49 protein-coding genes and 1 pseudogene are annotated in these 46265 nt (G+C 59.5%); 9 read left to right on the top strand and 41 right to left on the bottom strand.

Going from position 1 to position 46265, the window contains the following annotated elements; all coding sequences use genetic code 11:
- Positions 1-74: 74 nt before the first annotated feature.
- The 20 genes from AB5H98_RS04215 to AB5H98_RS04120 all read right to left on the bottom strand — a co-directional run bounded on the left by AB5H98_RS04215 (position 75) and on the right by AB5H98_RS04120 (position 14610).
- Positions 75-452 carry a hypothetical protein gene (locus tag AB5H98_RS04215; protein ID WP_367924665.1) on the bottom strand — a complete coding sequence of 126 codons (378 nt, stop codon included), beginning with the start codon at positions 450-452 and terminating at the stop codon, positions 75-77.
- A 59-nt stretch (positions 453-511) separates the two neighbouring features.
- Positions 512-1570 (bottom strand): hypothetical protein, encoded by a 1059-nt coding sequence (locus tag AB5H98_RS04210; RefSeq protein ID WP_367924664.1) that lies wholly within the window; start codon positions 1568-1570, stop codon positions 512-514.
- A 21-nt stretch (positions 1571-1591) separates the two neighbouring features.
- Positions 1592-2236 (bottom strand): hypothetical protein, encoded by a 645-nt coding sequence (locus AB5H98_RS04205; protein ID WP_367924663.1) that lies wholly within the window; start codon positions 2234-2236, stop codon positions 1592-1594.
- Positions 2237-2273: 37 nt separating this feature from the next.
- A complete protein-coding gene (locus tag AB5H98_RS04200) occupies positions 2274-2447 on the bottom strand; it encodes a hypothetical protein (protein WP_367924662.1) in 174 nt (57 codons plus the stop codon).
- Complete coding sequence (locus AB5H98_RS04195) at positions 2444-3979, bottom strand: portal protein (RefSeq protein ID WP_367924661.1); 1536 nt, start codon at positions 3977-3979, stop codon at positions 2444-2446. Before AB5H98_RS04195 ends, AB5H98_RS04200 begins: the two co-directional genes overlap by 4 nt.
- Positions 3976-4137 carry a hypothetical protein gene (locus tag AB5H98_RS04190; protein WP_367924660.1) on the bottom strand — a complete coding sequence of 54 codons (162 nt, stop codon included), beginning with the start codon at positions 4135-4137 and terminating at the stop codon, positions 3976-3978. Before AB5H98_RS04190 ends, AB5H98_RS04195 begins: the two co-directional genes overlap by 4 nt.
- 25 nt (positions 4138-4162) lie before the next feature.
- The gene (locus AB5H98_RS04185; RefSeq protein WP_367924659.1) at positions 4163-5746 is read right to left on the bottom strand and encodes a hypothetical protein; all 1584 of its coding nucleotides are present in this window, start codon (positions 5744-5746) and stop codon (positions 4163-4165) included.
- Between the two features lie 11 nt (positions 5747-5757).
- Positions 5758-6159 (bottom strand): helix-turn-helix domain-containing protein, encoded by a 402-nt coding sequence (locus AB5H98_RS04180; RefSeq protein ID WP_367924658.1) that lies wholly within the window; start codon positions 6157-6159, stop codon positions 5758-5760.
- Between the two features lie 233 nt (positions 6160-6392).
- Complete coding sequence (locus AB5H98_RS04175; RefSeq protein WP_367924657.1) at positions 6393-6980, bottom strand: AAA family ATPase; 588 nt, start codon at positions 6978-6980, stop codon at positions 6393-6395.
- Positions 6977-8362 (bottom strand): MATE family efflux transporter, encoded by a 1386-nt coding sequence (locus tag AB5H98_RS04170; RefSeq protein ID WP_367924656.1) that lies wholly within the window; start codon positions 8360-8362, stop codon positions 6977-6979. The genes AB5H98_RS04175 and AB5H98_RS04170 overlap by 4 nt, the downstream gene beginning before the upstream one ends.
- A 92-nt stretch (positions 8363-8454) precedes the next feature.
- Complete coding sequence (locus AB5H98_RS04165; protein WP_367924655.1) at positions 8455-8895, bottom strand: MarR family winged helix-turn-helix transcriptional regulator; 441 nt, start codon at positions 8893-8895, stop codon at positions 8455-8457.
- 149 nt (positions 8896-9044) lie between these two features.
- A complete protein-coding gene (locus tag AB5H98_RS04160) occupies positions 9045-9686 on the bottom strand; it encodes an SMI1/KNR4 family protein (protein WP_367924654.1) in 642 nt (213 codons plus the stop codon).
- Positions 9638-10093 (bottom strand): HNH endonuclease, encoded by a 456-nt coding sequence (locus AB5H98_RS04155; protein ID WP_367924653.1) that lies wholly within the window; start codon positions 10091-10093, stop codon positions 9638-9640. The genes AB5H98_RS04160 and AB5H98_RS04155 overlap by 49 nt, the downstream gene beginning before the upstream one ends.
- A gap of 7 nt (positions 10094-10100) precedes the next feature.
- Positions 10101-10952, bottom strand: a complete 852-nt coding sequence (locus AB5H98_RS04150; protein ID WP_367924652.1) for a hypothetical protein — start codon at positions 10950-10952, stop codon at positions 10101-10103.
- A gap of 8 nt (positions 10953-10960) precedes the next feature.
- On the bottom strand, positions 10961-12979 hold the full coding sequence (locus tag AB5H98_RS04145) for a hypothetical protein (RefSeq protein WP_367924651.1): 2019 nt from the start codon (positions 12977-12979) through the stop codon (positions 10961-10963).
- Positions 12980-13082: 103 nt separating this feature from the next.
- A complete protein-coding gene (locus AB5H98_RS04140) occupies positions 13083-13448 on the bottom strand; it encodes a hypothetical protein (protein WP_367924650.1) in 366 nt (121 codons plus the stop codon).
- The gene (locus AB5H98_RS04135) at positions 13449-13625 is read right to left on the bottom strand and encodes a hypothetical protein (protein ID WP_367924649.1); all 177 of its coding nucleotides are present in this window, start codon (positions 13623-13625) and stop codon (positions 13449-13451) included.
- Positions 13603-13911 (bottom strand): replicative helicase loader/inhibitor, encoded by a 309-nt coding sequence (locus AB5H98_RS04130; protein WP_367924648.1) that lies wholly within the window; start codon positions 13909-13911, stop codon positions 13603-13605. The genes AB5H98_RS04135 and AB5H98_RS04130 overlap by 23 nt, the downstream gene beginning before the upstream one ends.
- Positions 13908-14417: a DUF6291 domain-containing protein gene (locus AB5H98_RS04125; RefSeq protein WP_367924669.1), complete on the bottom strand. Its 510-nt coding sequence runs from the start codon at positions 14415-14417 to the stop codon at positions 13908-13910. The genes AB5H98_RS04130 and AB5H98_RS04125 overlap by 4 nt, the downstream gene beginning before the upstream one ends.
- A gap of 25 nt (positions 14418-14442) precedes the next feature.
- Positions 14443-14610: a hypothetical protein gene (locus AB5H98_RS04120; protein ID WP_367924670.1), complete on the bottom strand. Its 168-nt coding sequence runs from the start codon at positions 14608-14610 to the stop codon at positions 14443-14445.
- A gap of 247 nt (positions 14611-14857) precedes the next feature.
- On the opposite strand from AB5H98_RS04120, the gene AB5H98_RS04115 reads away from it, so the two are divergent.
- Positions 14858-15211 (top strand): helix-turn-helix domain-containing protein, encoded by a 354-nt coding sequence (locus AB5H98_RS04115; RefSeq protein WP_367924647.1) that lies wholly within the window; start codon positions 14858-14860, stop codon positions 15209-15211.
- A gap of 15 nt (positions 15212-15226) precedes the next feature.
- Positions 15227-15652 (top strand): ImmA/IrrE family metallo-endopeptidase, encoded by a 426-nt coding sequence (locus tag AB5H98_RS04110; RefSeq protein ID WP_367924646.1) that lies wholly within the window; start codon positions 15227-15229, stop codon positions 15650-15652.
- A gap of 34 nt (positions 15653-15686) precedes the next feature.
- Here the strand turns inward: AB5H98_RS04110 and AB5H98_RS04105 are convergent, their stop codons facing one another.
- Both AB5H98_RS04105 and AB5H98_RS04100 read right to left on the bottom strand, forming a co-directional pair.
- Positions 15687-16457 carry a helix-turn-helix domain-containing protein gene (locus AB5H98_RS04105; RefSeq protein ID WP_367924645.1) on the bottom strand — a complete coding sequence of 257 codons (771 nt, stop codon included), beginning with the start codon at positions 16455-16457 and terminating at the stop codon, positions 15687-15689.
- Between the two features lie 14 nt (positions 16458-16471).
- Complete coding sequence (locus AB5H98_RS04100) at positions 16472-17683, bottom strand: sensor histidine kinase (RefSeq protein ID WP_367924644.1); 1212 nt, start codon at positions 17681-17683, stop codon at positions 16472-16474.
- Positions 17684-17962: 279 nt separating this feature from the next.
- Between AB5H98_RS04100 and AB5H98_RS04095 the strand changes: the two genes are divergently transcribed.
- The 4 genes from AB5H98_RS04095 (at position 17963) to AB5H98_RS04080 (ending at position 21378) form a co-directional block, all read left to right on the top strand.
- A complete protein-coding gene (locus AB5H98_RS04095; protein WP_367924643.1) occupies positions 17963-18160 on the top strand; it encodes a hypothetical protein in 198 nt (65 codons plus the stop codon).
- A 225-nt stretch (positions 18161-18385) separates the two neighbouring features.
- A complete protein-coding gene (locus AB5H98_RS04090; RefSeq protein WP_367924642.1) occupies positions 18386-19687 on the top strand; it encodes an ABC transporter substrate-binding protein in 1302 nt (433 codons plus the stop codon).
- A gap of 9 nt (positions 19688-19696) precedes the next feature.
- Positions 19697-20551 carry a carbohydrate ABC transporter permease gene (locus tag AB5H98_RS04085; protein ID WP_367924641.1) on the top strand — a complete coding sequence of 285 codons (855 nt, stop codon included), beginning with the start codon at positions 19697-19699 and terminating at the stop codon, positions 20549-20551.
- Positions 20548-21378, top strand: a complete 831-nt coding sequence (locus AB5H98_RS04080; RefSeq protein ID WP_367924640.1) for a carbohydrate ABC transporter permease — start codon at positions 20548-20550, stop codon at positions 21376-21378. The genes AB5H98_RS04085 and AB5H98_RS04080 overlap by 4 nt, the downstream gene beginning before the upstream one ends.
- A 1281-nt stretch (positions 21379-22659) precedes the next feature.
- Here AB5H98_RS04080 and AB5H98_RS04075 read toward each other — a convergent pair.
- From AB5H98_RS04075 to AB5H98_RS04065, 3 genes are read right to left on the bottom strand one after another with little or no spacing between them, the layout of a single operon-like run.
- The gene (locus AB5H98_RS04075; protein WP_367924639.1) at positions 22660-24039 is read right to left on the bottom strand and encodes an MFS transporter; all 1380 of its coding nucleotides are present in this window, start codon (positions 24037-24039) and stop codon (positions 22660-22662) included.
- The gene (locus AB5H98_RS04070; protein ID WP_367924638.1) at positions 24024-25094 is read right to left on the bottom strand and encodes a nucleoside hydrolase; all 1071 of its coding nucleotides are present in this window, start codon (positions 25092-25094) and stop codon (positions 24024-24026) included. Before AB5H98_RS04070 ends, AB5H98_RS04075 begins: the two co-directional genes overlap by 16 nt.
- On the bottom strand, positions 25075-26004 hold the full coding sequence (locus AB5H98_RS04065) for a ribokinase (RefSeq protein ID WP_367924668.1): 930 nt from the start codon (positions 26002-26004) through the stop codon (positions 25075-25077). The genes AB5H98_RS04070 and AB5H98_RS04065 overlap by 20 nt, the downstream gene beginning before the upstream one ends.
- A gap of 172 nt (positions 26005-26176) precedes the next feature.
- On the opposite strand from AB5H98_RS04065, the gene AB5H98_RS04060 reads away from it, so the two are divergent.
- From AB5H98_RS04060 to AB5H98_RS04050, 3 genes and pseudogenes are all read left to right on the top strand, one after another.
- Complete coding sequence (locus tag AB5H98_RS04060; protein ID WP_367924637.1) at positions 26177-28126, top strand: PfkB family carbohydrate kinase; 1950 nt, start codon at positions 26177-26179, stop codon at positions 28124-28126.
- Positions 28127-28439: 313 nt separating this feature from the next.
- Positions 28440-28550 (top strand): annotated as a pseudogene (locus AB5H98_RS04055) (hypothetical protein); the annotation flags it as partial.
- Positions 28547-28708 carry a hypothetical protein gene (locus AB5H98_RS04050; protein ID WP_367924636.1) on the top strand — a complete coding sequence of 54 codons (162 nt, stop codon included), beginning with the start codon at positions 28547-28549 and terminating at the stop codon, positions 28706-28708. The pseudogene AB5H98_RS04055 and the gene AB5H98_RS04050, both read left to right, overlap by 4 nt.
- 247 nt (positions 28709-28955) lie before the next feature.
- Here the strand turns inward: AB5H98_RS04050 and AB5H98_RS04045 are convergent, their stop codons facing one another.
- From AB5H98_RS04045 to AB5H98_RS03970, 16 genes are all read right to left on the bottom strand, one after another.
- On the bottom strand, positions 28956-29708 hold the full coding sequence (locus AB5H98_RS04045; RefSeq protein ID WP_367924635.1) for a sulfite exporter TauE/SafE family protein: 753 nt from the start codon (positions 29706-29708) through the stop codon (positions 28956-28958).
- Between the two features lie 2 nt (positions 29709-29710).
- Positions 29711-30595, bottom strand: coding sequence for a hypothetical protein (locus AB5H98_RS04040; RefSeq protein WP_367924634.1), 885 nt, complete (start codon positions 30593-30595; stop codon positions 29711-29713).
- Positions 30595-31554: a sugar phosphate isomerase/epimerase family protein gene (locus AB5H98_RS04035; RefSeq protein ID WP_367924633.1), complete on the bottom strand. Its 960-nt coding sequence runs from the start codon at positions 31552-31554 to the stop codon at positions 30595-30597. The genes AB5H98_RS04040 and AB5H98_RS04035 overlap by 1 nt, the downstream gene beginning before the upstream one ends.
- Positions 31555-31585: 31 nt before the next feature.
- On the bottom strand, positions 31586-32470 hold the full coding sequence (locus tag AB5H98_RS04030) for a LysR family transcriptional regulator (RefSeq protein WP_367924632.1): 885 nt from the start codon (positions 32468-32470) through the stop codon (positions 31586-31588).
- Between the two features lie 6 nt (positions 32471-32476).
- Positions 32477-33418, bottom strand: a complete 942-nt coding sequence (locus tag AB5H98_RS04025; protein ID WP_367924631.1) for a 4Fe-4S dicluster domain-containing protein — start codon at positions 33416-33418, stop codon at positions 32477-32479.
- 16 nt (positions 33419-33434) lie between these two features.
- Positions 33435-35057, bottom strand: a complete 1623-nt coding sequence (locus AB5H98_RS04020) for an FAD-dependent oxidoreductase (RefSeq protein WP_367924630.1) — start codon at positions 35055-35057, stop codon at positions 33435-33437.
- A complete protein-coding gene (gene pgmB / locus AB5H98_RS04015) occupies positions 35054-35752 on the bottom strand; it encodes a beta-phosphoglucomutase (protein ID WP_367924629.1) in 699 nt (232 codons plus the stop codon). The genes AB5H98_RS04020 and pgmB overlap by 4 nt, the downstream gene beginning before the upstream one ends.
- Entirely contained in the window at positions 35749-37458 is a 1710-nt protein-coding gene (locus AB5H98_RS04010; RefSeq protein ID WP_367924628.1) for a glycoside hydrolase family 3 protein, read from the bottom strand. The genes pgmB and AB5H98_RS04010 overlap by 4 nt, the downstream gene beginning before the upstream one ends.
- 29 nt (positions 37459-37487) lie before the next feature.
- A complete protein-coding gene (locus tag AB5H98_RS04005) occupies positions 37488-38648 on the bottom strand; it encodes a Gfo/Idh/MocA family protein (protein WP_367924627.1) in 1161 nt (386 codons plus the stop codon).
- Between the two features lie 3 nt (positions 38649-38651).
- Positions 38652-40076 (bottom strand): DUF6379 domain-containing protein, encoded by a 1425-nt coding sequence (locus AB5H98_RS04000; RefSeq protein WP_367924667.1) that lies wholly within the window; start codon positions 40074-40076, stop codon positions 38652-38654.
- Positions 40077-40098: 22 nt separating this feature from the next.
- Complete coding sequence (locus AB5H98_RS03995; protein ID WP_367924626.1) at positions 40099-40839, bottom strand: ABC transporter ATP-binding protein; 741 nt, start codon at positions 40837-40839, stop codon at positions 40099-40101.
- Between the two features lie 14 nt (positions 40840-40853).
- The gene (locus AB5H98_RS03990; protein WP_367924625.1) at positions 40854-41630 is read right to left on the bottom strand and encodes an ABC transporter ATP-binding protein; all 777 of its coding nucleotides are present in this window, start codon (positions 41628-41630) and stop codon (positions 40854-40856) included.
- Positions 41603-42394 (bottom strand): ABC transporter permease, encoded by a 792-nt coding sequence (locus AB5H98_RS03985; RefSeq protein WP_367924624.1) that lies wholly within the window; start codon positions 42392-42394, stop codon positions 41603-41605. The genes AB5H98_RS03990 and AB5H98_RS03985 overlap by 28 nt, the downstream gene beginning before the upstream one ends.
- On the bottom strand, positions 42384-43163 hold the full coding sequence (locus AB5H98_RS03980; protein ID WP_367924666.1) for an ABC transporter permease: 780 nt from the start codon (positions 43161-43163) through the stop codon (positions 42384-42386). The genes AB5H98_RS03985 and AB5H98_RS03980 overlap by 11 nt, the downstream gene beginning before the upstream one ends.
- Before the next feature lie 96 nt (positions 43164-43259).
- Positions 43260-44366 (bottom strand): ABC transporter substrate-binding protein, encoded by a 1107-nt coding sequence (locus AB5H98_RS03975; RefSeq protein ID WP_367924623.1) that lies wholly within the window; start codon positions 44364-44366, stop codon positions 43260-43262.
- Positions 44367-44800: 434 nt separating this feature from the next.
- Complete coding sequence (locus AB5H98_RS03970) at positions 44801-45994, bottom strand: ROK family protein (protein ID WP_367924622.1); 1194 nt, start codon at positions 45992-45994, stop codon at positions 44801-44803.
- Positions 45995-46265 lie beyond the last annotated feature (271 nt).

Below are 46265 nucleotides of genomic sequence, written 5' to 3'. Positions count from 1 at the left end.
TGCAGCGCCATGCTTTTGACGCTTGCCGTGGGAATATTGCCCACATTTGTCATGGTCGGCATACGGACGCCTCCTCAATATAAGTCCCGGACGGGTTCGGGCTTTACCCGCAGCGCCTCGCCCAGGGCCAGAATGTACTTTTGGCGGAAGTCCTGACAGCGGTAGTCGTTGTCGTCGTCCCGCATGAGCTCGCTGGCAAGGCCGTAGGGCAGCGCCACCTCTACGATGGCGTCCGAATAGGGGATGGCGTTGTCCATGGTGTCCTTTGTGAACACCGGCGCACTGCTCAACGGCTCACGCCCGTCCATGGCCCGGAGCTGATTTTCCGTGGGCAGCGCCTCGGCCAAAAGCACGTTCAGCCAGTGGGGCGCGAACTCCTCGGCGTCCTCGCTGTCGGCGGCGTTCTGGCTCAAATAGGCGGCGCTTATCTCAAAAAGCTCTTTGCCTGTCAAATCGTTCCCTCCTTTGAAAAAAGAGGGTCAGAGGCATCGCCCCTCTGACCCTTCTTTTGTCAGCCTGTGATGACCATGTCCGCCACGGCAGAGGGGAACTTGCCCTCGGCCTCCTGGTAGGCGCGCACCAGCATGCCCTCTTCCACTTCGGGCTGCTTGCCCATTTTGCGGCTGGCGCTGTAACGGGGGTCGGTGCCGTCGGTGGTGTACCACGCGGTGCCGGTGGCTGTGATGGCTCCGCCTGCGGCCGCGATGGTGGGCGCTTCCAGCACCTCCACGCCGCTGCCGGTGGTCACGTCCACGTAGATGCCCGCGGCTTTGTGGCCGTAGACAAAGCAGTCGTAATAGTAGCGGCCTTCGATGAGGTTGCCGCTGATGCCCGGCGGGTCGATGTGCAGATTGTTGTCGCCGATTTTTTCCGGCGCGCAGGCGGCGCGCTTATGCACCAGTAAAAAGTTGACGCCTGCGGGCAGATACTCGTCGGGCACTTCCACCACGGGCGCGCCGAACATCTCGCCCACCTGGCCCTTGGCCACGGCCTTGACGCCCAATTTTTCCAGATTCTTGAACTGGTCGGTCTCCACCAGCGCGTTGAACACGCCTGTGTTCACGTACCAGGTGCGGCTTGCCGTGGGCACTTTGTTGTTGACAAAGCTCTGGCGCGCCGCGCTCATGCGCTGGATGACGTTTTCCGGGCTGATGGCCTCGGACTGGCCCACGATGGTGCCGCCCAGCATGCAAAGGCGGCCCAGACAATATTTGTCGTAGGCGGGAATGACCTCTTCCTCGGTCTCGATCTTCATGAATTTGCCCGCTTTGTTGATGCACTGGTCCAAATTGTTGCCCTTGTCGATGACCGCAGAGAAGCTCTTGTCCTGGGTCATGGTCAACTCTTGGATGGTGTCGCCCACCTCGGTGGGAGTGCCGTAGCGGTTGGATGTGGCCATGCGGTCGTAGTCATTGAGGGGCACGGTGTCCACATTGGAAATGCGCACCGTGCGCGCACCTACAAACTCCTCTTCCCGGCACAGCCGGCCCTTGACCACGCTCTCCAGCGTGAAGGCCTGGTCCAGCTTTTTGGAATACTTTTCGTGCAGATGTACGGTCTGTCCTGCCATGTTCTCTCTCCTTTTTGTGTGTTAGTCGACGCTGTCCCACCCGGCAGTGAACGGGTCCTGCGCCGGGCCGTTGCCAAGCCCCTGCGCCGAGCCGGGCACGCTGGCCCGGTTGTGCTCGTGCGCGCGGCGGGCGCCTTCGCCCATGCGGTACAGCGAAAGGGCGTACCGCTCGTAGGCGTGCACCGGGCTCTCGCCTTTGACCACGCTCTCCATGACCTGCGCAGGCAGGCGCCCTTCGGCGCCCACGGCCTCGGGATACAAGGTCAAAAGCTCCGCGAACTGGCGCTGGCGCTGGGCGCGGGCGTTGGGCTGGCCCGTTGCCCTGGCCACGTACTCGTCCACGCTCAGCCCCGCCGCGCGGGCCTGTTCATCCACCAGCTTATACGCCGGAAGAGCCGCGTCCAGCCTGCGGGACACTTCGTCAAAGGCCATGCCCTTCTGCGCCAACGTTTTCGCCTTGCTCATCGGGATGGCCTGCTCTTTGCCCCGGTACTTTACGGTCAGGGTGCCCTCTTCGGGTCCTTCGGGTCCTTCGGGTGCTTCGGGTCCTTCGTGTGCTTCGGGCGCTTCGGGCGCTTCGCTCTCGGGGGGCTGCTCGCCTTGTCCGGCCTCGCCCCATTCGAACAGTTCGCCCTCGGGCTGCGTCTGATTGATTTGTTCTTCCATCGGGTCTTGCTCCTCTCCGCCTTGTCCGGCGTTTTTATCAAACCGGCTTGTCCGCCGGGTCGATGCGTTTGTTCTGCACCTGCTGGGCGCAGGGCTGCTTGTACTGGCTGCACGCGGGGTTTGGGCAAAGCCAGGTCACCCGCACGCCTTCGGGGTCCTGTTCATCCACGTGCAGAACGCGGGCCGGCCGCCCGCACACGGGACATCTCATTGCACGCCACCTCCCATGAGCTGCGATGCGGCCTTTTGCTCCCGGATGGCCCGGACCAGTTCGTCCCGGCCGGTGAGCACGCCCTTGGGCAGGTTTTCAAGATACACCTCTGCATCGGTGAGGATGCCGTTCTGGAACAATGCGTCCAGCGTTTGGACCTGCATGACCTCGCTCCAGTAGGTGGCTGCGCCGATTTCCACGTTCAAATGCAGGCTCATGTCCTCGAGCTTTGAAAAATCAAAGGGCTCTGTGCGCTGGGAGTCTGCGTCGGCAAGGTGCACCGGCCGCACGCCGTAGTTTTGCTTCATCATGTCCAGCCAAATGCGCACGCTGTCCTCGACAAAGGCGTAAAAATCCTGCTTTTGCAATTCGAGCGGCATGGTGGTGGCCTTTTGCGTGGCCACGATGGCCGAGGTGTTGTTGGGCGTGACGTTGCCAAGCACCGAGTCCGACGCGCCCATGGTGTCGCGGGTATAGCTGATCATGGTGTTCAAAAGCTCCATGACCTGGTTTGACATATCCGCCGCGCGGAAGTTTGCCGCCACGGCCGCCGCCGGGTCGCCCGGCACGCCGATGGCCGCGCCCACCCGGTTGTCCCAGCCGCCGGGCAGAAGGTTTTTGTTGTACACCACTTTCGGGAACGCCATCATCTTCACGTGCTGCATGGCCATGGCGAACAGCTTGTTGATGTAGATTTGGTTTGGGATGACCGCCGTGACCAGCGCCTGGCCATGGTACTGATTTTTCACTTTTTCCCAGGCGAAAAACGCCAGCGGGTACTTTTGATAACCTGTGTCCGTGGCTGGCCGCACCAGGGCCTGACGGGTGGCCTCGGTGAACCAGACCGTTCCGTTTTCCTTCCAGTATCTGCGTATCACCGTTACTTTTCCGTCTTCGGGGGCGTCGCCGTGGCGATGGTCGTCCTCGTCGGGCACAATGTCCTCTGCGTCCATGCCATAGTGCTGGGCCATGCTGCGCACGTCTTTGACAAGGCGCCTGTACACAAGCAGCAAATACGGCTGGCTTTGGACGTCGGCGCTTTGGGGATTGCCGAAATGGATGTTGGTGTTCTCCAAAATTTCGGCCCGGATGGCGCCGGGCGTGCCCTGAAACACGCTGCTTTTCACAGCGGGCGCCGAGGGGTCAAAGTAGAAGTGCATGCAGCCGTCGCCGTCCACGGCGGCGTTGCGGATGACTTCGCGCGCCTTTTTCTTGAAGGCCGTCTGCTCCATGATTTTGTCGAACTGGTCGCTGAGCATGTCCAAAACGGGCTTTTCGGCTTCGCCGCCGTCAAACGAGTCCAGCCCCACGCCGATGTCGTCGGACATGATGGTGGAAATGCAAAAGCGCACCACCCGGCTGAGCACGTTGACCACGGGCTTGTCCAGATCCGGCGCGTTGACGCCGCGCCACTGGTTGCCGGTGAAAAAGTCCTCGTTGCGCTCCACGGTCTCGTACAGGCCCAAGGCGTTGTTGAAGGACTGGCCTTTCTGGTACTCGGACCACAAAGTGCTTGGTTCAGGCTGTGTCATCGGCTCTCACCTCCCAGTTGGGGATTTCCGTTGTAGGCCCAGAACCGCACCCACTGCGCGGCCAGACTGCCCGGTTCCGGCTCGGCCGGACGGACCATTGCCTCCAGTGCGGCCAGACGGGCACACAATTCGTTGTACTGTTTTCGCGTCACAAACATGGTTTTCATCCTTTCTTTTTTTCGTTCAGCAAAAATTGAGAAAACTGTCGAGCTCTGCGCCAAAATCGGTCTCGGTTTGGGCAGTGTACGCCTGCTGGGGCCGGATGTAATGGGCGATGGCCAGCGCCATGACGCAGTCGTCGTGGGTGCCGGCCATGGCCTCGGCCCGGCCGCGCTCGTTTTTTACAAAGCTGAGCATCTCCCGCAGCGTGGTCGCGTCCGGAACGCTGTCCGGGAACTGGCGCATCTGCTGTACAAGCCCCGCCACCAGCAGCGGCCTTGTCAGGGACGTTGTGCGAAACCCGTACCGCTTTTCGTAGTGCAGGGTGTACCGGTCCTCGGTCTCGCGGGTGTACAGCCTTGGGTAGCCAAGGCGCTGGCACTCCTTGACCGGGAAGGTGGAGAAGTTGACCTCGATGCCCAAAAGCGCCGTGTTGTACCAGTATCCAAGGCACATGCACTGGCGGGCGAAGGCGTCCTCGTCGTACCGGCGGCGCAAGGTGGCCACCTGACGGCCGGTGGTGTTGTCCACCACCTGCGCCACGAACCAGTCGCTGCCGTCGCCGGCGGTATCGGCGCCGATGACGTAGGGAACGCCCGGGCGCGGCCGCTCGTACACATTCACGGCGCCGTTTGGGTCCTGGCACACGCCGGCCAGCCGCAGCACCTGGCGGCCGTCCCGCCATTCGAGACGCTCGTCCAGGCGCATGACGATGGGCGAGGGCGCCTTTGCCAGCCGGGCGCTGACGGCGTCCTTGTCGAACACGCAGTCGCCGGTGGTGAGAAAGGCCTCCTCGGGGCACGACGGATACTCCTGGCGGAACAGCCGCTCATCGCCTGCGCAGGCGTTGCGGATGCACCAGCGCCGCCAGCTCAACTGCTCGTTGTCCAAACCGTAGCGCTGCTGCAAGACCCGCTCGGCCCGGGTGGGCACAAAGCCATCGGCCCGGCGGCGGTATTCGGGCTGCTCCCACCAGGCGCAGAACACGGGCACAAAATCGCTCTCTCCGGCCACGGCCGCCGCCCACCGCTTTTGAAAATCTTCGTACCCGTTGGCCGTGCTCTCGATGACCACCAGCGTGTCCGGGGCGCTGGGCACCGCCTGCAAAAGACCCAAAAGCGTGGCCTCTTTGTCGCCGGGCCAAAAGGCGTACTCCGAAATGTGCAAGTTTTGAAAGGTGTCCGACCGGCCCACGCCCTCGCCCCCGGCGGTCATGACCCGGATGCTGGAATCCAGCTCTCCGAACGCCATGCCCCGGGTGCTGCTTTGGGTGCAGCGGGGCCTGAGGGGCTCCGGCAGATGGGCGTACATGCGCTTTGTGATGGAAAACAGCCCGGCGGCCGCCTCGTCCGTATGGGCGATGATGCCGCTGCGCGTGTGGAACCGGGTGGCTGTGCGCTTGAACAAAATGCCCTCGGTCAGGGTGGAAAAGCCCATCTGCCGGGCTTTTAACACAATGGCCCGCATGGGCTTGCCCGCTTTGTACTGCGCGGTGAGCGCCTTGTACAGTTTTTTCTGGGGCTCGTTGAGGTGCAGCGGCAGCAAAGCGCCCTCTTTGCTGCGTATTTTCAAATAGGTCTCAAGATAGGCCTGTGTGTTGACTGCCATGTGTCCCTCCGTTAAAACTCTTCGCCGGTCACGGCGGCCAGGTACTCTTCAAAGGAGCCTGCCTGTTCGTGCTCTGTCTCGGGCTTGTCGCGCCAGGCGCCGCCGCGCCGGTTTTTCAGCCAGTAGATTTGTGCGGTGGTGCTGCCGTTGACAGCGCTTTTCCAAAGCGCGGCCTCCACCTGATAATCGGCGGCGTCCGGATTTTGGCGCAAGGCCTGGTCCATCTCGGGGTACTGGGCCCGCCAGCGGCGAAGCTGCGCCGCAGACACGCCGCAGCGGGCCGCAATGTCCTTTTCCGGCACCCCGTTGCGGGCCCAGCCCTGCAAAAGAGCGAGGCCTTCGCCGGTGCACCAGTAATCTGTTTTTTTCGTCAAATCCATCGCTCCTGCAAAACCGCCTTTTGAGGCGGACAAAATGTTTGAGAAAGGCCCGGTGGGGCCTTTTCCGCGGTCAAAGGCCCGCGTGGGCCTGAAAAGACGTTGCCTTTTCTACATCCGATTGTAAAAAATCGGGACTGTGGCACACAAGGACCCGGATGGGGCACAAAGTGCCGGCGCGGGGACAAACAAAAAACTCGAAAAAACTCGACTTTTCTCGACTCGGCATAAAAAAAGGCCGGCCGGGTAAGACCCGGCCGGCTGTGAGATTATTTTTTTCCATACACATCGCACAAAATGCGCACGCACGCATCGATGCCCAAAGTGCCGCTGTTGAGCGTTAAATCGTAGTTTTGGGCATGGCCCCATTTCATGTCGGTATAAAACCGGTGGTAGGCGGCCCGGCGCTTATCCTTGTCGCGCAGCCGCTGTTCGGGCGATGCATCGCGCTGGCCGTACACCTGCACGATGCGCTTTGCCCGAAAGTCCATGTCCGCGTGGATGAACACCCGCAGGCAATCGGCCTTGTCGTGCAAAATGTAATCCGCGCACCGGCCCACGATGACGCAGGGGCCCTGCTGGGCCAGATGGGTGATGAGCTTGTATTGCAACTGCCACAGATAATCGGCGTTGTTGGGGTTGGCGCCCGGATGGGAGAACGCCGAGGACAAAAATCCGCCGGGCGCGTACTCGCCGGCCTCGCTGACGTAGTCCTCGGCAAAGCCGCTCTCTTTGGCGATGTCCTGCAAAAGCTCCCGGTCGTAACAGGGCAAGTCAAGCCGGGCGGCCGTCTCTTTGCCGATGGTGCGGCCGCCGCTGCCGAATTCCCGGCTGATGGTGATGATTTTGTTTTTCATTGTGCCTTCGCTCCTTTCAAGGTTTCAATGCGGTGCAACTGGCGCCGCTCGTAAACAAACAGTGCCAACGACATCAAAAAGGCAAGGCCGTCGGCCACGGGCCCGGTCCACAGAACGCCCACGACGCCCAAGAACCGGGGCAAAATCAGCGCCGTGGGCACAAAGAAGATGATTTGACGCGACAGCGACAAAAGCGCTGATTTTCCGGGTTTGCCCACGGCCTGCAAGTACACGGCCACCACGGTCGAAAAGCCGGTCAGCGGGCACAACAGCAAAAAGATGCGGAAGGCCAAAACGGCGAACTCGTTGTAAAGGCCCTCTTCGGAGCCAAACAGGCGCACCACGCTCATGGGCGCCAGTTGGAAGATGAGAAAGGCCAAAACCGCGATGATTTCGGAGGCGACCAAGGCGATGTCCAGCGTTTTTTTGACCCGCAAAAAATTTTTGGCCCCGTAGTTGAAGCCAAGGATGGGCTGTGCGCCCACGGCGATGCCCACCAAAATGGAAATGAGGATCTGATTGACTTTCATGACGATGCCCGTGGCCGTGAGGGGGATTTCGGAGCCGTACACCGACAAAGCTCCGTAACTTGCCAGCAGGTTGTTTGTCAGCGCCATGACGATGGTGATGGCGAACTGGGTGATGAAACTGCTGACGCCGAAGCTCACGAGATTTGCGCACACGCGCCTTTGCAGGCGAAAGGCGTCGAGATGCAGCCGCAGGCTTTTGAACCGGGGCAGATACACCGCCGACACCACGAAACTGGCCACCTGGCCCATGACCGTGGCAATGGCCGCGCCGCGCACGCCCATGCCGAACCCGAAAATAAAGATGGGGTCAAACACCGTGTTGATGACAGCGCCCAAAGCCATGCTGAACATGGCGTACTTGGGCCCGCCGTCGGCCCGGATGATGGAGTTCAGCGCCGCGGGGATCATCATGAACACAAGCCCCGCGCCGATGACATAGCCGTACTCAAGCGCGTAGTCCATCAGCGCATCTGTGGCGCCGAACAGCGTCAAAATGGGCCGGATGAAACAAAGAAACACCGCCGTGAGCACGATGCTGACCACCGTCACCAGCGCCAGCGCGTTGCCCACGCCCCACCGGGCGTTTTCCAAATCTCCCTCTCCCAGCTTTAAGCTCAGATACGCCGCGCCGCCGTCGCCGATCATCAGCGCCAGCGCCAGCGCTACAATGGTGATGGGGAACACCACGTTGGTGGCCCCGTTGCCCATGTACCCCACGCCCCAGCCAATGAAGATTTGGTCCACAATGTTGTACAGCGAATTCACCAAAAGCGAAATCACACACGGAATGGCAAACTTTGCCACCAGTTTTCCCACCGGCTCGGTGGCAAACGCACTTTTCGTTTTTTCCATTTTCCTCTCTCCTTATTAAGTAACTGGTTACCTATTAAGGCAGAAAAGCAGACAGCGCACCGAGTGTTCGGTGCGCTGCCTTTTTGGGCAGATCAAATTTGGTCGATTTGCTCGAGCAGCCGGTCGGTCATTTTTACAAACTGCTGCTGTTCGTCGGGGCTCAGCGCGCCCAACAGCGCGTCCATCGCCCGGCGGTCCTGCTCAAGAATGAGCGTATGGATGCCCTGGGAGCGCTGTGTGCAGCGCACGACCTTGTACCGCCGGTCCTGCACCGAGGGCGCGCATTCCACAAAGCCTTTGGCTTGCAGCCTGCGCAGCAGCTTTGTCATGGCCGGATGGGTCACATGTTCGATGGATTCCAAATCGTTTTGATGCACTTCCTCTGCTCCGGACGCCTCCAGCCGGCTGAGCGAGCCCAGTACCCGCAACTGTACCGCCGTCAGACCCATGGCCGCAGCCTCTTCGTCCAGCTTTTTGTGAAAAGCCCGGTTCAAAAGGGCGATTTTCAGCCCAAAAGGCATGGGTGCAGCCATAAGCTCATCTCCTCAAAATAAGTAACCAATTACTTATTATAAGGATTTGAAAACGAAAGTCAAGCCCGGGCCAAAAAACTCGACTTTGGTCGACTCGCCTTAAAAAAGGGCGCAAAAAAGCCGGTCCGGGAACACCGGACCGGCTTTTTTCAGCGCTGCCAGGGCCATTTCCAGCCCTCCTGTTTGGCGGGCTGCGCGGCCTGCGTGGCAAATTCGATCAAATGGGGCTGCGCCATTTGTTTTTCCACGTAATCGGCGGGCAAGCCCGAGAGGTCTTCGGGGATTTTCAGCAAGGACAGAAATTCCGAGAAGGATTTTGCCACGGGATAGGTGACGGGCTCGAACTCGCCGGAGTTCTCCACGTCCAGAATGCACACGCCGGGATTTTTGGGGCCCTTGTGGTAGTCCAGGCACAAAAAGCACCCGCCGAACACTTCCCCGATGGGCGCGTACTTGACCGGGTCGGCGTCCTCGTCGTCGGTGAGGAAATCCTCGATGGGACTCTCCACCACCATGAGATCGTAGCATCCGCTCTCGCTTTGGTCGGGCTCGTTCAAAGCGCAGAAAAAGCGGACCAGCGCCCAGGTGTTCCGGGCGGTGGGAATGGCGTTCTCCACCACCTGCACGCCGTTGTACTGTTTGAGGAAGGCCCGGTAGTCCTCGGGGAATTGGACCTGCCAGAACTCCTCGTACTCGTCCAGCAGTTTATCATCCGGCAGCGGATAGACAATGGTGTCTCCTTTTAAATGCAGCATACAATGATTCCTCCCCATGATGTGAAATCGACCCATTGGCCGCGTGTCCTACCGCCATTATGCGCTGTGATGTTGTGGATGCCAAAGGGCACCAGCTCCATTTTGCCCGGCACCGCCGAATGGTGCCAGGTATATCCCTGCGGTCTGCCTCCGATTTGGGCATCCAGCCATACAAACTGTTTCCAGTTGTCCATTTTCCACATGGATTCGGGCAGTTGCGCTCGCAATCGAACCAGATGTGCAGACTCAAAATCCGCCGTTCCAAACCGCATGCCGTCCTGCTTTGTGACCCTGACCGCCGGAATCAGCCCCAGCTCCTGTGCCCGGGTCTTGATTTGCTTGCGCATCTTTCTGGATTTGAGATTTCCCGGCAAATTCTTCTTCCACGACCAGACCCGGTTGGAATACACATTCACCGCATAAATCTGGGCGTAGTCATCCACCACCTGTTCAAAGGTGCGCCGCCAGCACTTCGTCCGGCTCCTGCTGGGATTTTATTTGTGAAAGGTCAGTGTCTGAGTTGACATTTCCATTATCTTCCATGCCGGAATAACTGTCAAGCGGTCTTCGCAAAAAACCCTGTACACTTTGCTGTCCATGAACATCTGGTGAGGCCGTGCGTTGGCCGGAGCTGTTTTGCACATATTCCAGACCTTGCCGCACCCTGCCCGGCGTGCGCAGAACAGCGCTGAGGAGCAGGTCCTGGAACGCACTGTTCAGCGCCGTCGGCTGGGCTGCGGCCAAGGTGTCCCAAAAGCCGCTTTCGTCCCCGTTCCAGATCTTTTGGAGAAAGGCATCGCCCACCTCGGACACATACCCCTCGGCGAACTCACCGCCCACTCTCACAAAATCTTTCCCCAGCGAGCCGATCACTCTGTGGGCCAGCGGATCGATGAGGTCGTCCAGATAGCCCTTCCCGATGCCGCCGATTCCCCCCGAGACCATGTCGATGACGGTGTTCAGCGCACCTGTGGACAAGCCATAGAGATAGGCATCTTCAAAGTCGACGCCGGCCTCCTGGGCCTGTACCGAGGAGTTGCCCGCGGTGCTTAAAAAGGAGAAAACCGGGGCCAATTGGCCGGCGGGCAAAAAGGGAAGGATCGTGCCCACACCGGTGGCAACACCGCCGGCCACCGGCCAAGCGCTCTGGGGATCATATTTGTCCTGAATTTCCTGCTGCCACGTCATTCCCTTGGTGCTGTGATATTTGGGCAGACTCTCTTCGATGGACTTCCAAGCCTGCTCATAGTCCTCGCCCCAGATATTGGACATTTCCCGAATCGGTGTGCCGTTGCCGGTCATGCCGCCGATCACCGCTTCGGCACATCTGATTTTTTATCTGTTGCACCGTTAGAAAGCAGGCTCCAAGACAGCATCTTTTCCAATTCCTCTTGGATTTCCTCAGCGCTCATGCCCTGAAACGCCTTTTGATTCGACAAAAAGTTGACATAGTTTTCCAGTTCGTTTTGGATTTGCGCCTGGTCCATTCCCGCAAAGGGATTTTCCCCTTCTGCAAAAGGCGGCCGGTCAAAAAGGGTGCTTTCGCGGTCCAGCACGCTGTTCATGGCGGCACTTTGCTGGTCCAGTATCCCGTTCACAGCGGCGTTTTGCTCGTCCAGTATTTTGTTCCAGGCGGTCACTTGCTGGTCCACAAAATTGTTTTCGGCGGCGATTCTCTGTTCCAGAATCCGGTAAAACGCGGAGCCTTCCCCAACGAGCGGCTGGTTGAAAATGGCCGGATTTTCGGGCTGGAGCGAGCTTTGGACGGAATTTGAAGCATCGCTGTGATTTTTTTGCGAAAACGTACTGTCCACAGCAGGCTTGGAATCGTTCGTATCGGGGAAGTACTGGTCGAACACCTTTTTTCCGCCCGATACCGCTTGCCCGCCTGCGCTGAGCAAAAAACCTGTTCCTATTTGCTCCAAAATCTCGGGAGAATGATCCACCAGTGTTTGACCCATCGACTCATCGCTGTTCAAAATTTTGTGCTGCATCGCCAGATCCGCTATGCTCGACGCGCCGCCCTGCGCCGCTCCGCCCGCTGTTTCCAAAATGCCTCTGGTAAGATCATCGCTTACAGAATTTGGGATTATGTCAAATGCCTTTTCTAAGAACTTATCTACCCCAGCGGACCCCAACGCATAGCCAACAGCCTGCGAGCTATCCATTCCCATGTCCCGGCCGTCGACGAAGGTGTTGCCTATTTGACTGATGAGCCCGAGGATTTGAAAAAATAGATTCGGAATCAAATTGGGCAGTGCCTGACCCAGCTCATTTGTTATATTTCCGGCTGTGGCCCACAGGCCCTGCGGATCATATTCATCCAAAATCCGCTTGTACCAGTTTTTCCCATAACGGCTGTACAGGTTATCTTCTGCAAACGCCGAGAACTCATCCGAGACCTCTTGCTCAGTTTTATCTATGTCCTCATTGATTTGCTGGTATTCTTCTCCAAATAAATTTAAGATTCGCCGATAATCCTGCAAAGGAATCGAGCTGTCGTTCATGCCCCCGGTGTTCGCATAAAATTGCAGATACCCTTCGCCAAGGCCTACACCGGCATTCCAAATGCCCTCTCCGCTCTGTACAACGCCTGAGCCGAAACTCTTGGCCAAATAGCCCGCCGGATTGCCCGAAATGCTGGTCTCATCCAGACGGTCTTGCAAATATTCCGAAATTACCTGCCCTGCCTGCTGGTACTGCTGTATCTGCGGGTCCTGCACAGTGGCCATGGCCATCAGCCAGTTTTGCACGTCCTCGTTTTGCGCAACTTTGCCCGCCAAGTCCACAAGCGCCTGCCCTGCCTGCTGGTACTGCTGCACCTGCGGGTCCTGCACAGTGGCCATGGCCATCAGCCAGTTTTGCACGTCCTCGTTTTGCGCAACTTTGCCCGCCAAGTCCACAAGCGCCTGCCCTGCCTGCTGGTACTGCTGCACCTGCGGGTCCTGCACAGTGGCCATGGCCATCAGCCAGTTTGGCATGTCTTCGCTTTGCGCAGCTTGGCTTTCAGGTTCCACAAGTGCCTGACGTTCGGCCTGTGTGTCCTCCTCCCACCGGCTCTCAGCCGCCTGCGAGTCCACATACTTTTGGGACGAAGCCGGCCGCCCCCACCGGCTCTCGGCCGCCTGCGAGTCCACATACTTTTGGGACGAAGCCGGCTGCCCCCACCGGCTCTCAGCCGCTTGCGAGTCCACATACTTTTGGGACGAAGCCGGCTGCTCCTCCCACCGGCTCTCGGCCGCCTGCGAGTCCACATACTTTTTCCGGATGCGGTCGTCTTGCTCCTTTTGGCGTTGTTTTGTGCGCCGATTTTTCCACTGTTTTCCCATGGTCAGCCCTCCTTGGCTGCCATTTTAAAGTTCGCTTCATGGGACAAACAAGGCGCAGCGTGGGGCGCCGGGTGCCGGCGGCGGGGCCTTTTTTGAGAGCCGGTCAGCGGCGGGGCGGATCAGGTTTTGCGTTCGAATCGCACCTTTCCAGATGGCGCAGCGCCGATGCGTGCAGCCGGTACATGGTTTTGCGGTCCGGCCGGCGGCCCGGGTAGAGCTGAGCTGTGACCTCGGGCCAGGTCATGCGCCGGCCCAGCCGGAAATCCGTGTACCGCAGCCGCAGCACCTCCCGCTCCAAAGGGTCCTGCACAGAGGCGATGGCCTTGTCCACCGCGCGCAAAAACCGCCGGTTGGCCAGCCAGTCCCGGTCCTTGGCGAGCGGGGCAGCGCCCTCTTCGCCAGCCCGCTCGGCAATGCTGCGGTTTGCCCGCCAGAACCGCTCGTACTGCTCCAGGTCTTTTCGGTCCATTTACACTCCTCCTTTGTTCATGCAGCAAGCCAGCACGCACACCTGCGCGCCGTCCCGCCGCCAGGGACAATGGGTCCGCGGACACCGGCGGGCAAACTCCTTGTCGGTTGGCGGCGTGCACCGGCGCAAAATGCGCACCAGCCGGCGCTTTCGGTCAATGTCTTTCCTCAGTTCCATGTTCGTCTCCTTTCTCTGGCAGCCGGAACACCGGCGCACGGCGCAAGCGCAGCGTACTGCGCACCTGCTGGGCCGCTTTCCACACGTCGGCCACGGTGGGCGGATAGGGGTTTTGGCGCAAAAGCACTTCCAGCGCCCGGCCCGCGTCCGCGTAGCTCAAAGGCGCAAGGCTTTTGGCCCACAGCTCTGTGGCCGCCCGCAGGGTGCCCGGGTCCGCGTCCTTGTAAAAACTGGGATACGCCGCCCGGATCACCGCCATGAATCGTTTTACTTCCTGGCGCGTCATAAATCTTCCTGCAAAAAGGGATTGTCCCCAGGCGCTGTTCGACGCTCCCACGTGCGCAGCGCCGCTTTCCAGTCCCGCATGGGATTGGACCCCACCCGCCAGCCGTTGGCTGTGTAAAAGTCTACAAAGCGCTGGGCGTCCACCGTGCTGTTTCGCCCGTGACAATACGCCTGTACCTGGCACAGACTGGGGGGACAAAACCCTTCTTCCTCCTTTTCCTTTGTCTTTGTCTTTTCCTTTTCCTTCTCCTTGGGGGGCGATGGGCACCGTTCGCTTTTGCCGCCCAGCGCCCCGTTGCGCCGGTTCTTTTCGCATTTTTCCCGGTAGGCCCGGGCGTCCCGGTCGATTTGCTGGCGCATGGTGGGAAACAAAAACCGCTCGTTGCCAGAAAGCTTTGGCTCGTTGCCTGTGGCGCTGTACGAAAGCAGCGCCGCAAACAGCCGCCCCGCTCTTCGTCCGTCAGCGGCTCCATGGCTGCAAGATAACTGTGATAGGCGTGAAAATATTCCCTGGCCATGCCGCTTGTCCCCTTCACGCCAGCACCGAGGGGCAGTGCTCGCAGGCGATGGGCCGGCCCACGCCGTCCATAAAATACCGGTCCCCTGTGTACACCGGCGCCCCGCAGGCCGGACACACAAGCAGCGCCCGCGCCTCGGCGTATACGTCAAAGGCCGGCCGCCTTCCGCTTATCCTCTCCATCGCCGCACCCCCTCAAAGTCCCGTTTTTGGGACATATGTTCTGGTATCCTATAAGCAGGGTTCCAAGTTTGTTGCTTCAAGCTACTCTCTCCCTTCTTTTTGTTGCGCTATGCAACTCTCTGGTACCAGAATACCCCTTTGCGCCCCGTCTGTCAATAGCATTTTGCAACTTTTTTCTAAAATTTGTTGCATTGCGCTACAAGTTGTGATACAATGCAATCAAAATCTTCGAAAAGGAGAGAACACAATGAATCCGCAAGAAATTGGAAAACGAATTGGGCAGGCGCGCAAAGAGGCGGGCATGACGTTGCAGCAGGTGGCACAGGCCACAGGGCTTGCACGCAGCACCATTCAAAGGTACGAGCAGGGGGTGATCGCCAACGTGAAGATGCCGGTGGTGCAGGCCATTGGGCGGGCGCTGGAAGTAAACCCGGACTGGCTGACGGGGGCCAGTGAGAGCAAGGTGCCGGAGCTGGGGTTTGACGATTTCACATACGCACTGCACCGGGAGACGCGGGAATTGACCCAGGAGAACCGGGACAAATTACTGGAGATGGCGCGGATTTTCCGGGCGGCGCAAAAGGCGGAGAAAAAAGACTGAAGGAGGCAGAAAAGGTTGCTTTCAAAGATGTACCGGGACATACGGCGTCGGCGTATCCGGTTGTTTTGCCACTCCATCGGGTTCACGGACGCAGCCACACTGGAGATGGGGGGCGAGTACGCGATCTTTCTGGATTTTTCAAAATTGGGTAGCGTGGACCAGTACCAGGAGGCTTTGGGCCACGAGATCGGGCACTGTGCCACAGGGTGCACGCACTCGGTGGCGAGCCCCTGGGACCTGGTGGAAAAGCACGAGTACAAGGCAGACCGGTGGGCGTTTGAGCACTATCTGCCGGCAAACGAACTGCAAAGCGCCATCGACGCAGGGCTGACCGAGCCCTGGCAACTGGCGGAGTGGTACGGATTTCCCGAGAGCTATGTGCGCAAGGCGCTGGAGTACTGGACAAAGCGCCGGGGCGTGCGCTTTCGCACAAACGAATAAAAAGCCGGTCAAGCAATGCTTGACCGGCTTTTATTTACGTTGCGGCGTGTTTTGGCCAATCGCCGGGGGCGCAGCCGTAGTATTTGCGGAACACCTGATAAAAGTAGCCGTAGTCCTGATAGCCCACCATGCCGGCCACTTCGTAGACTTTGTTGCGCGGGTCGGCCAGCAGATGGCAGGCCCGGTCCAGCTTGACCATGGTCACGTACCTTACGAAGCTGACGCCGGTCTCCTTTTTGAACAGCGTGGACAGATAGGAGCTTGTGATGAGCAGGGTCTGGGCGGTGGTGTGCAGGGTGATCTCAACGTCTATGTGGCTGTGGATGTAGTCCAAGGCGGCCAGCGTCAGGCCGGAGCACTGCGCCCGGCGGCCGCGCACCTGGGCCAGGGTGCTCTCGACGGGGTTTTCGGGCTGCGCGGCGTTTGTTTTGCCCTCGGCGGCGGCGATGGCCTCGGCCACCACTTTTTCCAGTTCCCGGTTGGACACGGGTTTGGGGATGTAGTCGAACACCCGCAGCCGCACGGCCTGGCGGGCGTACTCGGAGCAGCCGTACCCGGTGAGCACGATGAACTGGGTGTGCGGCAGAAAGGCGTCCACGGCTTTTTTCATCTCGAGGCCCGTGAGCCCGGGCATCATGATGTCCGTGACCACGATGTGAGGCCGGTGGGTCAGCAAAAGCCGGCAGCCGTCGGCGCCGTTGCCGCAGGTGAAGCACACCTGACAGGACAGGCCCTGCCAGTCCACGGTCTCGGCAATGGAGCGCACCACCGCGGGGTTGTCGTCCAGAATGGCCACTTTGTACATTGCTCTCTCTCCTTTCAGATGGGCAAACGCGCTTTGACGCAAGTTCCGCAGCCGGGCTTTGACACGATTTCCAGACCGTACTCTTCGCCGTACAACAGCCGGATGCGCTGGTGCACGCTGCAAAGCCCGAAGTGGCGGTTTGTTCCCGGGCTGTCCAAAAGCCGGGTGAGCGTGGCCGGGTCCATGCCAACGCCGTCGTCCTCGACCACCACCAGAAGATGGTCCTCCCACAGCCGGGCCTCTAAGTGCAGATGTCCGTGCCCCACCTTGGGCCCCAGACCGTGCAGAATGGCGTTTTCCACGATGGGCTGCAAGAAAAAGGTGGGCACCGGGGTCTCGTCCAAATCCCGGTCCCAGTTTTCTGTCAAAGTGAACCGGCCGGGATACATGTCCTCGTACACGGCCACGTAGGTCTCGATGTACTCGATTTCTTCACTGAGCGGGCACTGGGCCGTGGTGCGCTCGAGATTGCTGCGGGACAGCTTTGCCAATTTGCGCGTACACGCGCCGATTTGCTCGTCCCCGTGCATTTTGGCCAGCGCGTTGATGGTCTCCAGCGTGTTGAACAGAAAATGGGGGTTCATTTGGGACTGCAGCACGTGGTACTGGGACATGAGCCGCTGGTACTTGGCCTTTTCGATGAGGGCGGCGTCCTCTTCCACCTTCTGCACCAGATCCTGAATGCGGCCGGCCATCTGGTCGATGGCCAGGGCGATGCGGCCGATCTCGTCCTTGTCCCGGGGCGAAAGGCGGGTGTCCAGTTTTCCCTCGGACAGAGCCTGCACGCCCTGCATGACCTTTCGCACGTTGCGGTCAAGTCTGGAAAGCAAAAGCGCCGTCAACAGCGTGACCAGCGCCAGCGTTGCAAGGCACAAACCCGCCGTGGCAAGCGCCAAGTCGCGGATGGCCCGCTCGGCCCCGGACAAATCGTTCAGTTGCACCAGCCGCAGACCGCTGGCGGGCAGCGTGCTTTGGGTGCACAGATACCGCACGCCGCTTTCGTCCACATACTCTTTTTCGGCTTCGAGCGCCGCGGCCGGGTCGGCATCGGCGCCGAGGGTGTGGTACATGGCGTCGCCGCTTGAATCGCACAAAATCAAAGACAACTCCTGCGGCAGGCCCAGCCGGTCGGCCACGTCCGCAAACACCTGAGGCGCCAGCCCCACGGCCACAGTGCCCACCCACTGCATGGTGTCGAGATTGTAAACAAGCCGGCTGACGGCCACGGTGCCGTCGTCCAGCACGTCCCAGTGCAGCGTGCCGCCCATTTCGCGGCACACCGGCTCTATGCGCGCCAGGTACTTTGCGGGCTCGGCGGGCAAGGACGCCGTGAGCCGGCAGTCCGTGTAAAGCTGGCCGGCGGCGTCTCTGGTACACACCCAACTGACGCCGGACACCGTGTACAATATCTCGCTCTGGGCGCGATGGATGTCCTGATTGCGGCGGAATTCGCTGTAATCGTCGCCGCCGGACGGCCGCAAGGCCGCGCCCAGAAGGTTGCCCAGATGGTAGGTGCTGAACACCCGGCCGGACACGCCCGCCAGCTCCACGTTCAGATTGATGGCCACCTGCTGCACCAGTTGCTGGCTCAAATCGTCGCTGCGCCGGCGCACGATGGCCGTGCCGTACACAAAAAAGGCCCCGCTGCACGCGGTCACCAACAGGCAGATGACGCCGTACAGCGCCAGGAGCTTGTGCATTAGCTTTAAATCGAAAAATTTTTGCCACAGCCCCTTCATGCCGCATCCCCTCCAAATCTATTGTAAAGGATAACAGTATTTCTCCCCTTTTTCAAAGGTTTTTGGTAAAACCGCCCGAAAATTGAAAAAAAACGAATAAAATAGAATTTTTTTCCTATGGCAAAGGCAGGCAGGGGGCTCTATGATAAAAACCAAGGAAGCAAAAACCCACACACAAAGGAGGAGAACATGAAAAAGAGCTTACGAAAAGCGGCGGCCGCGGTGCTGGCGGCGGTCCTGAGCACGAGTTTGCTGGCGGGATGCCAGAGCGGTGAGAGCGCGTCGTCGGGCGCGTCGGGAACTTCGCAGGACGGCGATGTGGTGACCATCGATTTGGTGCACTACATGGGCGAGGCGTCCAAGCGGGAGGCGCTGGACGAGATCATCGCAGCCTTTGAGGCAAAGAATCCAAACATCCGTGTGAACGCGGAAGCGGTGCCCACGGATTCGTATTTGACCATGTACAAGACCCGCATCAACGCCAACGACGCGCCGGACATTTTCTTCGGGGCGCCCCGTGACATGGTGGAGTTCATTGAGGGCGGTCATTTCATGGACCTGTCAGACGCGGAGTTTTTGGATAAAATCGTAGACCAAGTGCGCGAGGAAGCCAGTTGGAATGGCGGCGTGTACGGCGTGCCCATGGACGTGCAGGTGAAGGGCGTGTTCTACAACAAGACCATGTTCGAAGAGGCGGGGCTGGAAGTGCCGTCTACCTGGAGCGAGTTTCAGGCGGTGTGCGAGGCCTTTTTGGCCGAGGGACAAAACCCGCTGATGCACGGCTACAACTTCACGTACGCCTGCTATCAGGAAGTGGACGCGGGCCTTGTGCCGATGGCGGCGGCCATGGGCGGAGGAGATTTGTTCCAGGCTTCTCAAGAGGGCACCGCACAGCTCAGCGACAGCGAGCTTGCGAAAAACGCCTTTGAAAAGTTTGCCTACATCAGCTCCATGCGGGACGACGGAGACCTTGGCACAGACCAGGCCACGGCCATTGAGCGGTTTGCGGCGGGCGAGCGGCCCATGTACGTGAACGGCGGTTGGATTTTGGGCGACGTTTTGGCGGCCGAGCCCGAGGACGAGTACGGCGTGTTCCCCTACCCGTGGTCTGAGAACGCCGAAGAAAACCGGCTGTGCTGTGCGCTGGACGACGCGTTCATCGTCAGCTCCACCACGCCTCACAAGGACGAAGTGTTCGCGTTCTTGTCCTTCCTTGTGGACACAGAGGCCGCGGAGATTTGGATGAGCCACACCAACATTCTGTCCAGTTGCAAAGCGGCGGACACTTCGAGCCAGAGCGAGTACGTGCAGTTTGTGAAAGAGTGCGTGGACAGCGGACTGGCGGCGGCCAAGGCCGACGTGCCCGACTACACGGCCGAGTACATTGACGCATACAACACCACGCTGCAGAGCTTTGTTGTGGACAACAAGGGCGATGTAGACGGACTTTTGGCAAGTCTTGACCAAGAGATGGCCCGCATTCGCGGATAGGAGGAAGTCATGAACAAGAGCCTGAAAAGGCGGGTCGTAGACCTGACGTTTCTGGCCCCGGTGCTCATTTTATTCACGCTGTTTGTGGTGGTGCCCTTTTTACAGGGCATCCCCATTTCCCTGACCGAGTGGGACGGCATGAGCCAGGTCAGCACCCCGGTGGGGCTTGAAAACTACAAGGCGGTGTTTTCGGACCCGCACATGGGCAACGCCGTGAAGAACACGGCCATCTTCACGGTGCTGACCGTGGTGTTTTCCAATGTGTTCGGGCTGGCGGCGGCGCTGGCGGTGCGGCGCACCTGCCGGTCCAGCAACGTGATGCGCACCGTGATTTTTATGCCCTTTTGTCTGAGCATGCTGCTGCAATCGTACATTTGGAAATACGTGTACAGCGACGTGTTTTACGATTTGTTGCACCTGCCCAATCCTTTGACTTCGCCCACGTTCGTGATGGTGGGCATCTCCATCATCTGCATCTGGGCGGACACAGGCTACTGCATGATCGTGTTTTTGGCGGCGCTGCAGGGCATTCCGCAGGACTATTACGAGGCCGCGAACATCGAGGGATGCAGCCGCTGGAAACAGTTTACGCGCATCACGCTGCCTTTGCTGGGCCCGGCGGTCACGTCCAACGTGATCATTTATCTTGGCTGGGGCATGAAGGTGTACGACTATCCCATGGCGGCCACCGGCGGCGGCCCGGGCCGGGCCAGTGAGACCGTGGCCGTGCTCATTTACAAAAATCTGTTCGGGTATTTCAAGGCCGGCTACGGCCAGGCGGTGGCGGTGCTGTTCACGGCGGCCATCTTCCTGATCACGGCGGCGGCGGCCCGGGTGCTGCGTTCGCGGGAGGTGGAGCTGTGATTTTGTCAAAACGTGCAAAGAACACGGCGGCGCTGGTGCTGAAGGCTTTGTGCACGCTTTTGTACATTTCGCCGTTTTACATTGTGCTGGTGTACGCGGTCAAGTCCAAAAAAGAGCTTGCTTTGGACCGGCTGGCCTTTCCCACATCCATTCACTGGCAAAACTTCACCGACGGCATCGAGCAGTCTCATTTTTTCCGGGCGCTGGGCAACAGCCTTGTGACCACGGTGGTGTGCGTATTGGTGCTGACGCTGGTGTGCAGCATGTCGGCGTACATTTTGGCCCGGCGCCACAGCCGGTTCTACACGGCCATGTACTATCTGATGCTGGCGGCCACGCTGGTGCCGTTCCAGGCCATCATGACGCCCCTTTATAAAAATTTGAAATGGATGGGCCTCATCGACACGCTGTCCGGGTTCTCGCTTGTAAAAATCAGCTTTGAAGTGGCGTTCACAACGCTGGTCATCACGGGCTTTGTGAAGAACATCCCCTACGAATTGGAAGAGGCCGCCATGATCGACGGCACCGGCGCCTACGGCACGTTTTTCCGCATCGTTCTGCCGCTGATGAAACCCATTTTGTGCACGTCGGCGGTGCTGAACGTGTTGAGCGTTTGGAACGATTTCCAAATCTCGGTGGTGTTGCTTCAGGCCGAGGAGGTGCGCACGCTCTCGCTGACCCAGTACTACTTTTTCGGCAAAAACTCGGTGGCGCTGGGCATGGCCTTTGCGGTGTTCCTTCTGTCCATGATCCCGGTTTTGACGGTTTATTTCACGCTGCAAAAATACATTGTCAGCGGCATTACGGCAGGGGCGGGGAAAGGATGAACAAAACGTTTCACATTCCCGGCATTCCCCCCTTGGACGAGGCGGGCCGCCGGCAGCTTTTGGAGTTGTTTTCGGCGCATGTGTACGGCCGCACGCCAAATTTATCGGCGAAACTCTCGCACGCGGTGTGCACGCACACGGACCCTGTGTGCCGGGGCGGCAAAAACGTGCGGCGGGATTACACGCTGTACTTTACGGGCACAAAGCCCCTGCCGCCCTTGCGCGTGCGGGTGTGGACGCCGGACGAGGGCGGGCCTTTTCCCACGGTGATGATGCTGGACCCGTTTGAAGAGGCGCTGCACAAGGACTGCCCGCCGGAGTATCTGTACGGCTTTTTCCCCATGGACGTGCTGACGGATGTGGGCCTTTGCGCGGTGCAGGTGCTGTGCGGCGACGTGTGCGCCGACGACAAGACCCGCTGGCAGCGGGGCGTTTTGGGCGAGGGCGAGCGCGCACCCGACGGCTGGGGCGCGCTGGGCGCCTGGGCCTGGGCGGGCAGCCGCGCGCTGGACTTTCTGTTGGCCGAGGGGCTGACAGACCCGGACCGGGCGGCCGTGGTGGGCTGTTCCCGGGCGGGTAAAACGGCGCTGTGGTGCGCGGCGCAGGACACACGGTTTTCCATGGTGTACTCCAATGTGTCGGGCCTTGGGGGCGCGGCGCTGACCCGCGGCAAGCGGGGCGAGCACATCGCGGACATCACAAAGAACTTCCCGTTCTGGTTCTGCCCGCGGTACGCAGGCTACAAGGACGCCGAGGACGCGCTGCCTGTGGACCAGCACCAGCTTTTGGCCTTGATCGCGCCGCGGGCGCTGTACGTTTCCAGCGCGGCGGAGGATTTGTGGGCGGACCCGGAGGCCGAGTACCGGGCGCTGCGCCTTGCGTCGGCGGCCTGGCCGGGGGTGACGCTGCCCGAGCGGGCCGTGGTGGACACGCCCATTTTGTGCGGGCCCGTGGGCTACCATGTGCGCGGGGGCTTCCACGATTTGATTTGCACGGACTGGATGCTGTTCTGCGAATTTTGCAAAACCCAGTGGTCTTTGTGATAAAAAAGCGGAGGGACCTTTTGCAAGAAAGGTTCCTCCGTTTTTCTCTCAAAACATCCGGGGGCAAATTCCGCCTTTTGGCTTTGGCGGAATTTGCCCGTATTCTTTTCCATTGGCACGAAAAGAGCGGTGCGTTTCGCTCTAACGGCCCGATGCACCGAGAGAAAGACGGCGTTCTGTTTATCAGAACGCCGTCTTGTGCTGTGCAGCCATTTGGCCGCTCTTTTTTAAAAACTTCTTATTTGTCGCGCATCTCCAGCTCGGCGCGGATCTCGGCATACTTTTTGTGAGTCAGCGGATACAGCAGCATGGGGATGCAGGCCAGCATGCCCAAAACGCCGGGCACGAAGGACTCGATGTAGAAAAACGCCTTGAGGGTCTCGGGGGCCTGCTGGGTGTTGGGCACATAGCCCAAAAAGGCGATGAGTGCCAGCACGCTGGAGTTGGCAATGGCCACGGCCAGCTTGGAGATGAAGGTCTGGGTGGATGTGATGAACCCTTCGTTGCGCTGACCGATTTTCCAGTCGGCGTACTCGATGGTGTCGGCGGTCATGGTGGATACTAAGACCATTCCGGCGCCCACATAGAACATGAACACCAGGTTGTTGACCATGAGCGCCACGAAATTGTTTTCGAAGAAGGACAGGCCGATGGAATCCAGCAAGAACAAAACGCTGATGCCGATGCCCACATATTTTGCCTCAAACTTTTTGATGAGGGCCGGCGCCACTGCGGAGCCCAGCAGCATGCCGGGGATGCCGGCCAGACCCACCACGGACACCAGCATGGTGTTGCCCAAATTGTAAGTGGCGTAGTACATATTCATGCTGGATTTTCCCACGGTGACCATTTGCAAAATGAAGCCGAAGGCCATGACCATCAAAAGCGGTTTGTTGGCGATGACCGCCTTCATGGTCTTTTTGAACTCGAAGGACTCCTTGGGGGCGATGTGGCGCTCGTGGACCTGGCGCGTATTTAAGAAGTAGATGGCGCACGAGACAAGGCCGAACACGATGGCCGTGAGGAAGTAGCCCTGTTTCATATCGCCTTTTCCGAACATGGTCACGCAGGGAACGATGAGGATGCCGGCCACCGAGGTGGTCACGCCGGTGCACAGACGCGCCACGCCGAACATGGACGAGCGCTTGTTGGAGTCGTTTGTCATGACCGCCGGCAAGCTGAAGAAGGAGACGTCCACCAGCGTGTAGATCATGTCAAACAGAAGGTATGTGATGAGCACGTAGGCGTACATGGCAACGCCCGACAGGCCCGGCACGGTGAAGTTGAGCACCAGCACCACCGCCAGCGGGATGGGCGCAAAGAGCATGGCGTTTTTAAAGCGTCCGAAAGGGGTATGGGTGCGTTCGATGAGCAATCCGGTGATGGGGTCGTTCACGCCGTCCCAGATGCGGGCGACTAAGAACATCACGGAAATGAAGGCCGGAGCCAGCATAAAAACGTCGGTGTAGAAGAACATCATCTGGTTGTTCCACAACTGGAACACAATGGACTGGGCCACGCCCAGCATGCCGAAACAAAAGATTTCTTTTTTGGTCACATCGGCCGCAATGGTTTTGACTTTTCCGCTCATGTAAATCCTCCTCACAGTTGTTCGCAAATGCAATGGAGCATATCTCCAAAAATCAAATCTCTGTGGCAGTAATTGGCCACGCGAATCAGGTGCCGAGACGGCTGAGTGAGTGCCCAGTACAGATCCTTTTGCAAAACCGGGGCGGGCACCAGCGTGGACGGGACCCAGTTTGGATTTTTTAAGAACGCGATGGTGGAAACATCCCAGATGACCCGTGACCAGGCCACGTACTGGCTTTGGAACTGGTTCAAATAGGCCTCGTCCTGGTCCTCCCGATGCATCAGGTAGCTGCGCCGGAACATGGACGCAGCCAGGATGGCGCCCTGCGGGTGCTGGAACGAATGCAGCACTTCCGTGCCCAAATAGGTGGCCAGCTCGCCTTTTCCCATCAGGCGCGCCTCCACTTCGTCCTTGGAAAGGGACAAAAGCGAGGCCACATTCATGCAGGGGATGTAGAAAAGCGGCACGCCGGAATCGAACAAAACCTGCGCCGCGGCCACGTCCTGCATGAGATTGAACTCCATGCCGTGGTCAAAGTACAGCGGCTGACCGCCCAGCCAGACCACCACGATTTTTTCCACCAGCGCAGGCTCCAACAGGATGGCGGAGGCGATGTTGGTAATGGCGCCCATGGCGGCCACATACAACGGTTCCGGGCTGCTCATTGCGCGCCGGATGAGGTCCTGGACCGCGGGGCTGTCCACGGGCGCGCCCTTGTCCACAAGGTACTCGCCGGCGCCGCGAAAGACTTTTCCTGCAGGGTCCATGCCCATCATTTGGTAAAGTTTGACGATTTCCTCGTAACTTTGCTCCATGCCTGCGGCGGGGTCCTCGGCATAGGTGATGCCGGGCGCATGCTCGAGGCTTTTGCCCCCAAAAAGCGACCGCAGACAGTCATGGGAAAACGGAGCCGCATAGACGGCCTCCACACAAAACCGGTCCGGCGAGCGAAGCGCCCAGGCGATGGCAAATCGGTCGTCGATCTCGTTTTTTGCGTCCGTGTCCAGCACCAGCCGGATGCGCCCGCTTGGGACGCTGAGCCTGCGCCTGCGCTCGTCTGGGTCAAGCGTTGGATACTTCATAGTGCACACTCCCTTGTTCTGCGTGTTGTTCCAGGCGCTCGACTTGCTGTGCGGTGGGAATGGAGATCGACGCGCCCTTTTTCGAAACCGAAAGCGCAGCCGCGGCCGAGGCCGTGCGCAGCGCCTGTGGGATTTGTCCATGCCGGAAATAACCGGACAAAAAGTACCCGGTAAACGTATCGCCGGCGGCGGTGGTGTCCTTTACGGGGACCGAGAACGCCGCCGTCTTGAAGCGTCTGCCGTCCGGCGCCTGGCACACAGCGCCCTGTCCGCCCAACGTGAGCACGATCATCTGGCCGGGGTACCGCTGCTTTAAAACGGAAAGCGCCTTGTCCATGTCTTGTTCACCGGCCAGGGCAGCGGCCTCCACCTCATTCAAAAACAGGATGTCCGCGCTGGCAAAGAGCTCCGGGTCCAGCTTTGGGTCCACGGGAGAGGGATTCCAGGCGATGACCATTTGTTTTTGCCGGGCAAGTTTTATGATGGCCGGAAGGTTTGCGATTTCGTTTTGCACCACCAGCAGATCGCCTTGTCCGAAGGCGTCGAGCACCCGGCGGATGTACGCCTCGGGGATGTCTGCGTTGGCCCCTTTCTCCACGATGATGCAGTTTTCTCCGTTTTGGTTGACCTGGATCACCGCGTGCCCGCAGGGCAGCGCGGAGCGGTTCAGCCATTCGGTGTGGATGCCCATTTCGCCCATGGCCTTTAAAAAGAGCTCTCCGTCCGGGCCGATGGAGCCGGCAAACCAGACTTCTTCGCCTGCCCGGGCCATGGCCGTGGCCAAATTGAACCCTTTTCCGCCGCAGATGCACTCGTAGCCATGCGCCGCAACGGTCTGACCCGGCTGTACAAATTGTTCCAGCGAATACACCCGGTCCACATTCAGCGAGCCGAACACCAGTTTTTTCATCAATGGCAGCGCCTCCTTGATAAACACGTTTACTAAAATGTTTTATTGATTATAAAACATCGATTCTCTGGCAATTTGTCAATAGTTGCTTTGATATTGATTTTTTTTGTATAAACAGTAAAATATACCCAAACGTTTTTGAGTGATTTTACCATAATCGAGGGAGCCGTTCATGACCATTCGGGACATTGCAAAGATTGCGGGGGTATCTCCAGCCACGGTATCGTGCATATTGAATCACAAAGACCAAAACATCTCACAGGAGACGCGCACGCGTGTTCTCGAGATCATTGAGCGCACAGGATATGTTCCGTATGCGAAGGTGCGCGAGAAGCTGGCGCACAGCCGGGACACGGTCGGTCTGGTGCTGCCGAATCTGGATTCGGCGTATCACACGGCCTTTGTGCAGGAAATGCAGCGGCTGGCCATGGAGCAACAGTACACCGTAGCGGTATCTTTTTCAGAAAACGACGAAGCGCGCGAGCGCCAGGCACTGCGCCAGTTTCAGGCAGCGCAACTGGCGGGCGTGGTGTTGTTTCCGTGCAGCGAAAGCAATCTTGCGGCCTTTGAAAAGACGTTTGAAAACACCTGTGCACTGGTCATGGAGAACGCGGGCCGCTCGGTAAACGTGCCGCAGGTGTACATAGATTTTTACGACACAGCGCAAAAATGTACCCAGTTGCTGCTGGAAGAAAAGCACCAGCGCATCGGACTTTTGTGCACCGATGCCGAGGGGGCCATTGGCGCGGGCAAGATTTTGGCGGGCTATCGGGACGCTTTGCAGGCGCAGGAGCTGGCCTTTGTGCCGGACCTTGTTTTTAAGGACCCAGCGAACCTGAACGGTGTTTTTGAAACGCTGCACGCGCTGCACGCGGATGCTCTGATTTGTCAAACACCGAGTTTGGCGGAAAAGGTATTTTGTCATGCCGCGCACTCGGGCATTTTTATTCCGGACGATTTGTCGGTGGTGTGCCTGCAAGATTTTCCGGGCGCACAAACGCTTGTTCCGTCGCTGACGGCTTTTCGCACCGATGTGCGCATGCTGGCGCAAAAGGTCTGGGAAATTCTGTGTGCGCACCAGGCCGGGCAGAAGATGTCCGGGCGCACGTTCCCGTTTTCGTCCTCGTGCGTGAAACGGGCCAGCACCCGAAACCGCGGCAGCCAGGCGCACAAGGTGCTTGTAGCGGGCAGCATCAATATGGATACAACGCTTTCGGTGTCCCGGTTCCCCCGGGACGGGGAAACGCTTTTGGCCTCTCAACTGAACATCTGGCCCGGCGGCAAGGGGGCCAACCAGGCCATTTGCGTCAGCCGTTTCGGCGCACAGGCGTACATTTTGGGCGCCTTGGGCAGCGACGCCAACGGCAAGCAGCTCTATGCGCAGCTCAAGGACGCCAACGTCCACACCGACGGCATTGCGTTTATTGACCAGCAGCCCACGGGAACGGCGTACATCAATGTGCTTCCCAACGGAAAAAACACCATCGTCGTACACCCGGGCGCCAACGGCGCCTTGGAAAAAGCCCATGTGCGCGACAACCTGACGCTTTTTCAGGGCGTGCAGTACTGCTTGGTCCAGTTGGAGATCCCCTTGGCGGTCGTCACGGAGATCGCCCAGATCTGCCGGCGCAAAAACATCCCTCTGATTTTAAAACCTTCTCCGGTCCGGCGGTTGCCGGAAAGCCTTTTGGAAAATTTGTTTTTGCTGATTCCCAATCAGGAGGAGCTGCATCTAATGTGCCCGGAGGAAACGGACTGTGTCCGGCAGGCCCAGTTCTTTTTGCAAAAGGGCGTGCAGAACGTGATCGTCACATTGGGCGAACAGGGCTGCATTTGGGTAAACCATCAGCAGCATGTGCATTTTCCGGCCCGGAATTTCCCGTGTGTGGATTCCACGGGCGCCAGCGATATTTTCATTGGCTGTCTGACCGCCATGCTCACCGACGGAAAGGACATGAAAACCGCCATTGAGATCGCCACTGTGGCCGCCTCGTTCAGCGTCTCGCGCAAAGGCGTGCAGAACGCCATTCTGGAGCGCAAATTGCTGGAGGATTTGTATCAGGAGAACATTTCCATCACCGCTCATCCGGGCACGGAACCGCTTGCCTATCCGGAATCTTAAAAAGCATTTGGCAACCATCTGCTCAAATTTTGAACGGTGCGGCGCCGGGCGCACACCGTCCCGGCCTAAGCAAAGCGCAGCACCCTTTGGATGGGTGCTGCACGAGATACGAGCGTCTTACGCTTTGCACCATATTCGGCGTTTGGCCGGGTGTGGTGCATTTTTTTATTGGGTGCGATTTGAGAGCCGCATGAGATTCCGGTTTGAGATGGATGCGAAAGATTACGGGAAATGTACACACATTTGTTCGCGCTTATGCCAAAAGCATTCTCCAAAGCTTGAAATATGACTCCGCGGCCAAGGACTCGAAAGCGGCGAGACGCCCATAGAGGCCATGATACGTCAGACCCGGGAAGAATCGGGGGCTCGCAACCATGAAAGAATACGGGTATGTCCACCGCATTCAAAAGCGCGATTTGGATGAGACGGAGCGCTCATTCTGATTCTCTTTGCCAAGCAAAGGAATGTGTGGCCGCGCAGGCGCTGGATGAGTGTGAACGGAAAGGAACCGATACGCCGGAATTTGTCGACGCCCAAACGGCGATCAGAAAGAATCGCAATGTATCCGAAGTCCATGTTTGAGCGATAAGCAAACGTGCCCAAGCAGGTGATGGCCGAAGGATTTTTGGATGCCTTCCCGTTTGTGCCTTTGCTCCACGCTCCTCCACGCTGACGATTCGCGCCATGCGAAAAGTCAGCGTTTTTTTGTTCCAAAAAGGGCAGCGCTATGCCGGATAAGCCATCGCCCGCTCCGTTTGGATGGACCCTCTCAAACAAAAAACGGCATGACCGAAGTCATGCCGTTTCTCTCTCTTATCCAGAGCATTGTTTATGCAGTCAAAAGGGTGAATGCGGTCCAGCCCACCATGATGGTGCCGCTGACGGTGAAAAAGCAGTAGACGAGCTTTTCCAGCGTTTTCTGGCTGATTTTGTAAAAGATGCGCCCGCCCACCGCAAGGCCCGCGGCCACGAAAATCATTCCCACAAGGTAGTTTTTCAGCGCGTCCAGGGTGATCATGCCGGACACGGCCCGGGTGAGCGTGGTGTTGATGCACAGCACCGCGAACACACAGGAGAGGTTTGTCAAATAGGTGTCCTTGTCGTCAGTGACGGACAACAGATAGCTTGCCACCGGCGGCCCGCCCATGCCGAACAAAGCGTCGGTGACGCCGGCAGCGCAACCGGCCACCACGCTGCGGGGCACGCTGGGTTTGCGTTTTTGCTTTGCGCGGGCCAGGAAATGCACCGCGCTCAACCCCACTAAGAACACACCCAAAGCGCCCCGAAGCACCGTGTCGGACAACACTTTCAGATACCTTGTGGACAGCCAGCAGGTGATGGTGCTGGCCACAAGGGGCCCGGCCACCAGCTTCCAGCGGATGTTGCGCACCCGGCGCAGCGACAAATACAAGGTGATGGACGTTCCCATGAGCCCGCAGGGCACCAGCGCGCCGATGTAGGAAGGCATGAAGTAAGGCAGCACGGACATGACAAGCACCCCGAACCCGAACCCGCACACCGCCTGGGTGACGGCGCCGCAAAACACCGTTACCGCGAATAAAAAGAAGGTCAAAAGGTCCATATTCAGCTCTCCTTGGTTTGACGAAGGTTGCGGGGCAGATGCGCTTTGGACGCATAGCCCACGAAGGCGAATTCGCCGCCGTCGGGCGAAAAGGAGTTCACGTTGAGCGTTCCCTGTCCGCCCAGCAGCCGGGCGACGGTGCGCAGATTTTGTCCGGCGGGGTCCATGAGCTGCAAACGCACCTGTTTTCCCGGGGGATGACTGGCGGGGTCGGCGGGCGGCTCGTCGTAGGACAAAAAGGCAACGGCGGTGCCATCGGGCGAAAAATGGGCGAACCAGTCGTTTTGCCCGCTGCGGCGCACCCGGCGCACGTTTTGGCCGTCCGGGTCCATGCAAAAGAGCTGCATGCGGCCGGTGCGGGTGCTGTTGAACCAGATGCTCTTGCCGTCGGGGGAAAATTCAGGCCCGTCGTTGAAGCCCTCGCCCTTTGTGAGCACGGTCTCGGCGCCGCCAAAGACATCGCACACGCAGATGTCGCCTGCGCCCGGGGCCGTGCGGCCCACGCCGCAGTACACAAGGCTGTGGCCGTCTGGCGAAAAGCCATGGACAAAGGCGTCCCGGTGGGGCAGCGTGCGCAAAACCCGGCCGCCGGCGTCCAGCACAACGATGCGCACGGCGCCGTCGGGGCAAAGGCAGCTCACGGCCAGCAGAGATGCGTCGGGGCTCAGCACGTGGTCGTTGCTGCAAACGCCCACCTCGGCGCCGCAAAGAAGCTGCTCGAGGCCGCTTGGCTCGTCAAAGCGGTAGAGCCGGCCCTCGCTGGTGTACACAAAGGAGCCGTCCGGCGCCCGGTTGGGCGCTTCGATGAGATGGTCAAAGCTGCGCACCGTGCGGCAGGCGCCGGTGGCCACGTTTGCGCAAAAGAGCGTACACAGCGCCCGGTCCATCAGGTCCACCAGGCCGCGCAGGGCGCCTGGCGCGGGATGAGGTCTTTGAGGAAGGCCACGGCCTTTTCCACGCCTTCGTTCACGGACAAAAGGGCGTCCTCGTGCTCGATGCTGACGGTGCCGTCGTACCCTGCAAGGCGAAGCTGGGCCAGCATGTGTTTCCAGGTGTCGGCGCCGTGGCCGTAGCCCACGGTGCAGAAGCTCCAGGCCCGGTCGCCCAGCCGGTCGTAGGGAGTGGTGTCCAGCGCGCCGCTGGCTTTTGTCTTTTCCTCGATGCGGCAGTCCTTGGCGTGGACGTAGTGGATGGCCGGGCCCAGCCTGCGGATGGCGGCGGGGCCGTCCATGCCCTGCCAGAACAGATGGCTTGGGTCAAAGTTCGCGCCGATGACGTCTCCGGCACCTGCCCTCAAACGCAGCAAAGTGTCGGGACTGTACACGCTGAAGCCCGGGTGCATCTCGATGGCGATTTTGACCCCGGCGGCACGGGCCATCTCTGCGGCCCGCGTCCAGTAAGGAAGCAGACACTCGTTCCACTGGTAGTCCAGCATGCGGCCGAACTCGGTGGGCCAGGCACAGGTGATCCAGTTGGGGCTTGTGTCCCCGGGCGCGCCGCCCGGGCAGCCGGAAAAGCAGACCACCGTGTCCACGCCCAGAAGCTGGGCGGCCTGCAGCGTGTCGGTGTAGACTTGGTGAGCCTGCCGTGCGATGTCCGGGTCCGGGTGGACGGGGTTTGCATGGCAGCTCAGCGCCGCGATGGTCATGCCGTGGCCTTCTACAAGAGCCCGCAGCTCCCTTGCCTTTTCGGGGTGCTGGATGAGCGCGCGCACATCGCAGTGAGCGGGGTTTGTGTAACCGCCGGTGCCCAGTTCCACGGCCTCTACGCCCAAGGGCGCCAGGTAGTCAAGCGCCTTTTCCAGCGGCATGCCGGAAAAGGGCACGGTGAGGATTCCCAGTTTCATAACGATTCCCTCCTAAAAAATGATGGGCGGTTCAGTCTCCCGATTCGCCGAACCGCCGGCAGGCCTCGATGAAGCCGCTGAGCAGCGGGAACATGGGCTTGTCTTTGTGATAGACCACATCGAAACTGCGCAGGCCGGAAAAGCCTTGCAGTCCGCACACCCAGAGCTGGCCTGACTCGACCTCATTGCGGATGAGCCGCTGGGACAGCAAGCTGACGCCCTCGCCGGCCATGACCGCGTTTTTGATGGCCTCGGTGTTGTAGCAGGTCCATTTGATGCTGCCGTGGATGTGCCGCCGGTTCAAAAGTTCTTCGAGCTGGGCGCGGGTGCCGCTGCCCTGCTCGCGCACGATGAGCGCCTGGCCTTTCAGTTCCTCCACCTGCACTTCCTCCCGGCCGAAAAAGGGGTGGCCCGGCCCGCAGATGAGCACCAGCCGGTCCGGGATGGCCCGCGTCACATGGAGCAGCGGGCTTGTGACGCGGCCCTCGACGAGAGCCGCGTCCAGTTCGCCGTTGAGCAGTTTTTCTTCCAGCAGATGGGTGTTGGCCACGAAGATGCGCACGTCGGCGTTTTCCTGACGGCGCACTTTGGCCGCGATGGGCCCGATGACGCAGGTGCCCACGGTGATGGTGGCGCCGATGCGCAGACAGCGTATCTCGCCCGCGGCCTCAAGATACCGGCGCATGTCCTTGTCCAGGGTCAAAAACCGCTTTGCGTAGCTCAAAAAGCCCTGGCCCACGGCCGTCAGATACAGTTTGCGGGACAGCCGTTCAAACAGGCGCACCTGGTACTCGTTTTCGATTTCGGCGATGGCCTGGCTGACCGAGGACTGGGAGATGTACAGCTCCTTTGCCACTTGGTTCATTTTGCCGCACTCGGCCACGCGCACGAAGATCTCCACGTGCCGGATGGTCATGACCGGTCAGCAGGTGGCGCCGCCCACCAGATGGAGCGGTGCGTCCAAAATCTGCTGTTTGCGCTCCAACACTTCGTCCGACAAAATCTGGCGGATGAAGTTCTCCGTGCCGATGCGCTCCACCATAGCGCCCATGCGCTCGCCGGTCTTGCCCTGCTCGCGGTACACAAGAAGGGTCTTTTCCAGAATGCGCATCACTTCGCTCTCGGTGTATACGCCGGGCACTTCGTCGCCCGGGCGGGGATGTTTGCCCCACTTGCCGCCGATGGTGATTTTATACCCCACGGCCTTTTCTTCCACGCAGTCAAAGGGGCACATGTTCACGCACTTGCCGCAGTTGTTGCACTTGTCTGTGTCGAGCACGGTCGTCCCGCCCTCGCGCGCAAAGGCCTGCATGGGGCACACTTCCATGGGCGCGCAGCGCTTGCAGCCGTTGCACATATCCTCGTCAAACGCAGGCACCTTTTGGGCGATGAGGCCGAACTCGTTGAGCTGGGGCTTCACGCAGGCGTTGGGGCACGCGCTGATGCCGATTTTGAATTTGTGCGGCAGTTTTACGTCGTACCAGCCCTTGTAAAAGACCTCGTGGATTTTTTCGGCCAGCGTGAACGTGTCCTGCAAACCGTGCACGCACACGCTGCCTTTGCAGCACACAATGGGCCGCCCCCGGCTGCCGGTGCCGCCGGTGGAAAGGCCCGCTTTGGCGATGTACTGCGCAAAATCCTCCACGTCCTTATAATCGATGCCCGGCACCTCCACGGTGAGCCGGGTGGTAAAATAGAGCTGGCCCGTGCCGTACTGGCGCGCCGCACAGCACAGCGTCTGTGTCTGGTCAGCGGTGAGCTTGCCGTTCACAGTGATGATGCGCGCCGAGCAGTTTCCGTCCGTCGTGGGCAGAAAGCCCCTGTTTTTCAAAGCCTTTTTTTCCTCTGGTGTCATGGGCGTCATACATTTCCCAACCTTTCTATTCGTCGATGCGGTTAAATACAAGCCCGCCTTCCAGCACCACGGTGTCGGTGTAGCCGTAGCGGCGCAGCTTGTTTTGGGCAAGATAGCCCTGTTTTCCCTTTTCGCACACCAGGGCGATGGGCCGGCTTTTTTCCACGCCGTCCAAGGCGCCGTGGATGGTGCGCACAGGCACGCTGGTGTACTGGGGGATGTGGGCGGTCTTCATCACGTCCAAAAACAACGTGTCCGGGGGCAGATGGCGGAAATCGTCCATGTTCACGCCGGTCATTTTTCCCTCGACCTTGTTCAAAAGCACATTGACCGCCTGGGTCAGCGGGTGGATGGCTGTGGAGAAAGGCGGCGCATAGCTCAGGTCCATGCACTGCATGCTCTCCAGGGTGGCGCCGTGGCACAGGCACGCCACGGCCACGTCCGCGATTTTGTCCACGGGCCCGGGCCCTGCGGCCTGCACGCCCAAAAGACGGTGGGTGGCCCGGTCGGCCACGGCCCGGATGGTCAGCACCCCGGCCCCCGGATAATAGGGCACCCGGTCGTCCACGGACACGGTGGCGGCCACGGCGTCAAAGCCGGCGGCCTTGGCGTCGGCCAGACACAGGCCTGTCTTGGACACGTTGACCCCGCAGGTCTTGAGCAGCGTGGTGCCCAACACACCCGGATACGCCGCGGTTTGGCCTGCAATGACCTTTGCACAGACCCGCCCCGTGATGGCGGCCACCGAGCCCAGCGGCGCCCACTGGCGCTGGCCTGTGAGCCGGTTTGTGACGGCGGCGCAGTCGCCCACCGCATAGATGTCCGGGTCGCTGGTGGTCATGTACTCGTCCACCACCAAAGCGCCCCCGGGCGTCATGGCAAGGCCCGTGTCTTTCAAAAATTCGGTGTTGGGCCGCACGCCCGCGGCAAAAATCACCGCGTCCGCCCGGATGCGGCGGTTCTGGGTGCGGACCATCTCCACCTTTCCCTCGCCCTCGATGGACGTGACGGTCTGACCCGTGAACACCGGCACGCCGTTTTCCATCAGGCAGTCCTCCACGTGGGCGGCAAAATCCGAGTCAAACCCGGGAAGGATCTGGCTTGCGGCGTCCAGCACCACGCTGCGCACGCCTTTTTCTTTAAGGCAGCTTGCAAGCTCGAGACCCACGGGCCCGCCGCCCAGAATCACGGCCCGGCGCATGCCCTTGTCCACGGCCTCGCGCAGCACTTGGGCGTCGGCGGGGGTGCGCAGATGGAACACGCCGGGCAGCTCGGCCCCTTGTACCGGCACGCGGGACGGGGACGCCCCCACCGCCAGCACCAGCTTGTCGTAAGAAAGGGTCTCGGTGCGGCCGGTCTTGACATCTTTTATCTGCACGGTGTGCCCGGCACGGTCCACGGCCGTGAGCTCGGTCTCGCAGCGAAGCTGCGTGCCCGTGACCTCGGCAAATTCTTCGGGCGTGTTCAGGTACAGAGAGGCGATGTCCTTGACCACGCCCTCCACGTAATAGGGCAGCCCGCAGCCGGAATAAGAGATCTCGTTTCGTCTTTCCAGCAAAATCACCTGGCACTCGTCGCCCAGCTCCCGTTTGAGCTTGGCCGCCACCTTGGTGCCGGCGGCCACTGCCCCCACGATCACAACGGTCATATGTGTTCTGGCTCCTTTCTCTTTGCGCCCGCGCGCTCGCTTAACATGCGCGCGAGCTCTTCCCAGCAAAGGCCGTCCAAATTGTTGCGGACGACCGTAGATTTTTCGTAAAATTGGGCATCGCCCACTCCCAGCACGTCCATGCCGGCGAAAAGCGCCGCGTCCACGCCGGCCCGGGCGTCCTCCACCACCAGGCACTGTGCGGGCAAAAGGCCCAGGGCCGCGGCGGCTTTTTGATACACTTCGGGGTCCGGCTTGCTGCGCTGGATGTGGTTGCCGGTGACGATGGCGTCGAACCAACCGGTCAGGCCCGTCTTTTCCAGAATGGTGTCCGCGTTGCGGCTGGAAGAGCCCACGGCAAGCCGGATGCCCGCCGCGCGCAGCGATTGCAAAAACGCTGTGACGCCCGGCAGCACGTCGGCAGGGCTGAGCGCGCGGATGAGCTGCTGGTAGCGCTGATTTTTTTGGGCGGCCAACTCCTGTTTGCGCTGGGGGGTGTAGGCCCCGGCCCGGTCGCCCAACAGCAACTCCAGGCTCTCCATGCGGCTGACGCCCCGCAGCCGGTCGTTGTCTTTTTGGGAAAAGGGCACGTTCTCCTGGCGGGCGATCTCGCTCCAGGCGGCAAAGTGCTGGGCATCGGTGGATACCAGCACGCCGTCCAGATCAAAGATGACCGCGCGCACCTGCCCGCTCACAGGTGGGTGTCCCAGCGGTCGCAGAAGGGGTCCACCGGGCTTGTGCCGAGGAAGGGCGAACGGCCCATGAGCTTATCGACCAGAGCGTCGATGACTTCCTCGTTGGGTGTGTAGGCGTTGATGAAGGTCTGCATCCGGGGCGCGTCCAAAAGGTGATACGGATTTGCCACGGACACGAACACGTTGGGCACTTCCTTGAGGAATTTGGGCCCGTTGAGCTCGTTGGGCACGGCCCAGTCCAGGCGCACGATGGTCTTGTTGCTGTACGTACCCTCGTTTGCGTAGTAGAGCACAAGGTCGGTGTCGCCAATGGTCACGTCGTTTGGCTCAAAGATGTGCTGGCTCATCTGTTTTGCGTCGAACAGGGTGACTTGGAAGCCCTCCTGTTCCAGCCGGGCTTTGAACCGGCCGGCCAGCAGAAGGCCGCCGGCGTGGTTGCCGGATTTTGCGTGTTCGCCCAGCACATGGAGCTGGATGCGCGGATATTTTTCCACGGTCAGGGGCAAAACGTCCGGGGCTTTGTCCTTGACAAGGGTGATGGCCTCGTTTGCGCACTGAGCGGCCCAGTCGCGGTGCTCCTGGCAGCCCAGCACGCTCAAAGCCTCGGGGCCGGGCACAAGGGTGTGGTCCTTTTGTTTTTTGTGAAGGCCCAGCGACGCCTTGAGCGCCAGAATGCGCGTGACAGCCTCGTCCACCCGCTCGCGGGTGAGCACGCCGTCCTCGATGCCCTGCATCATGTACGCAAAGTCCTGCTCAATGCCCAAATCGAACAGGAACATGTCGCAGCCGGCGGCGATGCAGTAAGGCACGGCCTTTTCCCGGGGCATGGACATCAAAAAGCCGGTCATGCGGGTGGAGTCGGAGACGATGACGCCGTTGAAGCCCAGCTTTTTGCGCAAAAGTCCCTGCAAAAGTTCCGGGGACAGAGAGGCCGGGGCCATGTCCTCGTCCCGCAGATCCGGGTTCAGCGCCCGCTGGTAGGCAGGCTGGAGAATGTGGCCGATCATCACGGTCTGGGCGCCCTCGTCGATGAGGGTCTTGTAGATTTTGCCGTAGCTTTCGTCCCACTCCTCCACGGACAGATCGTTGACGGAGGGGTGCATATGCTGGTCGCGCTCGTCGGCGCCGTCGCCGGGGAAGTGCTTGATGGACACGGCCATGCCGCACTCCTCTATGCCGCGGATGTACGCACGGGCCATGTTCAGCACGCGGTCGGCATCGCTGCCGTAGGTGCGGGTGTTGGTGATGGGGTTGCGCCAGTTGCGATCGATGTCCACCACCGGTGCAAAAGACCAGTTGACGCCCACGGCGCCGCCCTCGCGGCCGCAGCACAGGCCCAGCCGGTAGGCGTTTTCCGTGTTGTCGGTGGCGGCCACCTCCATTTGGGTGCCGAAGATGGTGCCCTCGGCGGCGATGCCGCGCCCGCCCATCTCCAGATTGGCGGCCACCAGCAGAGGGATGGCCGAGCGCTGCTGCAAAAAGCGGTGCGCGCGCTGGACGTCGGCGGCGGGGGTGGTGCGGTACATGATGCCGCACGGTTCGATGGCATCGAAGATTTTTGCCAGTTCTTTTTCGTCTACGGTCTCGCCGATGGGGCAGAACAACTGGCCCACTTTTTGTTTGAGGCTCATGCCCTGCAGCGTTTCGGTGACCCAGCGCACGTCCTCGTCGGACAGATAAAACGGCTTTGCCTTGATATCAATCATTGTGATCCTTCTTTCTGTTGGGGCTTGGCTCAAATTTCGGGAATTTCCACTTGCACTTCCCGCCCCAGCTCAGCGGAGCGCTGGATGGCGTCCACGATGGCCTGGTTGTACAGCATCTCGCGGGAAGGTACGGGCGCCGGGCTGCCGCTTTTGACAGCGTTCAAAAAGGCGCGTATCTTTTTGTAGAACAATTCGCCGGTGTCCTCTTCCTCGTAGGGCAGCACGGTCTGCACCTGCTGGCCGCCCACCTGATGGTAGACCACCAGCGGTCCGCCCACGGAGCCGTTCCAGCACTCGGTGGAGGGGATGCGCAGGCCGCCCTTGGTGCCCAGGATGAGCGCGTCGCCCAAAGTGTCCATGTTCATGGCCCAGGCGATGCGGAAGTCCAGCACGATGTCGCCGGACAGGCGGATGAAGGCGGCGGCGAAGTCGTCCACGCCGAACAGCTTTGCGTATTCCGGGTGCGCGGGATAGCTGTCCGGGCGGGTGCCGAAGAAGGCGGACTTGTAGCCGGTGACGGTCAAGGGTTTGGGATAGCCCAGAGCGTTGAGCAGCATGTCCAGCGAGTAGCAGCCGATGTCGCCCATGGCGCCCACGCCGGCGGTGTCTTTTTCAATGAAGCTGGTGCCGAAGGGCGTGGGGATGCCGCGGCGGCGCCCGCCGCCGGACTGGACGTAGTACACTTTGCCCAGTTCGCCCGACTGGACGATTTCTTTCACGGTCTGCATGGCCTTGCTCATGCGGGGCTGCACGCCGATGGACAAAAGTTTTCCGCTCTCTTTTTCGGCGCGGCACATGGCCTGCGCGTCCGCGAGGGTGGCGCTGATGGGCTTTTCGCACAACACGTGCACGCCCCGGCGCAGCGCGTCGATGGTGCACACCGCGTGGGCGGTGTTGTAGGTGCACACGCTGACGACGTCCAGATGTTCTGTGTCCAGCATCTGCACGTGGTCGGTGTAGCAGTGCACGCCCTCCACGCCCATTTTTTCAAAGAACCGGGCCGCTTTGCCTTCCTCAAGGTCGGCGGCGGCCACGATTTGGGCGTCCGGGCAGCGCAAAAGCGACTCCACGTGCGCCTCGGCGATCCAGCCTGTGCCGATGATGCCCACCCGCAGCTTGCGCTGGGGGTCCACCACCGCGTCCTCATCGGGCCGGATGGTTTTGAAACGGTCCAAAATCGCAGAACCCATGGTTTATCCTCCTTTTTCGTCGTTCAAAGGCGTTTCGATGTACCTGGCCATCATTTTCTGGTGCTGGCGCACCAGTTCCACATTGTCGATGGACCAGTCCGGCATATCGTGGTAAATGCGGCTTCCCTCGTACTCGGTGCACACCCAGCCGGACCAGCCGTTCTCTTTCAGCACACGGAAAATGGTGGCGTTGTCCACACTGGGGTCTTGGCCGTTTTGCATATCGAACACCTTTGCGTGGATGTGCACCACGTAAGGCAGATACTTTGCCAGCAGCTTTGGGTCGCACCAGGTGTAGCCGTAGACCTGGTCCAGCCAGGCGCGGTCCTGGTCGTTGCACAAAAAGCCCTCCAGCCGCCGCTCGGTCTCGGCCCGGGACATCCGGTCGGCGTAGCACTGGCTGATGAGAGAGACGATTTGAGGATGCGCGCCCAGGCGCACGGCTTTTTCCGCATGGGCGGGCACGGGGCGGGCCATGAAGATGCCGAAGTCCGGGATGAGCCCGAAATGCTTTGTGCCCGTGCGGCGGATGAACTCCACGTACTGGTCCACCCAGTCGGTGCCAAGGCGGAAGGGCGGATGGATCTCAAGGCCCAAAATCACGTTGTTCTCCTGGGCACAGGGCAGTGATTTTTCAATGATGGACAGCGGGATGGTGTACACCACCCGCAGCACGGGGAAGCCCAGCCGGGCCGCCAGGCGGATGTTGGTCTCCATGATCTCCACGGCCTTTTCCTCGCTGATGTCCTGGCCTTCCACGATTTGGCCGTCCATGAACATGTCGTAGCACACGGGTTTTGTGCCGTAAACGTCCATGAGATAGAACCAGTAGTCCACCCAGCTCTGGGGCGGGTTGGGAAACTGGGGGATGATGGCTTCGCTGATGATCTCGATGCCGTCGCCGCCCATGTCGGCCACGGCGCGCACGCAGCTCTCCAGGTTCATCTTGCCCAGATAACATTCGTCCTGAAAACTGTAAAAGGAAATGCCCCGGCGGATGTTGGCAGGCACGTTCACGCCGCTGGGCCGGCCCAGTTCCAGCTCTTTTTCCCATTGGGCGCAGAAGGGCACGGCCGGGATGTTCATGCCGTTGACAATGCGCAGTTCTTCGTACACGAACACGCGGTGACGCCCGGGCGCAAGGCCGCCGGGCACCAGCACCCGCAGAAGGGCCACTTCGCCGAAGTCCCAGTGGACCCGGTCGTTTCCGCGCATTTGTTCAAAGGTGTACTCGGTGCCTCGCAGCACAAAGCGCAGATTTTCGCGCGGATAGGCGTGTCCGTCCACCCGGATTTTAAAATCCTGGATGACGGCCAGATTCACGCCGCGGTAGTAGCTCACTTTGACGCCGATCTCAAAGCCGATGGTGCGCCCGTCGCGCACCACGTTGCGAAAGGTGTCCTCGCACAGAAAATATTTGTCGAACATGTTGGGCATGGCAGTTTCCTCCTCACCACCACTTGATTAAGTCGGTGACCTGTTCGCGCACCTCGATGAATTCCCGGGAGGTGACGTTGCGGGGCAGCGGCAGCGGATTGTGCATCATGGTCTTGATGCCGGTGGGTTTGTTGGTCAGCACCAGGATGTCCTCGCTGATGTAGACGGCCTCTTCGATGTTGTGGGTGATGAAAATGATGGTGGTGCCCAGCTTTTTCCAGATGTTCAGCAGTTCGTCCTCCAACTTGAAGCGCAGTTCGATGTCCAGTTGGCCGTAGGGCTCGTCCATCAAAAGAAGATCTGGGTTTGTGACGAAGGCGCGGGCGATGACCACGCGCTGGAGCATGCTGGCGGAGAGCTGATTGGGATAGTAGTTGCGGAATTTTTCAAGACCCACCAGTTTGATGACCTCGTCCACGCTTTGGCGCGCCTTGTCCTTGGGGACTTTTTTGATGTCCAGCCCGAAGGAGATGTTCTGCTCCACGGTCAGCCAGGGCATGGAGGAGTACTCCTGAAAGATGTACGAGACGTTGTGCTTTTTCAAGTCCACCGGCTCGCCGTCCAGCAAAATTTCGCCCGAGGTGGGCTCGTAGAGCTTGGTCAGGCAGTTGAGAAAGGTGGTCTTGCCGCAGCCGGTGGGGCCCACCACGCACAAAAACTGGCCCTTTTTCACTTCAAAGGACACATCGTTCAAAACCAGAAGGTCGCCGAACTTTTTGGTCAGGTTCTGCACCTTTACTTTTACGTCGCTCATGTTGTCCTCCCTGCTCACAAAGTTTTGTCCACAACGCTCTGGATCTCCGAGCGCAGGCGCAGGAACTTCTCATCGGTGTAGTTGCGCGGACGGGGCAGATCGATGACGAACTCCTGTTTGACGCGGGTGGGGCAGTTGGTGAGCACGATCACCCGGTCGGCCAGATACACGGATTCCTCGATGTTGTTTGTGACGAACACAACGGTGCGTTTTTCTTTTTCCCAGATGCGGATGATCTCCTCCTGCATGAGGTAGCGGGTCTGGGCGTCCAGGTGGCCGAAGGGCTCGTCCATGAAGAGCACGGCGGGCTCGTTGCAGTAGGCCCGGGCAATGCCCACGCGCTGCTGCATGCCGCCGGACAACTGGTTGGGGTAGGCGTCCTCAAAGCCGGACAGGCCCACAAGATCGATGTAGTACTTGGCTTTTTCCCGGCGCTCTTTTTTGGACATGCCGCGGGCACGGGGGCCATACTCCACGTTTTTCATGACCGTGTACCAGGGGAACAGGGCGGTGGTCTGGTAGACAAAGCCGCGGTCGGGGCCGGGTTTCGTGACCACGTTGCCGCCCACGGTGACGGTGCCGGAGCTGGCGGGTTCCAGGCCGGACATGACGTTCAAAACAGTGGTTTTGCCGCACTGGCCGGGCCCAAACAAAACCAGGAACTCGTTTTCCTTGGCGGTGATGTTCAATTCGTCGATCACGCGGGTCTCGGTGTCCTTGGTGTAGAAGGTCTTGCTCACGTGATCGCACACGATCATATCGTTTAATTTCCTCTGGCTGTCCATCGACATAGTTTAGCCTCCACTCCTCTCAGCGATGATGCAAGGACAAATCCCACGAAGCCAATGGCGAGAATGCCCACCAGCTCCTGGAGAAGATCGTTGTTGTCCATGCCGCGGATGATGATCCAGCCCACGCCGTTGGTGGAGCGGATCATTTCAGAACCAATGGCCATGGCCCAGGCGGCGTTGAGGCCCAGTTGCAGACCGGAGAACACGTAGGGCACGGCATTGGGCAGCACAACGGTCAAAAAGATGTGCCGGTCGTTGGCGCCCAGCATCCGGGCCGCGCCGATGAGCGTCGGGTCTGCGGATTTGGCGCCGGCGTACACGTTCTGCAAGATGGACAGAAAGGACGCCAAAAAGCTCAGAAAATATTTGGAGCCATCGTTGATGCCGAACCACAAAATGGCCAGCGGGATCCATGCCACAGGCGGGATGGGTCGGATGAGGTTGAACAGCGGGCTGACGATGGCGTCCACGGTCTTGTAGGTGGCCATGAGGATGCCCAGCGCGATGGCGGCCACGGCGGCGGCGAAGTAGCCGATCATGACGCGGCGCAAGCTGGCGAGCACGTGCACGGGCAGTACATACTGGCCGTATTTTTCGGTAAAGTGTGCGAAAAAGCTGGCCAGGGTGTCGATGGGGCCGGGCATGACCTTGCCCACCGAGGTGAAGTGGACGACGGCGGCCCACAGAAGGCCGAAGATGAAGAACGAGAGCACCGTGGCCAAAAATTTGGTCAGGAGCTTGTTGTGAATCCATTTATTGATCATAGTTTCTCCCCTTTACAACCATGCGCTCGATGACGCCCAAAAGCGCGTTCAAAAGTGAGCCCAAAAAGCCGATCATCACCATGCCGACGATGATGATGTCGGGGCGGTAAATGCCGCGGCACTGCTGGATCATGTAGCCAAGGCCGCTGGAAGAGGCCACCATCTCGGCGGCTACGATGGTCATCCAGCAGGCGCCCAAAGACACGCGCACACCGGTCATGATGTAAGGCAGCGCGGTGGGAATGGCCACCCGGAACAGCATCTGCCAGCGGCTGGCGCCGAAGGTGCGGGCCACCCACAGGTGCACTTCCCTTGTCTGCTTGATGCCGGCGTAGGCGTTGAGCACACAGGGGATCATGCCGGAGATGAACACGGTGACCGCTTTGGAAGTCAGGCCGATGCCCAATAAAACGATCATCATAGGCGCCCAGGCAAGGCCCGGGATGGCTTTGACAAAGTCGAACACCGGTCTTGCCAGCATATCCACGGGTTTGTACCAGGCCATCAGGATGCCCAAAGGCACGCCGATGACGATGCTCAAAAAGTATCCGTACAACGCGATGCGCAAGCTGGAGTACATGTGCTGCATCAGGGTGGCGCCGTCGGGCGCCTTGTTGGTGAACTTATAAAAGAAGGTCTGGACCACGCTCACCGGGTCGGGCAGGCTTGTGGGCTCCACCAGCCCCAGCACCTTGGTGCACAAATACCACACGCCCAGAAACACCAAAACAGACAGGCAGGAAATGATGAAATACTTCCTGCTCTTCACTTTTTTCAACGAAAAACCCTCCTATCTCAAGAAGTGCAGAACCAAGCGCACGGCCCTCGTTCTGCACTTCTTAAAATCTTAAATCATGCTTTCGGGTCAGCCCTCAAAGGCTTTTACTTCAAATCCCAGCGCCTCGCTCACAAGAGAGGTGTCGATGTTGGCCAGAATGTTGGGCAGATCCGCCTCGGGGATGGTGCCGGTGCTCACATAGAACTCACCCACGGCGTAGAAGCCGTCGCCCATGCGCTTTGTGTCGATGAGGGTGTTCTGCTCCAGCTCATAGTCCAAATACTCCGGCTGGGTATCCTTGCCCACCGCGGTGTAGAAGTCGGTGATGGCAGTTTTGCGCAGCTCGGGGTCGGCCTGCATTTCGTCCACCACGCCGTGGATGACCTTCAAAAAGATTTTGACTTCCTCACGGCGGTTTTCAATGGCTTCAGGCGTGAACATGACCGGGTCTTTGATCTCGATGTCGGTGGCGTCCTTTACGTCCGCGACGATGGTGCAGTCGTTGTCGTTGACCAAATCGTAGATGTAGGGCATTTTGGTGGAGATGGCGTCGCCTTCACCGGCCACGAATGCCTGGTAGGAAGAGGCCACTTCCATATTTACAAAGGAGATGTCGTTCTCGGTGAGACCGAACTGAGAGATGTACTTGCTGACGTAGAACTGCTGGGCCTGACCGACCTGGCAGATGAAGCTCTTGCCGCGCAGAGTCTCGGCGGAACCGTACATGTCCGGTTTGCCCTCGATCTCGCCTTTGGCGGTGAGGATGTCGCTGTCGTTGCGCACGACGATGCCGTCGGCGTTGACGCTGTCCAGTTCGGACAAAAGCACGAGCTGGTTGGAAGACAGGGCGTACACGCTGCCCAAGCCGCCGATGCAGCCGTCCAATTCGCCGGCGCCCACGGCCTCGTTGATGGCCACCGCGCCGTCAAACAGGAACATCTCTACGTTGATGCCCGCGTCCTCGAACAGGCCGTTGTCCAGTGCGTACTGCAAATAAACACCCATCTGTGCGGTGATGGTGGCCACGCGCAGCGGTTCTTTGTCCAGATAATTGTCGGGCTGGGCCTCGCTGGCCGCAGTGCCGGAACCGGTGGATGTGGCCTGAGACGCTGTGGAAGATGCGTCGGAGCCGCACGCGGTCAAACAGACCGCCATCATCAAAGCTGCCATCATCAAAGAAAGGAACTTTTTCATTGTTTTTCCTCCATCATTGTTTGGTACTTTTTTAAATGAATAAATAAACTCGGGATAAAAAATGCTGCCTTTTTCCTCCTTCTATTTTTGAGAATACCCTTGTTTTTGCGCGCAAACAGTTGTTTCCCTTGACAAATTGTACAATTATATGACAAAAGAAACGATTTTTTTATTTGAAACAATCATAGCATTGTTTGCACCATAAGTAAAATAGAAATCTCTTTATCGATGTGTTTAGTATTTGCTTAACTATGGAAAGGGGCGGTTTTGCCCGAAAAAACGGGGTCAAAAACCGCCTGAAAAACGCTCGTTTATTAAATCAATAAATTATTTATCTATAATACTAGCCTTTTTTTAAAGAAAAGCAACATTTTTCGCGCAATTTCGTAACAAGGCCCAAACCATACGCTGTTTTTTGTACGTATTCCATAAAATCACCACTTTTGGAGCAGCCGGTCGATGCACAGAGAGGCCGCGCCCACCACACCGGCGTCCTGGCGCAGCGAGGACAGCACAATGTGGGTGCCCTGCATGCAGTCCTCCATGGACAGGGCGGTGGCGGACTGGACCATGGACTCGCGGATGTACTCGCCCAGCACGGACATGTTGCCGCCCAGCACCACCATCTGGGGGTTGAGCAGGTTGACGATGTAGGATACGGCGATGCCCAAATTCTGGCCCACCTGGCGCAAAATGTCCAAAACGCATTTGTCCTGGGCGCGGGCGGCGGCGACCAGGCTGGCAAAGTCCAGGCGGTCGAGCTGACCGTCCAGCATTTCGCACAAAATGCTGGGCACGCCGGCCTGGATGGCTTGAGACACGTCCCGCAGAACGTTGTACTCGGCGGCCACGGTGTCCAAACAGCCGTACTTGCCGCACACGCAGCGGCGGCCGTTCTCCTGTACGCGGATGTGACCGATCTCACCGGCGGCAAAGCGGCTGCCGCGGTAGATTTTGCCGCCCAGTACGATGCCGGCGCCGATGCCACGGCCCACGCTCAAAAACACGTAGTCCATGACGCCCTTTGCCTGGCCGAAATAGCTCTCGCCCAAGGCCATGGCGTTGGCGTCGTTGTCGATGTACACGGGCAGGTTTTGATTTTCCTGGATGTAGGAGCGCAAAGGCACGTTGCGCCGGGCGATGGAGGGCAGATACACGGATACATCGCTGTTCAAATCCACGATGCCGGGCGCGCCGATGCCGATGCCGTACAGTTTTTCGTCGCATCCGAAGGCCTTGCGCACGGCGCAGATGCACTCCAGCACCCGGGTCTCGAAGGCTTCGTCCTGGCAAAAGGTGCGCTCATCGCACACGACGATTTTGCCGGCCAGATTGACCACAGCGGCGCGCACTTCGTCGCGGTGGATGTCCACGCCGATGAAGAACACTCCGTTTTCGTTGAGCTGCAGCAAGATCGGTTTGCGGCCCCCGCAGGAATCTCCTGCGCCCGCCTCGCACACGAGGCCCTGCGCCATAAGGGTGTGGATGTTGTTTGTGACGGTGGCGGGCGTCAGGCCCAAAATTTTTGCGATTTCGGCGCGGGATACAGCGCCCCGCTCCTGAATGACCCGCAAAATCGAGGACTCGTTGATCCGTTTGATAAGTTTCTTGTCACCAATGGCGTACATTGTTACGCTCCTTCCAAGTAGTGCACGGCGGATGACCGATTGTGTTGATATGAATCTATCATATCACATCCATTGCCCGGTGCAAGCAAAAATTACCAAACGAAGAATGCGCCTGCCCGAAAGCGCACCCTATCAAAAAGAGCGGCCCAAAAGCCGCCCTTTTTAGAAAATTTCTTATTTGTCACAAAAAAATGCCCGGTCCTTTTGGACCGGGCATTTCTGGCTCCCCTTGTTGGACTCGAACCAACGACCTACGGATTAACAGTCCGCC

The organism is uncultured Ruthenibacterium sp., assembly GCF_963558415.1.
In the GTDB taxonomy this organism is placed as follows: Bacteria; Bacillota; Clostridia; order Oscillospirales; family Ruminococcaceae; genus Ruthenibacterium.
Note: the sequence above shows the minus strand (reverse complement) of the source record. Positions and strands in the feature narration are given on the sequence as shown.

Excerpts from the sequence above, each read along its gene's own strand:
- AB5H98_RS03975 (WP_367924623.1), bottom strand. The coding sequence starts at position 44,366 with ATGAAAAAGTTCCTTTCTTTGATGATGGCAGCTTTGATGATGGCGGTC.
- AB5H98_RS04030 (WP_367924632.1), bottom strand. The coding sequence starts at position 32,470 with ATGACCATCCGGCACGTGGAGATCTTCGTGCGCGTGGCCGAGTGCGGC.
- AB5H98_RS03970 (WP_367924622.1), bottom strand. The coding sequence starts at position 45,994 with ATGTACGCCATTGGTGACAAGAAACTTATCAAACGGATCAACGAGTCC.
- AB5H98_RS04135 (WP_367924649.1), bottom strand. The coding sequence starts at position 13,625 with ATGGAACTGAGGAAAGACATTGACCGAAAGCGCCGGCTGGTGCGCATT.
- AB5H98_RS04175 (WP_367924657.1), bottom strand. The coding sequence starts at position 6,980 with ATGAAAAACAAAATCATCACCATCAGCCGGGAATTCGGCAGCGGCGGC.
- AB5H98_RS04070 (WP_367924638.1), bottom strand. The coding sequence starts at position 25,094 with ATGAAGTATCCAACGCTTGACCCAGACGAGCGCAGGCGCAGGCTCAGC.
- AB5H98_RS04145 (WP_367924651.1), bottom strand. The coding sequence starts at position 12,979 with ATGGGAAAACAGTGGAAAAATCGGCGCACAAAACAACGCCAAAAGGAG.
- AB5H98_RS04170 (WP_367924656.1), bottom strand. The coding sequence starts at position 8,362 with ATGGAAAAAACGAAAAGTGCGTTTGCCACCGAGCCGGTGGGAAAACTG.
- AB5H98_RS04010 (WP_367924628.1), bottom strand. The coding sequence starts at position 37,458 with ATGATTGATATCAAGGCAAAGCCGTTTTATCTGTCCGACGAGGACGTG.
- AB5H98_RS04065 (WP_367924668.1), bottom strand. The coding sequence starts at position 26,004 with ATGAAAAAACTGGTGTTCGGCTCGCTGAATGTGGACCGGGTGTATTCG.
- AB5H98_RS04050 (WP_367924636.1), top strand. The coding sequence starts at position 28,547 with ATGAGACGGAGCGCTCATTCTGATTCTCTTTGCCAAGCAAAGGAATGT.
- AB5H98_RS04130 (WP_367924648.1), bottom strand. The coding sequence starts at position 13,911 with ATGACGCGCCAGGAAGTAAAACGATTCATGGCGGTGATCCGGGCGGCG.
- AB5H98_RS04045 (WP_367924635.1), bottom strand. The coding sequence starts at position 29,708 with ATGGACCTTTTGACCTTCTTTTTATTCGCGGTAACGGTGTTTTGCGGC.
- AB5H98_RS04005 (WP_367924627.1), bottom strand. The coding sequence starts at position 38,648 with ATGGGTTCTGCGATTTTGGACCGTTTCAAAACCATCCGGCCCGATGAG.
- AB5H98_RS04020 (WP_367924630.1), bottom strand. The coding sequence starts at position 35,057 with ATGACCGTTGTGATCGTGGGGGCAGTGGCCGCCGGCACCAAGGTGGCG.
- AB5H98_RS04095 (WP_367924643.1), top strand. The coding sequence starts at position 17,963 with ATGGTAGGTGCTGAACACCCGGCCGGACACGCCCGCCAGCTCCACGTT.
- AB5H98_RS04190 (WP_367924660.1), bottom strand. The coding sequence starts at position 4,137 with ATGTTTGTGACGCGAAAACAGTACAACGAATTGTGTGCCCGTCTGGCC.
- AB5H98_RS04120 (WP_367924670.1), bottom strand. The coding sequence starts at position 14,610 with ATGGAGAGGATAAGCGGAAGGCGGCCGGCCTTTGACGTATACGCCGAG.
- AB5H98_RS04150 (WP_367924652.1), bottom strand. The coding sequence starts at position 10,952 with ATGACCGGCAACGGCACACCGATTCGGGAAATGTCCAATATCTGGGGC.
- AB5H98_RS04185 (WP_367924659.1), bottom strand. The coding sequence starts at position 5,746 with ATGGCAGTCAACACACAGGCCTATCTTGAGACCTATTTGAAAATACGC.
- AB5H98_RS04085 (WP_367924641.1), top strand. The coding sequence starts at position 19,697 with ATGAACAAGAGCCTGAAAAGGCGGGTCGTAGACCTGACGTTTCTGGCC.
- AB5H98_RS04105 (WP_367924645.1), bottom strand. The coding sequence starts at position 16,457 with ATGTACAAAGTGGCCATTCTGGACGACAACCCCGCGGTGGTGCGCTCC.
- AB5H98_RS04210 (WP_367924664.1), bottom strand. The coding sequence starts at position 1,570 with ATGGCAGGACAGACCGTACATCTGCACGAAAAGTATTCCAAAAAGCTG.
- AB5H98_RS04035 (WP_367924633.1), bottom strand. The coding sequence starts at position 31,554 with ATGAAACTGGGAATCCTCACCGTGCCCTTTTCCGGCATGCCGCTGGAA.
- AB5H98_RS04140 (WP_367924650.1), bottom strand. The coding sequence starts at position 13,448 with ATGGACCGAAAAGACCTGGAGCAGTACGAGCGGTTCTGGCGGGCAAAC.
- AB5H98_RS03985 (WP_367924624.1), bottom strand. The coding sequence starts at position 42,394 with ATGATCAATAAATGGATTCACAACAAGCTCCTGACCAAATTTTTGGCC.
- AB5H98_RS04165 (WP_367924655.1), bottom strand. The coding sequence starts at position 8,895 with ATGGCTGCACCCATGCCTTTTGGGCTGAAAATCGCCCTTTTGAACCGG.
- AB5H98_RS04200 (WP_367924662.1), bottom strand. The coding sequence starts at position 2,447 with ATGAGATGTCCCGTGTGCGGGCGGCCGGCCCGCGTTCTGCACGTGGAT.
- AB5H98_RS04000 (WP_367924667.1), bottom strand. The coding sequence starts at position 40,076 with ATGTTCGACAAATATTTTCTGTGCGAGGACACCTTTCGCAACGTGGTG.
- AB5H98_RS04115 (WP_367924647.1), top strand. The coding sequence starts at position 14,858 with ATGAATCCGCAAGAAATTGGAAAACGAATTGGGCAGGCGCGCAAAGAG.
- AB5H98_RS03990 (WP_367924625.1), bottom strand. The coding sequence starts at position 41,630 with ATGTCGATGGACAGCCAGAGGAAATTAAACGATATGATCGTGTGCGAT.
- AB5H98_RS04060 (WP_367924637.1), top strand. The coding sequence starts at position 26,177 with ATGACCATTCGGGACATTGCAAAGATTGCGGGGGTATCTCCAGCCACG.
- AB5H98_RS04025 (WP_367924631.1), bottom strand. The coding sequence starts at position 33,418 with ATGACGCCCATGACACCAGAGGAAAAAAAGGCTTTGAAAAACAGGGGC.
- AB5H98_RS04160 (WP_367924654.1), bottom strand. The coding sequence starts at position 9,686 with ATGGGTCGATTTCACATCATGGGGAGGAATCATTGTATGCTGCATTTA.
- AB5H98_RS04195 (WP_367924661.1), bottom strand. The coding sequence starts at position 3,979 with ATGACACAGCCTGAACCAAGCACTTTGTGGTCCGAGTACCAGAAAGGC.
- AB5H98_RS04205 (WP_367924663.1), bottom strand. The coding sequence starts at position 2,236 with ATGGAAGAACAAATCAATCAGACGCAGCCCGAGGGCGAACTGTTCGAA.
- AB5H98_RS03995 (WP_367924626.1), bottom strand. The coding sequence starts at position 40,839 with ATGAGCGACGTAAAAGTAAAGGTGCAGAACCTGACCAAAAAGTTCGGC.
- AB5H98_RS04090 (WP_367924642.1), top strand. The coding sequence starts at position 18,386 with ATGAAAAAGAGCTTACGAAAAGCGGCGGCCGCGGTGCTGGCGGCGGTC.
- AB5H98_RS04040 (WP_367924634.1), bottom strand. The coding sequence starts at position 30,595 with ATGGACCGGGCGCTGTGTACGCTCTTTTGCGCAAACGTGGCCACCGGC.